This is a genomic window from Flavobacterium sp. N502540 (assembly GCF_025947365.1).
Classification (GTDB): domain Bacteria; phylum Bacteroidota; class Bacteroidia; order Flavobacteriales; family Flavobacteriaceae; genus Flavobacterium.
Window position 1 is genome coordinate 4,844,000 of the sequence record NZ_CP110012.1, and the last position, 57,671, is coordinate 4,901,670.

Below are 57,671 nucleotides of genomic sequence, written 5' to 3' on the forward strand. Positions count from 1 at the left end.
TCAAACAATTCTACTATTTCTTTACACAAATTGAGACCTAAACCTACGCCAAGATCGTTTACTTTTCCTGAAACGGTACCCTGATAATAAAGTTCGAATATGTTTTTCAGGTCATTTTTGGCGATTCCAATTCCACTGTCTTCAATTTCTATTTTTAAATTTACTTGCTTATCAGAGGTCTTCTCGAGATCCATAGCAATTTTTATCAATCCATTTTCAGTAAACTTATTTGCATTACCAATGATGTTATAAAAAAGCTGATGGATTTTTGCAGCATCAGAATTCACTTCAAGATTTGAAATCAGATTAGAATTCACTTCAATCTTATTTCCTTTACTTTCAACCAATGAAGTCATCGAATTAACAATCTGATGAATCTCTTCCTTAAGCAGAAATTTCTTACTATTCAATTTAGGCGCATAATTTCCGTCTTTTGAATATTCCAAAATCTGATTGGCCAAAAGAAGCAATGAGTTTGTAGTGAACTGAATCGATTTAAAAGTATCTTTTATTTCGGCATCTTTTATAGAAGCACTAATCATCTTACTGTAAATAGAAATAATACTTAAAGGAGATCTGATTTCATGGCTAATCATTCCCATAATTCTGTTCTTAAAATTCAGGTTTTCACGAATTTGCATCTGAGCAATAGTCAGTCTTTTTTCGTATTGGAAAGCCAGTCTCGTGAAGCCGAAAAGCACAAGCGAAACGATAAACATCATCAGGATCAAAATCGCAATGGTATAACTTCTCGCTATTTTATTGGATTCGTACTGCTTTTCCAATTGTTTCTGAGTATTGTCCTGCAGCAGTTTTAACGAATTATTGTAATTAGGCATAATCGCCGACTCTAAATTCAGTAATTCGTTATTGAATTCTTTTAGTTTAGCATCCTGATCTTTTAAATTGGCAAATGACTTCTTTAAGTTCTTAAACTGCTCTTCGTAAAATTTATTGGTGGTATTAAACAGATTAGCAAACTGTTCTTCGATACTTCCGGTAACTACTTTGTTATCGTATTTCATCGTAACCGTAATATTCAGCTTCTCTTTTTGCACATCCACTTTTCCGGCCAAAGCAGCTCCCAATCTTGAGAATAAACCTTTTTTAGATACACTGTCTACGGTCATATAAGAGTCCGTTTTAATGCTGTCTAAGATCTTTTTATACTCGAACTTGTTTAATTTAAAAGGCTTCGACAAAGTGGTTTTATCGGAATTAATCTGCGACTCAATAATAGAATCTATACTGGATTTTATAGCCTCTACAGAATGCTCTGACTGATTCTTTTCTTCCAGAATCTTCATGAACGCCTTATTATCTCTGGTAATTAAGCTTAGGCTGTCGATCAGACGACTGATCTCATTTAAAGAAGCAGTATACTTATTCAGTGATTCTTTGTCTTTATAATAGGTGTAATTACTAAAACTCTTTTGAGAATCAACAAATGAATTATTTATACCGCTGGTGAAATGCGTTATTCTATTCAATGAATCCATCGAGTTTAAAGTCTTCGACATTTCTGCTTCATTAGACGATTCATTATACCAGATAACGATAGCAATTATTTGTAAAAGAATAACACAGGCTATTAAAGTGTAGTGAATTATTTTTCTGTGTTTGAACTTTAGTTTAAAAAAACTAAACGTACTATTTAGGGAATCTTTTCTAATCAAAATTTATATTTTAAAATGATAAATAAAATAATGAGTCACAGAATCAAATCAATAACTCATGCCACTTTTTTAATTAGGTATCGAAAGAACATCCTGAATGATGTACTACATTTTGAATAAATATTGTTCTATAGCAAAAATTAGCAAACACTAATTCTGTTTTTAATACTGATAAATAGATCTTATTCCTCTAAAGTACTCTTTCTTTGTTAAAAAAACAACAAAGCCTGAATACTTCTCTATCAATAGTAACCATAACACAACAGATATTTAAAAGAGATTTGGGGGATCTTTTTAATAGAATAAATGTGTTTTATACAAAAACCCTACTTTATTCTATTTTTTAAATATATAATTGTTTCTATTTTCTTAATAAGAAGCAAAAATAGTATGCTGAAATTAAATCGACTGTAGAACATTTTATAATAGTCTGTAGAACTTGTTCTACAATTCAACTACTAATTAATTCTACAATTTTTATGATACAAAGATACGATTTTTGGAAAAATATGTCGGATTATTTACGAAATCGTTTGATCAGGAGCTTGTAGAGTACCTCAAATAACCTCACCAAAACACTGATTTTTAACCTCTCACCCCTCTCATTTCGGAAAAAAAACAGCTATTCTCATGAAAAATCTTCTCTCCATTTTAAAGATTGATCTGAGTGAAAAATACATGATTCCTACCGAAAAAAGACCCGATCCGAATCTTTCTGTTTCAGCAAAAAGTTACTATTATTTAACGTTGAAGGATAGTTTATTTGTGCTCGAGCAAATGGTCTAAGTCCGATAAGGTATAAAACTTGAGATCGTTTAACTTCATATACCTGCAGATAAATTCTAAAGTTTCGATTTTAGTCTGATAATTTTCGGTAACATTTCTAACGGGTTTATGACCACATAAAATCAGAATCTTGTTGTTTTTTTTGGCATAGTGCAATAATTCGAGAAGGTACGGAATACTGAAATGAATATGACTATTGTCGATATCAAAGGCAAATACAATTTTTGAATTATTAAAATAGCTGTCTTGTTTTTCAGGAAGTTCACCTCCAAAAGCTCTTCCTCTGATAATTTTAAACATAGGTGACAGCGCTTTATCCAATGCATCAGATCTTTCTCCGTACGGATAAGCAAAGGTGGTCATTTTAAAAGAATGTTTTTTCATGGAAGCGATCATAGGGGTAATTTCCTGATCAATGTAAGCATCCATTCCATTTTTATTGACAAATTTAACAGCATTATAGTGATGATAGCCATGTCCGGCTATTTCATGTCCGTATTTTTGCATTTCAAGAAGTTTTTCGATTTGCGGCTTCCCAATCGAATCAATACGGCAGACATTAAAAGTAGCTTTCCATGAGTATTTTCTCAAAGCCTGATCGGCTTCGGCCCATTCGTCTACATAGGCATCATCAAAAGATAAAATTACACCGGCTTCATAAGCTTTGGCGGCCGGATTTTGCTTTTTACTTTCACAGGAAAATAAAGTCAGACAGAATAAAAACAGTACCGATTTAAGGAAAAACATCTTCATAAAATATACTCTGAAAAATTTAAAAAACACATTCTTTTTTTAACCAATAGCATCTTATTATTTCAAAGATAATTCTTTTTTCCAGTTTTCTGCCATTAAAAAAGCCTCCAAAATGTTCTCACTTTGAAGGCTTTACTTTTTATGATTTATTCGTATTTTAAATATTTCAAAACATCAATTTTAGTAGCCTGATATGCTCTTGAAAGCACCACCGCTAAGGTTAGCAGCAACAAGGCGATAAATCCGATTAAAAATGGATAAACAGATATCGTAATACGGTACGAGAAATTTTCTAACCATTTGTTGAGTAAATAATAGGCCGGAAATAACGCTATTAAAAATCCTATAATACTGAAAACCACATACTGCTTACAAAGTTCTTTCAGCAGAACATTTGTCTCGGCACCCAATGTTTTTCGAATGGCAATTTCTTTCATCCTGCGTTCAATAGAATACGAAGCCAGTGCAAACAATCCAAAAAGCGCAATTACAATTACAATCACATTCAATAAAGAAAATAGATTTTTTTGCCTCACATAATTACTATAGGATCTTTTGTATCCTTTATCAACAAAATCATACGAAAATGGATATTCTGTATCTACTTTTTTCACCCAAAAATTTTCAACATCGGTCAAAGTCTGCTGCATAGTTTTGGCATCTGCGCTGACATAAATATTATTCAAAAGTTCTGAAAACCAAGGCACTGTTTTAAAATGAAAAAAGGACATAGGAGGAATAGCCTGACCCGGATCCAGCAGATTAAAATCTTTTACAACTCCCACAATAATTACTTCCTGACCATTCCAGTTTACTTTTTTACCTATCGGATCTTTTTCATTCAATAACTTGAGCGCAGTTTCGTTAATCAACATCGAACTGATCGTATCCTGCGCAAATTTAGGATCTAAATAACGCCCTTTTACCATTTTAATTTTCAGCATCTCCAGCAGCCCAAAGTCTATTGGTATATTTTCTCCGTCTACACTTTTGTCTTTATATTGATAAGTAATAGTTGATTTTGGTCCATATCCTAAGACAAAACCGCCACCGGAAACTTCTTTAACCCCTTTGATATGAAGCAATTGATTTCTGATACTGTTATATCGGTCCAATCGCTCTTTATTGCTCGTTTTTTCACCGTAGATGTTCTTATACGAAATGTTCAGAATTTGTTTTCCATTAAAACCTAACTCTTTAGAGTTCATATACTCTATTTGCTGATACACAATATAAGATCCGATAATGAAAAAAGCAGCCACACTAAATTGAAAAATCAACATTCCGTTGCGAAGCCAAATACCGTTTTTACTTCGGCCAAAGTTTCCTTTCAACACCTTTAAAGGTTCAAAATTAGAGACATAAATAGCCGGAAAAATACCTGCCAATACAACTGTTATAAAAAATATAGCCACAAGCTGCAGGTAAAACTGACCGCTTTGCAATACAAGCGATTTTTCTAAAAAGGTATTGTAATGCGGTAACGAAATTTCGACAATCACCAATGATACCAGGATGGCAAACAAGGTAATTATAGCTGTTTCAAAAACAAATTGTTGGATTATACTATATTTGGAAGCGCCTATAATTTTTCGAACTCCAACCTCCTTGGCTCTTTTTACGGCATTTGCTGTAGCAGAATTAACATAATTTACAATAGATAACAACAGGATTAAAACCGATAACCCAACCATAATGAGTAAAAACTGGAGGTTCCCTTTTGATTCTGTCATACCACCGGTTTTGGTATGCAGACGAACTGAAGCCAGAGACTCTAAAATTGGTTTTACTTCACCATATTTGCGAATTAACTCTTGAGGAGTAATTCCCCGCTCCTGTGCAAATTTAGCTGTCAGGTTATCAAAATATAACTTTTCAAGATCCTTCGTTACTTGTTTCTGATCCTCCCGATTTTTCAGTTTCAGTAATAAAACATACTGAAAGTTCCCCCAAAACTGAATGTTTGTATTAATTCGCTGGTCCATAAAATTAACAACACAAGAAGGATTATAGGATGATTTTTCATCCAGCTTATAAACACCTCTAACCATCAATACCTTTTTTTGTAAAACAACTTTTTTACCCAAAGCAGTTTCGTTTCCAAAAAGTTTAAAAGCCAAATCCTTCGACAAGCAAATACTGTTTACATCCGGCAATGCATTCTTTCGACTCCCTTCTATAAATTCATAAGGAAAATAATCAAAAAAGTTTTTTTGAGCTATCGTAATTTTATCTGATTGTACTTTTTTAGTATTAGAATACAGTACGTCATTATCATAACCTCCGCTTAAATAACAAAATGATTCAACTTCAGGACTTATAGCTTTTAACCCTGATCCTACCGGTGCTGAACTCGAAGACCAATAAGTCGTAGGGTTCATTTTGTTTGCTACCAAAAAGATCTTGTCTTTGTTGGGATTCCATTGATCGTAGGATTGCTCGTCATTCCAATACAAAGTGGCAAAGATTAATCCTGCAATTCCGATGCTCAACCCCAAAACATTCAAAGCTGTAAAAAACTTATTGTTTTTGATGTGATAAATAAATATGTTGATCCAGTTCTTTAGCATGATTAATTTATTGAATGGTTTACTAAAACATCTACATTTCTATGGTTCATTTTCTCTGAAAGAATGGCTCCGTCTTTCATGACAATCGTTTTTTGCGAAAACGAAGCATCATAATCCGAATGCGTAACCATTAAAATTGTCGCACCACTTGCATGAAGATCCGTCAATAATTCCATTACTTCGTTACCGTTTTTACTGTCCAAATTTCCTGTAGGCTCATCGGCGAGAATAATTTTCGGATCATTAATTAAAGCCCTTGCAACGGCTACACGCTGCTGTTGTCCTCCTGAAAGTTGTTGTGGATAATGTTTCAAACGATGTGCAATGCCTAATATAGTGGCAATTTCCTGTACTTTTTTCTTTCTTTCAGATGGTGGCACATTATTGTAAATCAATGGCAATTCGATATTATCAAAAACCGATAATTCATCAATTAAATTAAAATTTTGAAAAATGAATCCGATGTTTTCTTTTCTCGCTTTTGATTTTAAATTTTCCTTCAGACCAATCATTTCCTGTCCTAACAATTCATAACTTCCCCCCGAAGCACTGTCTAATAATCCGATGATATTCAATAAAGTCGATTTTCCACTTCCTGATGGCCCCATGATCGATACAAAATCGCCTTCGTTAACGGTTAATGAAATTTCACTTAAAGCTTTTGTTTCTACTTCTTCGGTTCTAAAAATTTTAGAAAGCTTTTTAATTTTGATCATACTACTGTGTTTTTGATGTTTGTTTTTCTTTCTAAGAATGGTACTGCCGAAGTAAAAAACAGATCCTAAATTAAGATAATTGATAAGATAATCTATAAATATCTATTTTTGTTACATTTACCGGCAATAATCATTCTACTATTTGATGATTTGCTAATAGTAATATGATTTTCGTGCCAAAAAATTAAATTTTCTAACTGCCTTATTTTAAATTTTTTAGTATTTAAAAGAATTCAGAAGTGTCCAATAATGGACAGCTTTCGTCCAAAACTGAACAAAAATGAAAAAGACAAATGCTGCAATATTAATCATAGACGATCAGGAAGATATCCTTTTTGCGTCGAAAGTGTTCCTGAAAAAGTACTTTGAAGACATTTATACCCTCAATAATCCAAAAAATATTGTCGAATTATTGTCACAAAAACACATTGATGTTGTTTTGCTCGACATGAATTACAGAATAGGTTTTGAAGACGGAAGAGAAGGTTTGTATTTATTGAAAGAAATAAAAACACTATCTCCGAAAACGGTTGTTATTTTAATGACCGCTTTTGGTAAAGTCGAAACGGCAGTTGAAGGCTTAAAATCCGGTGCTTTTGATTATATCTTAAAACCATGGGAGAATAAAAAACTGCTTGAATCTGTCAAACAGGCTGTAGATCAATCCCGAAAGGAACAGAAGAAAATAAAGAATATAGAACCCGAGAATGACTTTTTTATCGGTACCTCAGAAATGATCAAAAAATCTTATTCCCTTGCTGATAAAGTGGCTAAAACGGATGCCAACGTTTTGATTTTAGGCGAAAACGGAACGGGTAAATTTGTTTTAGCACATCATATCTTTAGCCAATCCGAAAGGAAAAACCATCCATTTGTAGCCGTCGATTTGGGAGCCTTAAATTCGAATATTTTCGAAAGTGAACTGTTTGGTTATGCAAAAGGTGCTTTTACAGATGCCAAAACCGATACTCCCGGACGTTTCGAAATGGCGCAAAACGGAACTATCTTTTTGGATGAAATTGGGAATGTTCCTCTCCATTTACAATCGAAACTGCTACAGGTTATTCAAACCAAAACAGTAACCAGACTGGGTGAAACAAAGCCAAGACCACTAAATGTCCGCATCATTACAGCAACCAACCTAAATCTTAAACAAGAAGTTACCGATAAAAGCTTTAGAGAAGACCTTTATTATCGTATCAATACCATGGAAATCGTTCTGCCTCCATTACGGGAACGTCACGAAGATAAAATTCCGCTGGCAGAATATCTTCTCGACAAAATGATTGCAAAATACGACCGAAATACAATACAATTTGACAAAAAAGTACTGGAACAAATTGAAAAACATGCCTGGAATGGCAACATCAGGGAAATGGAAAATAAAATTGAACGCGCTGTTATTCTGTGCGAAAACAATAAAATCACCACTTCCGATTTAGATTTAGAGATCATAACTCCCTACGAAGAAAACCCGGATGACATTCAGCTTTCTTCTGTAGAGAAGGCAGCTGTTGAGAAAGCTTTGCTCAAAAACAACAATAACATCAGTAAAACGGCTGAAGAATTAGGATTATCAAGAGGTTCTTTATACCGTCGTTTAGAAAAATACAACATCAATATCAATTAATATGTTTCAGACCTTCCAAACCTACAAACTGCTGTTTTTAAGATTGATTCTGATTGTATTGATAATCGAAATCTCTTTTTATTTTTTTAAAACAGACCTTTTCTTTACCGGAATCTTTGGCCTTTTTGTGGTATTCCTGCTTGTACGTGAAATGTACTTTTATGTTCGGAATTTTGTTTTGCTTTACAACAAAACCATCTCTTCGATCTTACAAAATGATTTTAGTTCAGATTTTTCACAACATAAATACAATAAAAATTACAACGAATTATTTCTATTGTATGATAATCTAAAAAGTAAACAAAACGAACAGATCTCCAAAGACATTGTCTATCGTTCCATTTTAAATACTATTGAAACCGGGATCATCATTCTGCAAAAAGAAGAAATGGAATGGAACATTTTCCTAATGAACGATCATTTTTCTTCTCATTTTAATGTTCCAAAGGTCTCCAAATGGAAATATCTTAAAGATCAATTACCATCGTTATGTGAAGTTATCGAAGCCGATGATTTTCAGGAAGTCAAAACCTCCTTAGAGATTCGGGTAAAAGAACAAAACATGCAAACCTTTGTATTGCAAGCTTCTAGAACAGAAGTTTTTGGAAAAGATTATTCTATTGTTTTACTGGATTCGATTCAGAATGTAGTCGAAAAAAAAGAAAAAGATGCCTGGGTGAATTTAATGAAAGTCATTTCGCATGAACTCTTAAATTCGATAACCCCTATTCGCTCTATTTGTCAGAATCTTCAGGATTTGGTAGAACAGGACTCCATGTCAACAGAAGATTTAGAGGATGTGAAAAATAGTGTTGAAACTATGTTGAGACGAAGCGATCACCTGCAAAAATTTATTGAAGGTTATCGAAAACTGGCCATGCTGCCCACACCAAAAAAAGAGAAAACAGATTTGCAGGTTTTAATGCACAATTGTCTTCAGATAATGGCTCCGTTATTCAAAGAAAAAAACATTGAAATCCTCAACAAAATTACCACCAAACATTGGATCACTATCGACTCTCAGCAAATCGAACAGGTTTTCATCAACCTATTGACCAATTGTATTTATGCTTTAAAAGACTCCACGGAAAAAATAGTAACGGTGTCAGCAGAATTTAAAGAAAATAGGGCTTTCATTAAAATCATCGACACCGGAAACGGAATCGAAAAAGAAATCGAACACAAAGTATTTCTCCCTTTTTTCACCACTCGAACAGAAGGTGCCGGCATTGGTTTAACGCTCTCCAAAAATATCATTGAGGCACATGGCGGCTATATCACCCATAGAAATGAAAATGGCAAAACCACTTTTGAAATTTGTTTGCTTGAATAACAATTCAATAGTTAAAAACAGAAAGTCTATAACTATCATCACCAATTATCGATTACTAACCTACCATTGAAAGCCAAAGGCAACATGGAATTTTAATGTTTTATTACTAAGTCAATTAATGTTCCAACAAGCAAAATGGCTAATGAAAATGTCATCATCCCAAAAATGTAGGCCAAAAAGGCTTTAACATAAGAAGATGCTTTTCCTCTGTCATAAAACTGTCCAATAGCCCAAGTTGAATACATAAATGCCACAATTCCGGCAAATTGCATTATATTTAAATTTGTCAAACCGTAAACAAGTCCAAAAATAGCATAAATTAACATCCCAATTCCCATTACGAAACAGAGAAGAATTAATATTTCAAATATGTTATAATCTCGTTTTCTGAAAAATAGTTTTGTCCACAATGCAATAAATATTCCCATCATTATATTGGAATACCCTAAATTCATCTGAACCCATTTTGAGATCGTACTTGTTGACGTTTTTTGACTGTCAAGGTAATTAATATAACCATCCTGGAAATGAAAAAAATGATTGCTTATGGAATAAATTAAAGAACTAACAATAATAAAAATGATAGGTTTAACCAATCGGCTTCTGTTTTCAGTAAGGTAATTTCTGATATTTTGTCCCGGATTTGTTATAAGTTCTTTAATCGTATACAATATTCCACGTTCAAAATGCAAAACGTGTTCAATTTCGTGAACGATATAATGTCCGTTAATCCTTTTGAGTACTTTTGGCTGCCCACAGTCTGGACAAAAATTAGAATATACTTCGGTGTTACAGTTTAGGCAGTTCATTTTTTTGGTCAAATATTTTGGTCAATTTTTTTATTTGTAGTCAGTTTGATAAAATGGTCGCTAACTTGTTTATACCCCCTCATAAAATATTATCAATACCTCTTAACAGGGCAGATTTTTAGCAACTGATGTCAGTCTTTATTTTTTAAACGGAGCTAAAATACAAAAAAAGCCAATATTCATAACATTGACATTTGTTGATTAATTTATAGGTTTTAGAATTGCGAAATAAAAGCCCATTATCATAACTCAATCTGATCTTCCTTAAGTGATCCTTATACTGATAAACATATTTATAAGCCAATTCACCAGCATTTGATTTACCTGCTAATAACGCCGCTAAGTAAACAGTCCAGTAATGACCATCAACCTCATAATTACCATTAGGGTCAACAAATGTGGTCAATGTTCATCCAACGACCAAGTGCAGGGTCATAATTACGTGCTCCATAATCAGTACCTTACAAGAACTCTTCGGAGAGCTGGGATGTGATCTTAAGAATTCCAATTCTCTCTTCTCCTCTAAAAACAGGGTAAACACCTCCAATTCTAACAATGTCTTTTATTAAATCAAACATTGTAAAAGCTAAAAAGACATTAAAAGGATCAAGATATTTCGCATCTTGAGGACATTCAATTTTATAAACAAAACTATAATGCTTTGTTCCAATTTCAGCAAAAAACCAATTTACTTTATCATCTTTTGGCCTTGACTGTTCTCCTAAAAGTTTACTTCTTTTAAGATCTAATTCACCAATAAAATTATATTTTCTATTTTCAGTAAGCATAAATATTGTTATTTAGGAATAATATATGGTAAAGTTTCAGCTGGAAAAACAAATGCTCCAATATCAATATGTGGAAACCAATATTGACTAGCATCGACTGGACTTTTGACTGTTGCTTCTATGATTGAATATCCATTTGGATACAATCCTTTACCATACCAATGAGCATCTTGTAGTGATTGTGCAAAATATTTAGATTCTAATACTCCCGCTTCAAATGAAAATTTTCCTGTACTATTAATAATGCCTCTTTCTGTTGCATCAACTGCTCTAAAAACACTAGTACCAGCTATTTTTGTTGTACCAAGCAATGCTCCTAAAAAAGGCTTCAGAACAGCACTCATAGGAAAAATAGGTGAACTAAATTCCATTGACTCCGAATTACCAGTAGCCATTTTCCAACCCTTAAAACCATAACCTCTTAATTTTCCGCCATTACTACCAAATTCTCCTTGCGAAATATTTTTTAACTTGACAGAAGTTGAAGATATGATCTTTCCACCTTTACCATATAAATAATCAGTTGTATCACCTCCTTTATTATTTACTTGATTACCTTTTTCATCATATCCATTATCATCCATATGACTTGCAATAGCTACATCTGCATCTACTGTTTTTCCAGTATCTTTATTTTTATACTGTTTTTCATCCCAATCATAATAATTTCCTGATTGCCCTGCTTCTGCTTTCATTCCATTAGGATCATTAAAATATACAGGATTATTAAGAGCGTAAGTGTATGGAGAAAAACGTCTCGATACTTCAACCAACGGGTCAATCTTCATCCAACGACCAAGTGCAGGGTCATAATTCCTTGCGCCATAATCGTAAACATTCAGGTTTAACTCGTCTTGAAGCTCTTTATTATTGTACTTATATTTTTAATCAACGACATAGACCTCTTTCGAGAATAAACAATCACTGGTTCTTAAGATCATTTTGTCTTGTGGTATATTCTTTTGTGCTTTCAAAAATTTATGATCGCGTATGACTATATTTAGCATTTGCTTACCTTTTTTTTCAAAAACGGCCTTAAACTCAAATTTACCTGTATTTAATGAATCAACATAGGATAATAAACGATTATTATTTACTTCATCATAATCGGCCAATTCTTTATTTACATTAGTTGATAATAGAAGTACTAAAAACCTGCTGCTAGTTATAACAGAATCAACATTACTCACATCATATTGAAGTTTACCGTCAATAACTTTATTTACTTTTACTGTATCAGGAAAACTACAAAATAAAATTTTACTTTTGCTTAAATTACTTTTTAAATCTTGATTTGGATTTTCTTCTTTCTTGTTATTACATGAAGTTATAAGCAATACGGTAACTGCAAAGCTAATTATCTTAAAAATCCGTTCCATATTTTTTATTGAAATTTTTGATATCATTTTGTTGTATATTTTTAGCCTCATTAGTTACTCTTGCAGAATCTTTTTTATTGACAATAGTATCTTTAAAAAACTTAGTAGCTGATCTTGAACCGTTACCACTTGCGTCAAGTGTCACCTTGGGTACTGATATTTGAACTTCACTACTTTCTGTTTTCATTGTTGGTTCGGATTTTACTTCATCTCCGCCATCTGGACTCTTCACAAAAGGATTACTGCCATCAGGAACTACACCGGGAACAGTTGTCGGCGGACCATAAACATCAGTTAGCCCAACTATTACACTCATATCTACTTGCGGAGTATCTCTTCCAGCCTGATCACTAACCATTCCTCCCTGTTTTCCTCCTTCGGTCGTAAAACTAACACCAAAACCAAATGCTTTTTGAGCCTTTTCAGCCTTTCCTATTTTAATATCAGGTGTTATTTTATCTAACATAATACTAGCTTTATGAGAAAGAATATTTCTAGTATTTGAGACAACAGTACTTACTTTATTGACAACATAATTTTTAACTGCTGTAGTAGCTCTATTAATTAAACCTGTAATTGGATTATCTGGCCACATACCATCAGGGTCAATAAAATACACTGGATTATCAAAGGCATAGGCATATGGTGACCATCTACGACCTTTTTCCGCCAACGGGTCAATCTGCCAAAATCTTGGTGCATCGGGAGTATAAATTCTTGCTCCATAATCATAAGTATTCAATCCCAACTCATCCTGAAGCTCCTTGCCGTTGTACTCATACTTATTACTCGTAGCTACATAATCATTATACTCCTTGTGTTTCAGTCCAAAAGGGCAATAATTATTCTCGTCAATAATAGTAAAAACTTGCGTTGCCGGATTTTTAGCATAACTCAATCGTATGTTACCTAAATGGTCTTTGTACTAGTACACATATTTATAAGAACCTGCGGAAGGCTCTACATAACCTTCGGCAGTTGGAGCGAAGTCACAGACCTTGGCACAGCAGCTACACTTTGCGGAACAGGGGCATCGGGAGAACACTATCTTTATTTTTCTCTTATCACAAAAACTTTATGAGTAGCCCTAAATTCATTACTTATAATTCTAATTCTTTTTTCTTGTTTTCCATTTATTATTTCTTTAGTGTCTATCCAGACTTCGTCTTTAATAATACCATCAATATAATTTATTCCTAATTTATCAAATTTTGTAAATAATGGAATACTAATATTTGACCTAGCAAACATTGTATCTTTTGTACTTTTTTTTAAATTATTTTCATCATTTGTCAGTACTTGTGTTTTAATAAAGCTATACTCAATCATTCTCCCTTTTTTATTTATAACTTTATTCAAAACAGTTGTTACTGTATCAAAATCTCCTCTAAAATTAATATTTCCTTCATAATATTTATTTACTACGACTGTATCAGGAAAATTGAAAGAAAATCTTGCATGAACAATTTTTTGAGATTTGTCATCTTCTTTTTTACAAGAAACTACACAAAAACAAATTATAAAAAAGACTAAATTGATTCTCTTCATGATATTAATGATTTTGTTTGTATATTAAAGTTTTCCTCTGTGCTTCTTGCATTTTTGCTTTATAATTTTGCTTATTTAAAGTATTAATCATTGCAGAATCTGAAGGTAAAACAGATGTATCTCTAGGTTTTCCTACATGAACTTGCGAATCATTTCCTCTTATAGGGTCAGTTGTTGAATAATTTTGAATCTGCATATTTATCATTTCCGGACTCGTTGACATTGTACTTTCAGTTGTTGATTCCTTTTTAGAATCACCATATTTAAGACTAATACCTATACTCATAGTTAAAGGATTTGCCATTAAACCATCCATTAAAAGGCTTCCAAGCATTTGACCTAAATCTAATAAAGTACCTTGATCACCTGTATCGGCTTGTATTGAACCAGATCCTCGATCGCTTCCCAAATCTCCACTTCCTGCCACGGCATCTCCACCAACTCCAAAAATTCTTAAACCATCGCTCGATGCATCATAATTATCTGATGATAATATACTCCCATCCGCATTATAATTAAGATCATAGTTACCTGCATCATTAGAAACTTTTTCAGTGTGAGTTGCTCCAATATATTTTTCTCCACTTTTTAATTGAGTTAGCAAATTCCCACTATTAAGATTAGGGTCAAAAACCATATTTCCATTTGCGTCTTTTTTCCAATCATAAGGAGCCATTCCATCAGGATCAATAAATCTTAATGGATTATCAAAACAATAATTATACGGAGACCATCTTCTCATTTTTTCAGCTAAAGGATCTATCGTAGTCCAACCAACTCTTGCAGGATCATATAATCTCGAACCATAATCGTAGAAGTTAAGCCCCAGCTCGTCTTGCAATTCCTTTCCATTGTACTTATACTTATTACTCGTAGCTACATAATCATTATATCCCTTGTGTTTCAATCCAAAAGGATAATAATTATTCTCATCAATAATGGTAAGAACTTGCGTTGCCGGATTTTTAGCATAACTCAATCGTATGTTACCCAAATGATCTTTGTATTGGTAAACATACTTTTTATCTATGTTATCATAATACCCTTCAGCCGTTGGAAAAAACTCCAAAGTTGGTCGCGACGGAACAGCCTGATTTGCTGACTGGGCTGTGAAAACACTAAAAAAGCCTAGTCTCCGCTGGTGAATCTACAACAGAATCAAGAGCAAAGTCCTAGACATTCATCAGTTTAAAGGTTTGACTTTGGTTCGGGTCTGTTAATTACTATAACTTTATGATTTACCCTAAACTCATTTGTAATAATTCGAGTCATAGGTTTCCCATATTTATCTGTCCCTCCACCTTCTATACTTACTTGATCAGTAATTATTCCATCAATATAATTAACCCCAAGTTTATTAAAAAAAATATTGTATAATGGAATTATTCTATTATTTTCAGAAGTAAATGTATCAGTTACAATTTTCTTTAAATAATCTTCATTATAACTAATATTATCTGTCCTTAAAAAAGCAAAATCTATAAATCTATATTTTTTGGGATCATTTAAACTTACAGTAATAGTATCTAAGGCATTTCTATAATTTATTTTCCCGTTGTATGAACTATTACGATAAACCGTATCCGGGAAATTTATATTTACATAAAAACTTTTCTCTTTATCTAACTTTATGTCATTGGAATCTTTTTTACAAGATGTTAGACAAATTAGAAAACTTAATAACAAAATATTTTTGGTTCTTTTCATAACTAAAATTTTCAAAATCCTTTCACTGTATTAAGAGAATCGGATTTTTGTTGTTCACGTTTAAAATTCCTTTTATTAATTTCATTAATGCTTCGTACTTGTGACGGATATACCAAAGTATCATGTGAGCCAACTTTACTTACACTCGACTTATTGTTTGGAATATCTGAAACTGAATAATGTTGTAATGACATTGTGACTTTTTCAGGTGCGGATGGAGTCGTTGTTTCAGTTGTCGATTCCTTTTTAGAATCACCATACTTAAGACTAATACCTATACTCATAGTTAAAGGATTTGCCATTAAACCATCCATTAAAAGACTTCCAAGCATTTGACCTAAATCTAATAAAGTACCTTGATCACCTGTATCGGCTTGTATTGAACCAGATCCTCGATCGCTTCCCAAATCTCCACTTCCTGCCACGGCATCTCCACCAACTCCAAAAATTCTTAAACCATCGCTCGATGCATCATAATTATCTGATGATAATATACTCCCATCCGCATTATAATTAAGATCATAGTTACCTGCATCATTAGAAACTTTTTCAGTGTGAGTTGCTCCAATATATTTTTCTCCACTTTTTAATTGAGTTAGCAAATTCCCACTATTAAGATTAGGGTCAAAAACCATATTTCCATTTGCGTCTTTTTTCCAATCATAAGGAGCCATTCCATCAGGATCAATAAATCTTAATGGATTATCAAAACAATAATTATACGGAGACCATCTTCTCATTTTTTCAGCTAAAGGATCTATCGTAGTCCAACCAACTCTTGCAGGATCATATAATCTCGAACCATAATCGTAGAAGTTAAGCCCCAGCTCGTCTTGCAATTCCTTTCCATTATACTTATACTTATTACTCGTAGCTACATAATCATTATACCCCTTGTGTTTTAATCCAAAAGGGTAATAATTATTTTCGTCAATAATTTCAAGAACTTGCGTAACCGGATTTTTAGCATAACTCAATCGTATATTACCCAAATGATCTTTGTACTGGTACACATATTTATAAGAACCTGCGGAAGGCTCTACATAACCCTCGGCAGTTGGGAAAAACTTCAGTACTCCATAATATCCTCCACCTGGTCTTTTACATTTATTGGCCATACTTTCGTATTGGAATCCTCCTAAATAGTCTGTAATGGTAGTGATACAAGTACCTTTATTGACCGTTTTACTCAGTTTTACGCCATTTGCATTGTAAATGTACTCAATATTTCCAGTGGTCGCAAAAGTAATTTTTACGGGTAAATTCAAATGGTTGTAAGTGACAGAAGTGATGTTTTTGTTTTTATCGGTAATCATATTTCCATTAGCGTCATAAGTAAAATCATCATCTGCTTTATTACCATCTTTAAAGCCTTCGCTATCATTTCCGGCAGGACCGTCGGTTACTTTGGTTAATTGATTCGAGTTTTCATTCAGATATCCATAAGTTAAATCATCGGTCTGAAAAACAATAGACGGAGCGTCACTAGCTCCATATCGCTGCAGGAATTTAATGTTTCCGTTTTTATCGTAACTTAAACTTTCGTTATAGGCCCCTGAAATCGGAATGGCATCGTTTGGCTTGCTGTAAATGGCATTAGTTAAACGATTCAGATTGTCGTACTGATAGCCATAAGAACGCTTGGTAAGATCTGTGTTGGTCTTCCAATAGGTTTCTGAAATATTTCCATTATACAAGGCCTGAACCTGTGAGTTGCCTGGTTGTTTGTCGTAATTAATCTTAAAAGCAAACAAATCCAACGGATCTGTGTCTTGCTGTAGGTTTTCAACATTGTTGATTCCGGTGAGCCAACCTCTGACGTTGTAGCTATAATATACTCTCTGTAAAGGACTTGCTGTGTTGTTTCCAACATTTTTAACGATCAATTGTCCTAAGTCATCATAAGTGTTCTCTGCTAAAAGTTCTACTGTTCCTCCATTGATTTGATGCGTGTGAGTCAGCAAACGATCTTGTGGCGAGTAGGTATATTCCTCTCTTATGGTGAGCTCGGTATCTCCTGAGGTACGTTTATGTTTGGTGATGGTATAGAGTGACTTTCCAATAAAATCAAGTTTGCTGTCGATATTGGTATAACCGCTTAGATAATTTTGAGTTCGTGTACTTATTGCTCTGGCTTTTCTATCATAAAAAGTAGTAGTAGTTTCTCCCAATGTTTCTGATGCCATTGTTAGGGCTCTTGTCCAGCTTCCGATCACCAGACCTTTGGCATTGTCTAAGACAGGCTGCTCTTCGATGGTTACGGGTTTGGTCGCAGCATTAGGAAAAGCATAGTCGTCATAATAGGTAACCGTTAAGAGTTTAAAGTTCGTTGGAGCAATGTTATTGCTGTAGTATACCGGTATATCGTCTATGGTTCCTGAACTTTGTTTCGTTTCAAATAAAACGGCAGCAGTATTTTGGGCATCCTGTAATGCCTTTCTGGTAGCTGAATTTGAGGTTTGACTGCTCCAGCCGGTATAAACAGGTCTGCTGAAGGCGTCATATTTGGTAATGAGCCAGCCTTCGGCGGTTTCATCTTTAAAAGGCGAAAAAGCCGGTCCGGTTGCTACAAGGCGATCGAGTTTGTCATAGACTATAAACTCCCATTGTTTACCGGGCAGTTTTTTCTCGACCAGACGATTGCGATAATCGTATTTGTACTGGTAACATAAACCGTTTAAAACATCATCATTAACCGCACCCGTTACTTTTGGCGGCATTACATAAGTCAGATTGCCATAAATATCGTAAACGTAGTACGTATCGTGTCGGTTGCCTGAATTGTAGGTTCTTTTAAGAATGATTTGTCCTTCCGTGTTTTTAAATTCTACTGTAGAGCCTGATGACTCACTTGGGTTTGCTGTTGTATTCTCGTCGTAGGTCACTGTTTTATACAATTTCCCTTCAGCATACGTTCCTTCATCTAAAAAACTAATGTCGTACAATCCTAAGCCTGCCTGCCAAATAGCATTGGCTTTGTACTTTTTTACGGCATCGGCAGTAGTATTGGACTGGTAATCGATTTTAATTTCATGTCCATTGTCCATTGCCCAGGGAGCTCCCGGAGCGGCTTGTTTGAGAACACGGTTTAGTGGTGATGCTTCAAATGCTTTTTGAGAAAAAGGATTTGGGGTATCGTCATACTTTTCAGTACTATAAAAGACAGTTGCGGCATTTATAGCTGCTGTCGGGTCGATCTTGGGGTAATTGTTGCTTCCGTTAGCCACTGCATACGGCAGGTATTCTATGGCTTGTCGTCCAAAACCATCATACTCCATAGGTGTTACAATGTCTTTGCCTCCTGTTCCCTGACCAATAGCAATAGTTTGTATCGGGCGGCCTAATCCGTCAAAATACGTCACATTCTGACTCATTTCATCTTTGGTCAACGCACTTAGATTTGCTGCCTTAACCGCTTTTTTTGGAGCAAGTGTGTATACAAAGTTGTCATTGCTTAAAGTCTGGGCTTTGATACCTGCACTTATAAAGAATAATAAAATTACTCCTGGTATATATATTTTCATAAGAGTCCTATTTTTAAAGGTTTATAGAGAAATCTGTTAACATTTACTTTTAGCGACATCTTCTCCAAACTCATCAATTTCCTTCTGAGCTTTTGCATCTGCATCTTGTTGGGAAATTTTAGAACTGTATTTCCCGGCAGGAACGGTACGTGTGATACTGCCTTTTTTGGGACACTTCTTCTGTACAAAACTCTTACTTTTAGCTTTATTATAAAAAGTACAAATGATTGTTGCATTAGCACTTGCCTGTCCATTGGTATTAAATAAAGCTAATGCCTGCCAATCTGCATCAGCCTGAGAAACGGTTGATGTTTTTGAACCTGCCGGAAGTGTATAACTTACGACCTGCCCAACACCTCCAACAGGACAATTATTTTTAGTAAATGTCCCAGTCATACTTATACTAGAAAAAGTACAGGTTCCTACAGCATTCGCATTTGCTTGCCCATTTATATTAAACAAGATTGCTGCTTGGGAATCTGCATCAGCCTGAGAAACAGTCGATGTTTTTGCCCCTGCCCACAGCGTATAACTAACGACTTGTGGTACACCTCCTCCAGGGCAACTATTTTTAGTAAATGTACCCGTTATACTTGCACTTGAAAAGGTACAAACTCCGACGGTATTAGCATTTACCTCTCCATTTGTATTAAACAAGGCTACTGCTTGAGAATCTGCATCGGCTTGGGAAACAGTCGATGTTTTTGAACCTGCCGGAAGCGTATAACTAACTACCTGTCCAACACCTCCTGCAACGCAATTGTTTTTGATAAAATTTCCTGTTATGCTAACGCTAGAAAAAGTACAAGTTCCATTTGTATTAGCATAGTTTTGCCCGTCAGTGTTAAACTTAATTAATCCCTTATCGTCAGCATCAGCTTGTGAAGAATTAGAAGACATTGTACCATAAGGCTGACTGTAAACAACGCTTGAGCCTACTCCTCCTGTTGCACAATTATTCTTAGTAATAGATTGGCTTATTGCGGCACTGTAAAAAGTACAACCACCATTTGCATTAGCATAAATTTGTCCTTCGGTATTAAATTTATCTAATCCTTTGCTCTCTGCGTCAGCTTGTGAAATGGTCGAAATATATGCCCCAACATCCTGACTATAACTCACACTTTGTCCTGTTCCTCCCACAGGGCAATTATTTCTGGTAAACGATCCGGTTCTGGCTGCACTTTTATAGAAATACTCGGTGGTTGAAGTATTATCGCTGCAATCTGTTTGCTGACCTTTATAATTGTAGCAATATTTTTGAAGTACATTTAAATCCTGATCTTTTATAAATTTCAATCTGCCAAAAGAATCATATTCGTAATAAGAAGGTACTCCTTTCGGATCTGTTATACTGGTTACTCCAACCAATGGATTATAAGTATAAGTGGTAATAAAAGCATTTGGAAGAGAATTTCTTAATGTATTCAAAGCATTTCTAAATAATTGTTCGGTACAACTCTCTGACATGCAATTATCTGTATCTGCATTTGAAAGCTCCTGTAAGTTTGTTATGGTTCCTGCCGGGATCGAACTATAAGATGCATTTTCAATTTTGGCAATAGGCTGTGTTTTATTATATCCCCAGATTATAGACGTCGATACTCCTGATTCAGGTGTATATTGCAGAATGTTTCCCTTATCATCATACTGATCATACGTAATTTTCTTTTCAAGATTACCTATATTAGGAATATTAAGGAGTCCATTTGTAAACTTAGCTGCATATATCGCTTTTGGAAGCAATAAATTACTCGTTGACGTACTTTTATCATAAACTGTTAATTGTTCTGATAATATATCATTCTCATTAAAAATTTGTTTTTTTAATGGAATACTGATCATATTGCTATTTATCATTTCAGACACAAAAGGCAAATTACTTGCTTCAGAATCTCGCGCGTATATATATTTAGTTCCCTTTATCTTGCCTTCACTTAATACTAATTCTGATTTTGTTAGATTAAGATGTATATAATTATCATAGTAGAATCTTTTTGTAACAGTTGTTCCATTTTGCCCCCTATTAAAAAGAGTTTCAATCTCTTCAGAGGAAACAATCCAATATGATGGAATATTATAATATCTTAAAATAGATGTATTTACATAATATGGACTAGGATTTGGTCTTCTGGCTTCAGGGTACATTGTTTCTTTTGTTAATCCCTGAATATATTTGGTATCTTTTAATGTATATTGATATTCATTCTTTTTAATGGAATCTCCTACAGCATTAAAATAAATAATCTTACTGACTTTCCCGTTTTTAGGATTATGAATAAGGGGGATATACGGCAGAATCCTTGACGGTAAAACATCTTCAATGTTATGATAATAGTACTCTGTTCTTCCATTCTCTCCATTTTCCCCATCTAACTCAATGACTCTATCGTAACCAACTACTCCCGGATTTTGCACAAGATTTGAAGCTGAAGTAGAATTTGACATACGAACCCTATAAATATAAGTGTAGTAACCTAAAGAACCATCCAATCCGGCCTGTCCTCCTGGCCACTCATCATCATGACGAGTGTAATCAGTTGCAAATATTGGAAAATCGTAAATAAGCGGTTCAATAAGTTTACCTGTTGTCGAACCATTTGTATTATTATATAAAAATTTCTTTACTCCGATTATACTATTATTACTATCAAAATTCATTATTTTCTGAATTCTTACCCCTCCTCCTTTTCTTTGTGTTACAAAAGTTTTTTTACTCCAACTAGCAGTTATAGAAGAAGTTATTCCTTCAATGTTTCTAATATCCATTGTATAATGTCCTGGATAGATTATAAAATCTAAAGTTTGGGGATTCGAATATTGACCTGATGGTTGTTCAGTAGTTTCTAAAAACTGATATATCAAATTTCCGTCTTTATACAAATGAGCATAATCTCCAATGTATATTAAATCTCCTTTTTTTTTTGAAAGTACCTTTTAACGTTACTATTGTAGTGTCTATAACAGCAAGATCAAACGCCTCAGAGTATTTTCCTATCATCGAATTAGCCATTACGGTTTGTGGCTGTAAAACATACTGGTCATCTCCTTTCAAATTATGATACTCATTTAGTTCATAATTGAATTTAGTCTTGCCTCCAGTTGGGTAAGTTATTGATGAAAGCATTCCTTTTATCGCTTCTGTGTTTACTTGATTCGCGGATCGATCCGCTCCATTCCAGAACTTTTCAACAGAAGGAATTATTTTAGTTGGTAAAAGCGTATTATTTGAAGACTTACCATTGTAATACCCCCAATGGTCTATTGCTTTTGTATACTTATAAGGAAGATCATCTGCATTATAATAATCTAAAATATAGGGAGGTTTTGATTGATCATTACTCGCTAATTCTACAACAGCATCTAATTTAAGTCTTCTTCTGTTTGTATAATCATTAGTTAATATAGTTTCAGAGGTATTTGACAAAAAATAACTGTAATTAAAACTGTATTTTTTTAATACATTACCACTTATATCCTTAATAACAATTTGAGATAACTTCTGTGGTTTATCCGTCCCGAGGTATTCAATATCATCTCTATTGGTAGTGTTAAATATGATGCTACCCTCCGAAAAATTAATTTGTTTAAGATATACATCGTAGATTAATTGTTTTGATCCTGTATAACGATGATATTTAGCTGAAAATTTCCCTGACATGGTTGCAGTTTGGGCGACAAGTTTTTCCTGATCATATTCTTCTTCTGATTTAGAAATTAAGCTCATACTCTGTCTAAGTGGCTCTGTCTGATAGGTAAAACTTATCACTTCTTCCGTAGGAGTCACTATTGAACTCAAGTACCAGGACATGGTAATTAAGGGATTCCCATTAATCACATAGTTATCGAAAGCTCCAATTTGAGAATCATTAGGTATATCTCCGCCATCTATAGTCTTGTAAAAATTTTGAACACGCTCTCTGGTATTAAAATAATACCTATACCCCAATCCATCAGTAACCAACCAATTGTCAGTCTGCTGAAGATATTGCATCTTGAGATTGTTTGCCTGGTCTTTATAAACGAGCGAGCCATTAATCTGTTTGTCTAAAACAAATTTACCTGAATAGTTAGCAAAATTATAATGAAAAATATCAGGTTCCGAATCTATCCAACCCTGATCAAAATCGTTCAGATAATTTTGATTATAGCTACTTAAATTAAAAAAATCATTTGATAAAACATCAAACTTATTTGGTAATTTATCCGCATTGTAGTAACCCACTTGAGATGAAGATGTACCAAATAAATCATCACCGCCTTTGACTGATTTCGTTATTACACCTCCCGCTGAAAGAGACCAGCCTAAACCTACCCAACTTGCATTGTCAGCAACCCTTACACCAGAAGAAAAATAATCTAATTTTACGGGTAAAACTTGATTTGACATCTTTATTTCATAAATTGGAATGGTTACTCCGACAGTTCCATTATAGTAATTGACGGGGTTATTTCCATAGACTCCTAATGAGGCTGCTGTTGGTGACGGTTGAATAACTTTCATAGGATCAAACGGTTGTTGCCCCAATGCAATACCCCAGAAAAATAAACTTATCACAGATTGTACTATTTTCTTTTTCATAGTTATTCTTAATAATTGATATTTTAATTTACTTTACCGATTTAATCACTTTCACAGATTCTGTTTTCACATCTGTTCTGACTTTTATAATATAGATTCCTTCAGGGTACTGGCTTAGATTAACAGGAACGGTCCTGCTGTTGATGTCAAATTCCTGCAAAGTACGTCCGGCGATGTCGATCAAAGCGGCCGTACCTTCTTTAAAATCATAGCCTATGATAATATTGGTGTAAGTGGATGCAGGATTCGGAATGGCTTCGATACTGGATTTTACTTTTTCCACTTTTGTTTTGTCTTTGAGCTTTACCACCCAAAAATCATTGCCTCCTATACTGCCGTTTTTATCTCTTGAGGCAGTCGAATTGGAGGTTCCTGCCATGAGATACCCTCCGTCTCGGGTTTCGATTAACTTCCTGAGAATATCCTCTCCGGCACTGCCTACGGTTTTGTTCCAGATTTCTTCTCCTTTATCGTCAATCTTCATCGCGATATAGTCGTTGATACCTTCTTTTTCTTTACTGACGGAGTTAAGTGCTTTGGCCACAATCCCTTCGCGAGGGCGCCTGCTTTCGCTTTGGGCATAACCGCCTATGAGATAACTTTGGTCCTTGTTTTCCACCAGAGAAGTGAGAATGTCTGTTTTTCCGAAATCATAGGTTTTACTCCATACCACACCTCCGTCTTTATCGAGTTTCAGGATCCAGTAATCGGTTCCGTTTCCAACTATCCCGCCCATAGTGGTCAGAGCATTTTTACTGTTGGAATTTCCTCCTGCAATATAACCGCCATCGGCAGTCTGATGGATCACATAGGGCTGATCGTCTCCTTCGGCTCCATAAGTACTTTGCCATTGAATTTCACCGGTATCCGTTATTTTGAGGATCCAGTAATCTCCGATTCCTTTGTTGTTTTCTGTTTTGTCACCTGAAACGGGGGAGTTGGAATAGCCCGCCAGAATATAGCCGTTGTCTGTCGTTTGCTCCATGCTTCTCAGTACGTCGCTATAACTTCCTCCATAAGTCTTTTGCCATTCGACATCACCCTGTTTGTCCAGTTTGACAATCCAATAGTCCATATTGCCACGGCATTTCTCTGATTTATTAAACTGATCTGCTTTTGTGGTGGGTTTGGACATACTGTTTGTAGCAGCACGTACATTACCGGAATAATCGGAACTCGAGGAGCCTCCTAACATATAACCACCATCTTTGGTTTGAAAAGCACATAAGAGTTCGTCCTTCCCTGTACCACCAATCGTTCTCTGCCATTGTTCACTGCCCGAGGCATCTAATTTGATGACCCAAAAATCAGTAAGACCTTTACAGCTATCTTTCTTTTGAAAGCCTAGTCCTGAATCAGAAGTTCCTGCAAGTATAAATCCGCCGTCTCTGGTGTTTTTAATACTCTGGAGCAAATCAAATCCGCTTCCGCCTATACTTTTCTGCCAGACCAGATCTCCTTTTTCACTCATTTTCCAGATCCAGTAATCCAAATCTCCATGATTATCGTCGTCTTTGTTTCCGGTTTTGTTAGATAAGGAACTTCCTGCCAGAATAAAGCCGTAATCGGCTGTGGGCTGTGCGTCGAACAAATAGTCGGCATGCTGTCCGCCGTATGATTTCTCCCAGAGAATGTCTTGAGAATAGGTAAAGAAGGAGAAAGTTAAAATGGGTAACAGATAGCATTTTTTCATAAGGCTTTACGGTTTAGTCTTTTGGTTAATTAAATGGCAGGACCTGATCACACACTTAATTTTTATACTCTATAAAGTATCTTTATTCTTGTTAATATTCAGTTAATTTAAGCTAATAAAATAATCAAACACAAACAAAATCAACAACTGGAAGCATTAATGAAATAAATAAGCTTAAATATGTAACACTTGGTAGTATTACAAAAAAAAACACTAAACAAACCAAAAATCTTAAAGCAATAGAAAAACAGATTTCACCACGTCGATTTTAACCAAAAAAAAAGCGCAATGATTAAAAAATCATTACGCATTATAAAACTGCAAGGTTTTACCCGATTAAAAAAAAGAACTATCCGGCCTCCCTATATTTCCAAAAAAAATTACCAGCCCTTTACTGCTCCGCCTTTAAACTCGCGAACAGCCGCCTGCTCTACTTCGGCAGATTGAAAAGCTGCTACAAACTGTTTTATTTTTTCTTCTTTTTTGTTGTCATCACGGCTCACGATTAAGTTAACGTAAGGCGAATCTTTGTCCTCTACAAACAGGGCATCACGGGCCGGAACCAGTCCTGCCTGTGAAGCAAAAGTATTATTGATAATCGCTACCGCTACATTCTGATCGTCTAAAGCACGTGGCAATTGCGGAGCTTCTAATTCTAATATTTTAAGATTCTTAGGATTTTCCGTGATATCCGTTACTTTAGGCAATAAACCTACATTTGGACGAAGTTTCAGTAAACCGTTTTTCTCTAAAAGCAATAAGGAACGTCCTCCATTTGTCGGGTCATTTGGAATAATGATTGTGCTTTCGTTTTTCAATTCCGACAAGCTTTTGATCTTTTTTGAATAAGCCGCAATTGGATAAATGAAGGTCTTGGCAATAATCGCCAGTTTGTATCCGCGCTGTTTTGATTGCTCGTCTAGATAAGGTTTGTGCTGAAAAGCATTAACATCAATATCTCCCTGACTTAACGCTTCGTTTGGAATCACATAATCGTTAAAAGAAACCAATTCTACCTCAAGACCGTATTTGGCTTTGGCTACTTTTTGAGCAGCCTGAGCCACCACATATTCCGGACCGGCCGCTACTCCAACTTTAATATGGTGCGGGTCGTTATCTTTACTTTTTCCGCAATTGGACACCACAATTGACAATGCCACAATTCCTGTTAATTTTAAAAAATTTAGTTTATTATTCATCCTTCTACTATTTATAATTTTAACTCTTTACTCTTTCTTCTTTACTCTTTCTTCTTTACTCTTTCTTCTTTACTCTTTCTTCTTTACTCTTTCTTCTTTACTCTTTCTTCTTCGCTCTCAATTAAACGTTATCTATGGTCAAATCGTTTAGACAATGCATCGCCTGCGAACTGAATCAGGAATACCAGCACAACCAGCAAAGCCAAAACCGAGTTCATCGTTACAGCATCATAACCTATATAACCGTACTGGTACCCAACCTGCCCTAGACCACCTGCTCCAACTGCTCCACCCATCGCAGAATATCCCACAAGTGTGATTAAAGTAATCGATGCGGCATTGATTAAAGAAGGCAAAGCTTCCGGAAGCAACACTTTAAATACTATTTGCAGAGGTGTTGCCCCTAGTGCTCTTGCTGCCTCGATTAGCCCTGACGGAAGTCCTAAAAGACTATTCTCAACCAATCTGGCAATAAAAGGAGCTGCCCCAATACTTAACGGAACCAATGCTGCACTTACACCAATGGAAGTCCCTACCAGCAATCGTGTAAACGGAATCATCCATACAATTAAGATGATAAACGGAATGGAACGAAAAACATTCACTAAAACCGATAAAAACCGATTCAAAACCGGCTGTTCTAAAATTTGATTTTTTCTGGTCAGAAAAAGTAAAACACCCGTTGGAAGTCCAAGCAAAAAACCAAAAAAACCAGAGACAAAAGTCATCACTATAGTTTCCCAGGTACCTTTTAATAATAATTCAATAATGGATTCAGACATAACCTATGATTTCTGTTTTAATATGTTTTGAAATAAAATACTGGATTGCAGCATCATAATTTTCACGTTTACCTGACAATTCGATCAGCATCACACCAAAATTAACTTCTCCTGCCTGATCCATTTGTGCGCTGACAATCTTAAAATTGGTATCAAACAAACGCGAAACCTCCGAAATAACAGGCTCGTTAACCGATTTACCCGTCATTTCAAGTCTAAGTAACGGATTCAATCCCGCACCATCTTCCTTTTGCAGTCTTTCCTGATACACCTGCGGAACATCAAGATGCAAAGACGAAGCGATAAATTCTTTGGTCAGTTCGTGTTTCGGATCTGCAAAAATTTCCCCGACACTTCCCTGCTCAATTAATTTTCCATGACTGATTACCGCTACTTCATCACAGATCGATTTCACGACTTCCATTTGGTGCGTAATTAAAAGAATTGTAATGTTCAAACGACGGTTGATATCTTTCAGTAAGTTTAAAATCGATCTTGTAGTTGCAGGATCCAGTGCGCTTGTAGCCTCATCACATAAAAGTACTTTCGGATTATTGGCCAGTGTACGTGCAATGGCAACCCTTTGTTTTTGGCCTCCCGAAAGACTTGCCGGATAATCACTGGCCTTTTCTTTCAATCCTACCAGTTCAAGCAATTCTAAAACACGACTTTTGATCTCGGCTTTAGAGGCTCCGACAAGTTCCAGCGGAAAAGCAACATTTTCGAAAACTGTACGTGACGAAAGTAAATTAAAGTGCTGAAAAATCATTCCAATCTGTCTTCTCTCTACCGCCAGTTGGGCATTAGACAATTGCATTAATGCTTTTCCGTCTACAATAATTTCTCCCGAAGTGGGTCTTTCCAACAAATTCACACATCGAATTAAGGTACTTTTTCCTGCTCCCGACGTTCCTATCACACCAAAAATTTTCCCGGGCGGAACCGTAAGCGAAACATCCGATAAGGCGGAAACTATTCGATCCTTCTGATGGAAATTCTTAGTGACATTTTTTAATTCAATCATTCCGTAATTCAAGTTTAAAAACAAAAAAGCCTCTCAAAAAATCATGAAAGGCTTCTTAAATAAATACTATTATTTTATAGGTAAGCCAGATCAATTAACCTCATAACAGGACCGCAGCACATCATCATGTTGCTGTTACAATAGCTTCTATTCTGGTTCTTTTTTCTCATTGATGCGGCAAATTTAATGAGTTATTTTTAATTTCAAGACAAAAACGAGTAAAACTTTTATTAACCTATCAAAATAATAGACTAAAAATGTATTGTGCGTGTTAAAACCACTACTATCAAACGGACAATCTCATCAATAATCTTAAATCTTAAATTAAAAATTAAAAGTCAAAAATTAAAAATCGCTAATCTAAAATCCAACAATCTAAAAAAACACTTTTATACCAACAAAAAAATGGTGCCTCACAGCACCACTTTTTATTCCTACTATCAAAACTCAAACGTTACTTTTTATCAATCTTATACAACCTGCCACCATCCGTAACCGCATATAAAGCCCCGTCATTTCCTTGAGTAATATCCCTGAATCGTTGATTTTCTGAAGCCAAAAGCCTTTCCTCACCTACAACTTTATTATTATCTATTGCAAGACGTACGATATGCATTCCGCTTAAAGCCCCAATAAAAAGATTGTTCTGCCATTCCGGAACGCGATTACCGCTGTAAAACGTCATACCACTTGGCGAGACTACCGGATCCCAGTAATAAACCGGCTGTTCCATACCATCCTGCTGCTGAATTCCCGCGCCTATTTTTTCTCCGCTATATTCAATTCCGTACGTAATGGTTGGCCATCCGTAATTTGCACCAGCCTTTAAGCGATTGATTTCATCTCCTCCTCGTGGTCCGTGTTCCGAAAGCCAGATTTCACCACTAATTGGATGAAGCGCCAATCCCTGAGGGTTTCTGTGTCCGTAGGTATACAATTCAGGCAATGCTCCTGTCTGACTAAAAGCTGGATTTCCCGATGCCGGCTGACCTTCTTTTGTAATTCTTACCACCTTTCCAAGACCTGATGTAAGCGATTGTGCCAAAGGCCTTGTTTCTAAAACCGACCGTTCTCCGGTGCTAATAACCAGATTACCCGTTTTATCAAACAAAATACGCCCTCCATAATGAAGTGTGCTTGCATTGGCAGGCTTTGCTCTGTAAATAATCGTCGCTCCTTCGATTGTTTTCTCATTAGCCGATAATTTTCCTTTGGCCACTGCCGTGTTATTTCCTCCACCAGCAGCTTCTGAAAATACCCAATAAATCATTCTGTTCGATACAAACTCAGGATCCAGACATAAACCCAACAAACCACCCTGTCCTCCTGCATTTACAGCAGGAATACCGGTAATAGGATCACTTACCTCTCCCGCAGTTGTAACAATGCGCATAGTACCAGATTTTTGAGTGACTAACAAACGGCCATCCGGAAGACTTTTAACTCCCCAAGGGCTTGTGAGCGCACTCGTAATAACCTTAGCTTCAAATGCCGTATTGGTCTGCACACCATTAGTTCGGGTTTGTCCTGCAAAAGCAGGTTTGTAAGCTGTATTCGCAGGATTGCCTTCTACAGGGTTTGTAATCGTACCGGGATTAGATGGTGTTTCTTTGTCATTTGAACAGCTCAGAAAAGTAAAGAATACGCCCGAAATAAGCACAATGTGTTTTAGATTTTTCATGTACAGTAGATTTAGTTAAAAATTGATATTTGGGTATCAACTTCAAATTTCTGTATTTCAAATTGAAAAATTTTATACAATTCACCCGAAAAGTTATACAATTTTATTGTTAAGAGATTCAAATTAAAACAAACCACATCAGGACATAACCAACTGAAAAGCAATCAATAACCCGTGAAACCTCCCTAATTCCCTACCATCAGCCTATCCATTAAATCATAAAAAAGACTTAATAATGGTTGATTCTACAATTATTCTTTTATTTTTGCAATCATCAGATGATGTGATACCTACATGAAAACACTAATCCAAAAAAAATCGCTTGCAGAAGAAGTTGCTTCAAAAATACAGGAGCAAATTACCTTGGGTCATTATAAAATTAATGAAAAATTACCCATTGAGGCTGAGTTGATGAAAAGTTTTGGTGTAGGCCGTTCGTCTATACGTGAGGCGATGAAATTGCTTGCTAACTCAGGTTTTTTACGTATTCAGCAAGGTGTAGGTACTTTTGTAGAGCGATTAACCAGTACACGCGAACCAATGGATCAGCGTATCATGCGCGCCAATGTTCAGGATCTGGACGAAGTTCGACAAATACTCGAAATGAAAATTGCTGAAAAAGCAGCAATCAACAGAACTGATGACGATATCGCTGCCATGAAAGAGCATTTACTCAACAGAATGATCGCTGCCAAAGAAGGAAATCTGGAAGAATGTGTAGAAGCGGATATACAATTTCATATTGCAATTGCAAAAGCTTCAAAAAATGAAATTCTGGCGGATCTTTACAAATCTGCTTCCGTACATCTTAAAAAAGGATTCCTGCATCTTTATGGTGATACCAAAATATTCCAGGAAACATCAGCCGTACACCAACAACTTTTAGAAAATATTATTGCACAGGATCCTAAAAAGGCCTGGAATACTGTCGCAAAAATTATAGGACATATCAATTACTAATTTTTACCCATATTCATCAGATGATCTGATCTGTTATTACTTATGAAAACAGAAACTACTTTTACCAATACCCTTACAGAGTCTAAGCAATTAGCTCAGCAAACCGTTTTCTCCATTTTGTTCACGATCAGTTTTACACATTTCATTAACGATATGTTACAAGCTGTAATTCCTGCCGTTTACCCCATTTTAAAAACCAAATTTAACTTGAGTTTTACTGAAGTCGGACTTATTACCCTGACCTATCAGCTAACAGCTTCAATTTTACAGCCTTTCATTGGTTTTTATACCGATAAAAAGCCGCGTCCGTATTCGCTGGCAATAGGTATGGGTTTTACCCTCGTGGGTCTAGCGGCAGTTGCGATAGCTTCCAGCTTTATCAATATTTTACTTGCGGTAAGCTTAATTGGTGTTGGTTCGTCTATATTTCATCCCGAATCGTCAAGGGTTGCCCATCTGGCTTCAGGAGGAAAAAGAGGTCTGGCCCAATCTATTTTTCAACTGGGCGGAAATGCCGGAAGCGCTATCGGACCATTATTGGCGGCGATAATTGTTGTTCCTTACGGACAGTTTAATATTATCTGGTTCTGCTTAGCTGCTATTGTTGGCATTATAATACTTTCAGGCATTGCCAAATGGTATCAGGAACATTTGAATCTGAAGGCAAAAAACAAATCGGCTCTTTCTGAAGAAAGACACCACTCCCTTTCTAAGCGAAAAGTAATAATTTCTTTGGGAATTTTATTGGTTCTGATCTTTTCAAAATACTTCTACATGGCCAGTATGACCAGTTATTATACTTTTTACCTGATTGATAAGTTTCATTTATCAGTTCAGGAATCACAAATTTATCTTTTCGCTTTTCTTGGTGCAGTAGCTGCCGGAACATTGTTTGGTGGTGCATTAGGCGATCGTTTCGGAAGAAAATATATCATCTGGATTTCTATTTTGGGCGTTGCTCCGTTTACATTATTATTGCCCTACGTTTCGCTTTTCTGGACTGGAATTTTATCGGTAATTATTGGATTAATCATATCCTCAGCCTTTTCAGCAATTCTGGTTTACGCTACTGAATTAGTTCCCGGAAAAGTAGGTTTAATTGCCGGTCTTTTCTTTGGTTTGGCTTTTGGTATGGGAGGATTAGGTTCTGCTGTACTGGGAAAACTAGCCGATACTACCAGCATTGAGTATGTCTTTAAAATTTGTGCTTTCTTACCTTTAATTGGTGTTTTGACCAGTTTCTTACCAAACATCGAAGGAAAAAAAGGAAAACAATAGTCACCTAACAAAACCGGTAAAATGTAAACTACAAACTGAGACTGCGAACTGAAACTGTAAACTGTCACTGCAAACTGAGATTGTAAGCTGAGATTGTAAACTGTGGTTTTTACTTTTCTGAATATTTCAATCTTTAATCCTTAAAAAAAGATTAAAATTGGAGTTTCTTCAGCAAATACATTGATTTACTAATATTAATTTTTACATTTGCGTTATTTTTAACTATTCTAAATAGATTGAACTTCTCAAGCTATTTCAGTAGTGTACCAAAACTAACTCATTTTTAAAAAATAGTAAATCTTACAATATGAAAAAGAATTTCTTTCTCTCTTTTGCATTAGTCGCTTCTTTATTTGTTAGTGCTCAGCAAAAAAACATATTATTAGAACAATCATTTTGGAAAACAGCACCGGATGTAAATGCGGTTAAAGCTGAAATTGCAAAAGGAAATAGTCCGACAGTACCCAATGCTAACGCTTTTGATGCGACTGTTGTTGCGATCAACAATGATGCTCCTATCGCTTCTATAAAATTCTTATTGGACCAGCCCGGTAATACCATCGCTAAATTAACTCACGACAACCGTATTTACCTGCATTGGGCTGCTTACAGAGGAAATCTTGAACTGGTAAATTACCTTATTGCAAAAGGTTCTGATATTAATCTTGAAGACAGCCATGCTACTACTCCGATCGCTTTTGCTGCCTCAAACGGTCAAACCAATACCGCTTTGTACGATGCTTTTTTCAAAGCCGGAATTGATCCAAAGAAAAAATATGCCGATGGTGCAAATTTATTACTAATGGCTGTAGCATCAGATAAAGATCTTGTTTTAACGGATTATTTAGTATCAAAAGGATTGTCTTTAAAAGATGTTGATGCTAACGGAAGTACTGCTTTCGATTATGCAGCAAGAACAGGAAATATTGCTCTTCTAAAAAAACTTTTAGACCGAAAAGTAAAACCAACTGACAATGCGCTTCTAATCGCAGCACAAGGTTCACGTAGAGAAACCAATACTCTTGAAACTTATAAATATTTGGTAGAAGAAGTAAAATTAAAAGCTACTGCGACTAGTAAGTCCGGAGAAAATGTACTTCATTTATTGGCAAACAAACCAAATCAGGGAGAGATAATTGCTTACTTTTTAGCTAAAGGTGTTGATGCAAACAAAATCGACAAAGATGGAAATACACCACTAATGATCGCTGCCGGAGCAAGAGAAACTGCTGCATTAGAAAAACTATTACCGGTTACCAAAAACATCAATCTGCAAAACACCAAAGGCGAATCGGCATTGACTTTCTCCGTAAGATCAGGTGCAGCTGAAGCTGTTGCAACTTTATTAAGCAAAGGTGCTGATGTAAATGTAAAAGACAAAGACGGAAACAATCTGGGAGTATATTTAGTACAATCTTACCGTCCGATGGGCCGTGAAGCTAATGCTGCTCAGGATCCATTCGAAGCAAAAATAAAATTACTACAGGAAAAAGGACTAAACTTAGCAGCTGTACAAAAAGACGGAAGTTCACTCTACCATTCTGCGATTGCTAAAAACGACCTGACTCTGGTAAAAAAATTAGCGCCTTTAAACATTGACGTTAATGCTAAAAATAAGGATGGTTTAACAGCTTTACACAAAGCGGCTATGGTTGCCAAAGACGACTCTATCTTAAAATATCTTTTATCCATTGGTGCTAAAAAAGACATTAACACCGAATTTGACGAAAGTGCTTATGCATTAGCAAAAGAAAACGAATCATTAGCCAAAAATAATGTTTCTATTGACTTTTTAAAGTAATAGCTAAAAACTGCATGTTTCAAGTTTCATGTTTTAAGTTTCATGTTTCAAAAACCTGACAATCTAACAATCTAAAAATCTAAAGTTCTAACAATCTAAAGTTCTAACAATCTAAAGATCTAACAATCTAAAAAAATGAAATCAATATTTAAAATAGCCCTTACAGCGGCACTAATCTGCTTAATCTCTTTTCAGTCTGCAGCACAAAGCAAATACAAATGTATGCTTCAAATGGCTAATTATATGGGAGAAGGCGCTTACATCGTTGTTTCACTTATCAATCCAAAAGGAGAATATGAGAAAACACTTTATGTAATGGGTGACGATAAAAAATGGTACAAATCATTGAAAGAATGGAATAAATTTCAAACTGCAAAACCTGCTGACATCAGTGCAAAAACAGGAGCTTCTGTTACGGGTGGAGACCGCAGCATTACCACCATTGAAATTGAAGATTCTAAAATCAACAAAGGATATAAACTAAGATTTGAATCGGCTGTAGAAGATCAGAAATATTATGTAAGTGATTTGGAAATTCCACTTACTACCGAAGGATTGGCAAACAAGACAGAAGGAAAAGGTTATATCAGATATGTAAGATTAAACAAAATTTAATTATAGTAATCGCACAGTTTACTAAATTAATTTCTTAAAAAAAATAGCCACAGATTCTACTCGTTTCAACAAAATCAGATCCTTTTAATCTGTGGCAAAAAACGCTTACATTTGATTACATTATAGATTACATTCAATGACTCTTTCTTTTTGGCGTTACGCGCACCTGGCTCTTGCTTTATTCTCTTCTTTATTTTTAATCCTCGCTTCGGCAACAGGTACCATATTGGCTGTTGATGCGATGCAGGAAAAAACACTTCCCTATCGGGCTGAGAATTTTGATAAGATCACATTGGAAGAAGCCCTTATCGTACTCAAAAAGAACTATTCTGAAATCACTACCATAAATGTCGATCACAATCAATTTGTAACCCTACAGGCTATCGATGAAGATGGTAATGACATTAACGCTTATATTGATCCTAAAACCGGTAAAAAATTAGGAACGCCCCTGAAAAAAAGCGAATTTATTCAATGGGTTACCGGATTCCATCGTTCTTTATTTCTTCATGAAACAGGACGATTTTTTGTTGGTGTTATTTCCTTTTTACTTGTTTTAATTGCAATTTCAGGCTTTGCATTGGTTTTAAACAGACAAAGAGGCATTCGTAATTTTTTCTCTAAAGTAGTTAAAGAGTATTTCGCACAATACTATCATGTTGTTCTGGGAAGACTGGCACTAATTCCGATTCTGATTATTGCACTTACGGGAACTTATTTATCTCTGGAAAAATTCAATTTCTTCATGGATAAAAAAGATCAGGAAAAAGTCAAAATGGTCAAAGCTGTTATTTCTAAAGAAGAAAAAGAAACTTCTGTTTTCAAACATACTCTGTTGGCGGACGTCAGACAAATTGAATTTCCTTTTACAGATGATCCGGAAGAATATTACATCATCGAATTAAAAGACCGTGAAATCGAAGTCAATCAGGTAACCGGTGCTATTGTTGGAAAAAAACTTTCTCCGATAACGGCTCAGTTTTCAGACTTAAGCCTTGATCTTCATACCGGAAGAGCTAATGGAATCTGGGCTTTTATACTTGCCATTGCCAGTATTAATATCCTCTTTTTTATCTATTCGGGTTTTGCAATTACTTTAAAAAGAAGATCCAGCCGAATCAAAAATAAATTCAAAGCCAATGAAAGTGAATTTATACTACTGGTAGGATCTGAAAATGGAAGCTCTTTACGATTTGCCAATGCCATTCTCAAACAATTAATCGATCAGGGCAAAAAAGCATTTATCACTGAATTGAACAGCTACACTGCTTTTCCAAAAGCAGAACATCTGATTGTCTTCTCCTCTACACACGGATTAGGAGATGCGCCTTCGAATGGAAATAAATTTATATCCCTTTTAAAGAAATACCCGCAACAGCAAAAAATCACTTATTCTGTAGTAGGATTCGGCTCCAAAGCCTATCCTGATTTTTGCGGTTTTGCTTTCGAAATTGACAAACTGTTAGAAAATCAAAATTGGGCAGAACGTTTATTGGAAGTTCAGACGGTAAATGATAAATCAGCAGTCGAATTTGTCAGCTGGATCAGATTGTGGAGTGCTAAGATGCAAATTCCATTGTCGACAACCCCTTCGCTTTACAATCATGTTCCGAAAGGATTACAAAAATTAATGGTTCTGGACAAAACGCTTATTTCCGAAACCGAGCAGACTTTCCTGATCACCTTGCGCGCCAACATGAGGGCTAAATTTACTTCTGGTGACTTATTGGCTATTTATCCGGCTAACGACAGCAGGGAACGTCTCTACTCGATCGGAAGTCATTCCGGAAACATACAATTGGTCGTAAAACTACATCCACACGGATTAGGTTCAGGTTTTCTAAACGCTCTGGCACCCGGAAATGTGATAAAAGCCAGAATCATCAACAATAAAGCGTTCCATTTTCCTAAAAAAATACCTCAGGCAGCCTTTATTTCAAACGGAACAGGTATTGCTCCTTTTCTTGGAATGATTGAGCAAAATAAAGCCAAGACAGAAGCTCACTTGTATTCAGGATTCCGTATGGAAACGGAAACAGTTTCAGGCTATAAAAAGTTTGCCGCTGAAATGATTCAGAAACAAAAACTGCACAGTTTTCATCTGGCTTTGTCCCGCGAAAACGAACATTTTTATGTGATGGATCTCATCAAACGCGATGCCGATTTCTTTATCAATTTATTGCAAAAAGGCGGTGTTATTATGATTTGCGGTTCACTTGCCATGCAGCAGGATGTAGAAGCAGTTCTGGACCAATTATGCCTGGAAAGAAATGTCAAGAATCTTTCGGAATACAAGAAAAATGGCCAATTGCTAAGCGATTGTTACTAGTGAATTATTGCTTTTAATGCATCGCAACATCAATTTTAGGCCTCTTTAAAACATAAAACAAATTTCAATGTCAATCAAAAAAGCGATCCATACTCACTCTTTAATGCTACTGGTAATGTTTTGGAGCCTAACCAGTACTGCACAGGTTCTGCGAAAAAGAACCACTTTGCTTATGGGGGGACGCTTTGACATTTCGATTGTAGCAAAAGACTCCCTTACCGCAGAACAGAATATCGATATTGTAATTGCTGAAATCACACGAATTGAAAATCTGATCTCCGACTGGAAATCTGATTCACAAGTCTCTGAGGTCAATCAAAATGCAGGAATCCGCCCTGTAAAGGTAGATCGTGAAGTTTTTGAACTCACCCAAAGAGCATTACAATTTTCAGAGGCTACCAAAGGTGGTTTCGATATCAGTTTTGCCGCAATGGATCGAATCTGGAAATTTGACGGATCGATGACAGAAATGCCTTCGGCCGAGGCCATCAAAAAATCTGTAGAAAAAGTAGGTTACAAAAATATTATCCTCGACAGCGTTCAATCGACCGTATTCCTAAAATTAAAAGGAATGAAAATTGGATTTGGCGCTTTAGGAGAAGGTTATGCGACCGATAAATGCCGAAATATAATGCTTGCAAAAGGCATCAAAGCCGGAATTGTAAACGGTTCAGGCGATATGACTGCCTGGGGGAGACAACCCAATGGAAAAGACTGGAATATTGGCATGACGAATCCTTTTCATCCTGATACTTTGTTTGCCGTTGTCCCGTTAAACAATGGTGCTGTGACCACCTCCGGAAGTTATGAAAAGTTTGTTGTTTTCAACGGCAAGCGTTACTCTCATATCATCAATCCCGCAACCGGATATCCTGCTACTGGTTTGTGTAGTGTTTCTGTTTTTGGTCCAAATGCGGAAACTGCAAATGGGTTAAGTACTTCTCTTATGGTTTTAGGACAAAAAGCAGGACTTCTTCTTTTAAAAAAATATCCCGACTATAGCTGTGTCATGATCACCGATAATGGAAAATTAGTCAAATCCTCGAACTTCAAAATAAAAAAATTCAAGACTAAATTTTAAACTATTGAAGATACTTGTTGCGAGTGTTTTTTCACGCAGATTTAGCAGATAATGCAAATTTTTATCCCTTCAAAACGTTAATAATGAAGCTCTTTTTTTTTATAATTCCGGATTTCTTTCTTTACTCTATAACTTAAAAAAAATTAGCCACGAATTCACGAATTCTTTCTAATTTGTATGTTTAAAAAATTTGTGAATTCGTGGCTATTTATTACACGACACTTAATAAAATAAAATCAGAAAAATTACCTGTAAAATTTCAAAATCAAAAAATTCAAGGCTAAACTTTAAACTGTCGAAGATACTTTGTTATGAGTGTTTTTTTTCACGCAGATTTAGCAGATAATGCAGACTTTTATCCCTTCAAAGCGTTAATAATGAATCATTTTTAACTATTTCGAATTCCTTTCTTTGCTCTATAACTTTAAAAAAATCAGCCACGAATTCACGAATTCTTTCTAATTTGTATGCTTAAAAAATTTGTGAATTCGTGGCTATTTATTACACGACACTTTATAAAAATAAAATCAAAAAATTACCTGTAAAATTCCAAAAAAGAAAAATCAGGACTCTGCATTGCTATTTCGTTAGTTGCCGTCTCAAGCTGTGCTTCTGTTGCATAAACAAACATCTTTTGTTCATAATCAGTTATTGCTTCCTCTATCGTTTCAAATTCTCCATTGGTCAGATTATTCGATAAAATTAGGGCGTCTAATAATCCTATATTTGCCCCCTGACCCGCAAAAGGAGGCATAATATGTGCCGCATCTCCAATGAGTGTGATAAGCAACGGACGCTCTTTTTTCCAATGACAATCTAAAATGATCTTTCGCGTTGGCCATAAAACAAAAGAAGAAGTAGCTTCCAGTAATTCCTTATAGCGTTCGTCCCATTCAGAAAACCGATTTAAAAGGTACTTTCGAATACCATCCGTACTTTCAAAAGCTCCATCTTTCCTGATAAACTCCTCCGGACTTTTGAAAATGATATTATAACTTAATACTTTGCCATTCTTTGGATTTGCAACCAATAAACCTTCTTTTCCGGAAGTCATAAGTATAGTGCCGTTACACAATCTATTGAACTTCTCGCAGGATGTTTCCGGACAAAGCACCTCGCCTTGTATCATCAATGTTCCGGTATACTCGATTGTAGCAGGTGTGATCAATTTTCTGGCTTTAGACATTCCTCCATTAGCTCCAATAACAAAATCGGCAATCGCATTTGTCCCGTTTTCAAACTCCAGAAGCCATTTTACGCTGTCAGCTTTAAGATTGGTAAACTTGCTGTCCCAGATTACAGTATCACTTTTCAAACTATTAAGCAATAATAATCTTAAATCGTTCCTGTTAATTTCGGGATTATCATAACGTTCTTCTTCGGTTGTTGTTTTAGAAAATAAAACATTTCCTTGAGGATCAGCTACTGTTCTTCCCATTGGTACTGCCTTATCAAAATAATTATCCAATAAACCAGCTTGCGCTAAAGCTTCTTGTCCTGAACCTTTGTGAAGATCAAGTGTTCCACCGGAAATTCTGGTTTCAGCATTTAAATCTCTTTCATAAACGGTAACATCTACTCCGTTTTGCTGTAATAATTTTGCCATAGTAAGACCAACTGGTCCTGCACCAATAATGGCTACTTTTTTATCTTTTAATAACATCATTTTATCTTCTAAATTAAGAATGACAAAATTCTGCTATCCGATTATTTTAGGATTGTATAAATGCGACAAAATCACGGTTTATCAGCTGTTGTTTTGCTTTTCGTGCAAATGCACCCGGTGTGGTACCGCTGTAACGTTTAAATTCTCTGATCAAGTGAGACTGATCCGTATAACCTAATTCCTGCGCTAAACTTGCAATACTTAAATTGGGCTCGAGCCATAATCGGTTACGAACCTGTTCGAAGCGCATGACAGTCGAAACATCTTTAATAGTATAACCTGATGATTGCTTAAAATTTCTTTCTAAAGTACGTATTGTGGCATGAGAAGCTGCGGCTACCTCCCTAACCGATATACTTCCTCCGGCCACTTTCATGGCGGCACCAGCTTTAGACAACAAAGTGTTAGTGCCCGGTTTTGCTACTATTGTCAAAAAATAGTCTTCGACTTTAGCAATTGCCTCTTCAATTTTGTGTGAAGCTATCAAATCGTTCAAACCAGACTGAAGTTTAGCAATAGGATGCTCAAAAACCTGTACTCCCTCCTTACCCTTTTGAGAAGACAATCCAAGCAGGTCAAAAACCATCCACGGATAACACCTGATCCCAATAATTTCAAGCGAATTAACAGAATTAAAAACAGCAGGCTGATGGAGTAACCCTATCATAAATGGTGATGTCAGCGGTTTCAAAACTCCACTAGAAGAAATACGAAGCTCATTTCCAAAATAAAAAATAATTTCAGCATAGCCATCCGGTATTACTTCAAAGTTCGATTGTATTTTCCCATAATCGATCTTATCATACCAAAAGCACTTTATGCTTTTTTGTAATGCTTCGGCCGGAACAAATTCCTGATGGTTGGTTTGAAAAGAAAGCATAATTGGAAGAAATTAGAGACAAACGATTATAAAACAAACTAAAGCCATTTCAAAAAACTGTCCTTATTTTGACAATAATCCATTTCAAAATTAAGAAATTATTATGTACTATTACATCAAAACACAAACAACTGTTTATCAACCATAAGCATAGAATAACAAACTTTACATTGAACTATTCTCAATTTTGACCTTTGTAATTTAAAAAGTATTATAGTACAAAACACATCCGATTCTTAGACTCCAAAATCTAAATTTATTCCAACATTAGAATTTCTAATGCAATTCTAATGATCTTCTAATTCCTTTATTTAGATTAAATATAAACAATGATTTAGCTTTGCATTTCTATTTAAGAAGTACATAAATCATGAGGTTTTTATTGTTGTTGTTGACATTCGTTCATTTTTCAGTTTGGTCCCAAAATGGGAATATTAAAGGAAAAGTTACTTTTGAAAATTCTGAATCTGCATTCGGCGCCTCAGTTACAATTGCCGGAACTCAAAAGTTTGCCTTAGTTGGTAACAACGGTCAATTTGAAATTAAAAATGTTGCTTACGGTACATACACTCTCGAAATTACATCACTTGAAGCGAAAACTAAAACAGTAAAGGTAACTTTAAACAGTCCTACTGCTCAGGTAAATATCTCATTGGAAAAATCAAATGATCCAAAAGCCTTAAAAGAGGTTGTTGTAAAAAAGACATCGGTAAAAAGAGAAATTATGAACAAAGGTTTCTCTGTCAATGTGATAGAAACTAAAGACGCGGCCACCAGAAATATACAAACGAATGAATTACTTGACCGCTCTGCGGGTGTACGAATCAGACAAAACGGAGGATTAGGTTCAAGCGTAAATTACAATCTGAATGGAATGTCCGGAAACGCTATCCGAATTTTTATTGACGGAATCCCACTAGATACATATGGTTCTTCCTTTAGCCTTAACAGTATACCACCTGCCCTAATTGAACGCATCGAAGTGTACAAAGGAGTGACTCCGGCAGAGCTAGCCGATGACGCCTTGGGTGGAGCTATCAATGTGATTCTGAAAAAAGGCGCTAAAAATACACTGAATGCCTCTGCTTCCTACGGTTCTTTTAATACCATTCAATCGAACTTTAACACAACCTATCGTGACAAATCCGGTTTTACCCTAAAAGGATCCGGGTTCTATAATTACTCTGATAACGATTATGAAGTATGGGGAAGATTTATTTACAATATAGCACCGGACGGAACTCGTGAAGCTGTAAGAGTTAAACGTTTCGAGAACCGATACAGATCATACGGAGGAAGATTTGAAGCCGGTTTTACCAATGTCAAATGGGCTGACAATTTTCTAATTGGGTTAAATGTTTCTGAAGATCACAATCAAATTCAGCACGGTCAATACATGACAAAACCTTATAAAGGCCGTTTCTCCGAAGCTGATGCTACTGTTTTAAGTCTGAATTACTCTAAAAAAGATTTCCTCTTTAAAAAACTGGATTTCTCGACCAACACGGTCTATAGCGGTAAACATCAGGTCGTAAATGATACCGTCAGAACGGTTTACAACTGGTTTGGTGAAAAAGTAATAGATTTAAGAACAGGTAAACCTCTTTTATCTTATGCGGGGGCACAACAAGGTGCACCAACAATCAATACTATCTCAGAAAATGTGCTAAGCTCCAGAACCGTATTGACTTATAATCTAAATGAAAAAAACAGATTTATATTCAGTAATTTATTCTATACACTGGATAGAAATGAAGACGATTTAATCAAACCGGAATTTCAAAGAGATTTTGAAGCAACATCTGATTTACAAAAAACGGTTACTTCCCTGGCCTACGAAATGCAGGCTTTTGACTCACGCCTGAGAACCAATATTTTCGGTAAGTTTTACGAGCAAAAAGTAAACCACAGAAAACCGGAATTGCTCACACAAAATGGGCAAACCACAGTAGTGGAAAAGATGACCAAAAGTACAACTCCTCTATTTGGATACGGACTGGCCGCTTCCTACTTTTTTACTCCTGCCCTTATGATTACGGCATCAGCAGAAAAAGCCATCCGATTACCAAATGCAACTGAAATATTTGGAAGACCCAGTGACAATGTACTGGCTAACCCCAATCTAAAACCGGAACAAAGCAACAATTTCAATTTAGGATTACAATTTGGACCTTACGCCATAAATACGCACAAAATTTCGGTTGCTGCAACAGGTTTTTCGAGAAATACCCGAGATCGAATTGTTCGTGTCTCGAATGACAGAGTTAATGATGCCATACAAGTTTTACCGTTTGATAATCTGGGACGTGCGCAATCGATTGGCTATGAAGCATCCTTTAATTATAGCTATAACGACCGTTTGTTTGTATCGATGAACCTGTCAAGATTCAACTCCTTATACAAAAAGAAATACGATGATAATGGGAAGGAGCTGGATTTTTACAACAGACAAATCCCAAATGAACCTTTCTTTACCGTAAACGGAAACGTTCAGTACAACTTTAAAGAACTGATACAAAAGAAATCACAACTGAATTTGTACTACAACTTTGGTTACGTAGATCCATTTCCAACAATTTGGATTGATGTACCGGATTCTAAAACACCAGCGCAATTTGCACAGGATTTAGGCTTGAGTTATGTTTTTCCGAACAAACAATTTGTGGTAAGTATTGATGCCAAAAACATTTTTGATAAACAGGTTTTCGATAATTACGCTGTTCAAAAACCCGGACGTGCTTTTTATCTAAAACTGAATTATACCCTTAATAACTTTTAATATCTAATTTTTAATACAATGAATATGAGAAAAAATATGTTTAAACTATTTACATGTGGTCTAGTTTTAGGTGCATTTTCATTGACTACAAGCTGTAGCAGCAATGATGAGAAAAGTGCCGATCCTATAAATCCGGAAACAACTGATCGTTGGATTACGGTTTCGGGCGCATTAATGCAGGAAAATCCCGGAGACGGAAACGGAGGAACTATGGTTTATGCCGTTACAAAGAAAAACGCCAAAGATCCAAACTATTCGATTAATGTTTATGCAGATGGTATGCCGGTACAATCCAACAGAACCGCTCGTTTGCAATCGTCTGTAGACGGAAAAACTCTTTTCAATATTACTTATACCGGAGCTAATGGCGGAGAATTTATGACCTATACCGTAAATGGAGCTAAAAACTTTACACAATCAGGTACGACCGTAAACATTTCTCAATATGCCGGAACATCTCCAAGATGGAATAAACTTTTTGACGGAGACAAAACCGGTGTAGCTGTAAATGTAACTGCTCCCGTAATTAAAACAAATCCAGACAAAAGTTACCTGTATACAAGAGGTACTGCTACCGTTCTTGCTTTAGACCTTAAAGGTATTCGTATCTCAAAATACGATCAGTATGAACTTCCATTAAGCCCTCAGGAAGAAGCTCTGGGACACCATATTTTCCGTTTAGATGCTCCTACGATCAACAAAGCAGGAAACAAAGTGATTATCGGGACATGGTTGCGCAAAACGAATCCAACTACAGGACAAATCGAAACTACCTATGACCGTTTAGGTGCCAAATCTGTTGTAGTAGATTACCCATCATTAGCCAATCCACAAATTATTTCTTCAAAAGTTGGTTTTGGAGATACAAGCGGTTTCCGTAGCTTCAACAGCTTCTTAGGAACTGACGGTAACATTTATCAGGCTACCCAAAGAGATACCAACAGAGGTTCTTATATCGTAAGAATCAACCAAAACAATCAATATGATGACTCATTTGTGATCAGCCTTGATGCTGCATTAGGCATAAAAGGATCTTATATTGATGCCTGGAGATATGCAGGAAACGGAATTGCTTATGTACTTTACACGCAAACCGCAACAGGAAAACAAGGATTTGTTGCAAGAGTAGATTTAAATGCTAAAACGGCTAAAAAAGTAGAAGGTATTGCTTATGACGCAGCTATAGATTTTGGTCAGTACCAAGGTTTTGTAGTGGATGGAAATGAGCTTTACTTAGCGGTTACACCAGTTGGAAAAGACGGAAACATTTACGTTATCGATATCCCAACAGGAGCTGTTACTAAAGGAGCTAAACTGGTAAACAAAGCAGGAAACCATTATATTGGAGTATTCTAAAAAATAATCTGCACAAGCAGTAAAAGCACTCATAACAATTGTTATTACTTGAGTTTTTTTTTTAATTAAAACATTCCGTTTCAGATTTCTGGGACGGAATGTTTGTTTTTATTTAAAATGATTTCTTTTAGTCACCACCGCACCCTCCACATGAAGAACCGCAAGAACTTCCACAAGAAGAGGTTCCACAAGAAGAAGTCCCGCATGAAGAAGTCCCACATGATCCTGAACTAGTTAAATTATTTGGAGAAACCGAATTTGTATTGTAATTAATCAATGGCAAGAATGAACTTGCTAATACTATATTTCCATAAAGAAAATAATCCCATTCCCAATTCTTTTCATATGCAGCTACTATCCTTGCCTTATCTTCGAAAACAGAAGGTATAATAGTTGTAAACATTAAATTCAAGACTTGATTGATATAGTACAATGAAATTAAAGCCAAAGGAATAATGGCAAAAAGTAAAAATGTAATAGGTTTACCTCTCCAAACTCCAGTTATGAATCTGCTAAAACCAATGCTTAACAAGAATCCTAAAATACTCATCACAACGATCACTACATTTGCAAATTCTTTCGAATCAAAAATTCTGTTTCTTATTCTATAAGTTGCTTTCTGAAGTTGCTCAAAAATAGGTTTTTGCAAGGCAGTCTTACATAATTCCTTATAAGACATTGGCTCAAAATCTTTCATAATCTCGACAATACAGTTCTCATATCTATTTTCAACAAAACTTTCATCAATTAATTCTAATCTATCATTTGTTAAAATCTTAATTTTATGATTTATAATCAAATTATTCACCACTCCATGAACGACAGCATCCCGTTTGTTTTCTTTAAAAAATACCATTTCAAGTGCCGTAAGATTCTGCAAAATGAAGTTGTTCTTAATTTTATCATATAGTAAAAGAAAACTTTTTCGGACATAAAATTTCAAGAATAAAATTACAACAACAAAAAGCAAAAGATATACTATAAGGAAATTAGGATTATTAATTTTTATTAAAAATGAAAAGATTGCCAAACACACCGGAAATGACAGAGCGATGGTATAGATTAAAAAGTTTTTCCTAAGTTTTAAAATTTCATATTTACTTCTCTCTAAATGCAAAGAATCTAATTCATTATGATAATGCCAAATTTCAGCTAACTGTGGACCAAAATTAACTTCATAAAGCTCCTTTGTTCTTTCTTTTGCTATTTTAAACTTATCAAATTCTGATCTATTATGAGTTGAGGGAATATGTTCGATCCTCTTTCCTAATAAATCACAGAAATCAGAATAAGAATTAGTAAAAATTAAGTGTTGATGCCAAACAATATCAACAATCGCTGAAGGTGAAACCATTTCGTTATTGGTCGCAGCCAGAAAAAGAAACTTTTTATATTCAATTATGGCACTTTGAGTAAAATGAATCGTCCAATGATTCTCTAGTGCTAATCTTGTTGAAAACCCATATTGATCATTTGGCTGATCAAAACTAAATGCTAAAACCTTCTCCCAAAGTGTTTTATTCATAAAATCACTTATATTTTAGTTATATTTTGTAAAATTAAATGCACTATTTAACATTACAAATCTTCAGCTAAAATAACATTATTTCTTTCACAAAAAACAAGCTTAAAAATTAAATCTTAAATGTTATATAAGTTCAGTTAAGAAAATAACTTATCTTGACTTACATCACTTTCTATGGTAAAAAAATTAGATAGTGTTTGTGAAATTGGTGCGATTCGTAGCAAAAAACGATCATACCCAACAATGAATTATATGCAATGATTGTTTTATTTTTGAAGTGAATCATCATTTGTATTTTTTTTTCATAGATTTGTGTAATCGATTACATTTAGATTTTATTTTTTATTGGAGCTATTTCTTCCAGATTTCTAAAATAGGTCATACCGAATAAGAAGATTCAGTAACAACAAATGCCAATTTATAATTAAATTTCAAACCAAATTAATACCGCATGAAAGCTAAGCCAATCAACCTTTTACGTATTATTCTAACCCTAATGCCCCTCTGTCTCTTGCCCGATGGTTTTGCTCAGGGTTCTAAGTCATATGATACCTATAAAAACATCGAATTTAAAATGCCAAAAGTCAATGAACCGGTAATACCAAATAATACCGTAAATCTAAAAGATTTTGGCGCTGTAAATGGCGGATATGTTTTAAACACTAAAGCTTTCGCTGATGCCATAGAAGCCGTGTCAAAAAAAGGTGGTGGAAAAATAATTATTCCACCCGGAATCTGGCTAACAGGTCCGATTATACTAAAAAGCAATATTGAGCTTCATGCCGAAACAGGAGCCTTAATTAAATTCTCTACCGACAAAAATTTATATCCCATTATTGAAACCAGTTTTGAAGGGCTTAACACCTGGCGCTGCATCTCTCCTATTTATGGTAAGAATCTGGTAAATGTTGCCTTTACGGGAAATGGTGTGTGGGACGGTTCCGGAGAAGCCTGGAGACAGGTTAAAAAAAACAAACTCACAGAGGAACAATGGAAAAATTTTGTTGCTTCCGGTGGTGTTTTAAATGACAAGAAGGACAGCTGGTATCCTTCTGAGCAATATCTAAAAGGAGCAAAAGGTGCGGATCAAAATGTTCGTCATGATCTAAAAACGAAAGAAGAATTTGAAGCCATTCACGACTTCCTTCGCCCAGTTTTAGTGAGCATACAAAATAGTAAAAGAGTATTGTTTGATGGTCCGGTATTTCAAAACTCACCTGCCTGGAACCTTCATCCGTTTATGGTAGAGGATTTAATTGTTAGAAACATAACCGTTCGTAATCCGTGGTTCTCACAAAACGGTGACGGTCTTGACGTAGAATCCTGCAAAAATGTAATTATCGAAAATTCAAGTTTTGATGTGGGTGATGATGCCATCTGTATCAAATCGGGAAAAGATAAAGACGGTCGTGATCGAGGTGTTGCCTGCGAAAATATTATCGTAAAAAACAACATCGTTTATCACGGACATGGCGGTGTAACAGTGGGAAGCGAAATGTCGGGCGGGGTGAAAAATCTGCATGTCTCCAATTGCACTTTCATGGGAACGGATGTTGGTTTGCGTTTTAAAAGCACCCGTGGACGTGGAGGAATTGTGGAAAACATTTATATCTCGGATATTTTTATGACCGATATTCCATCACAAGCCATTTCATTTGATTTGTATTATGGGGGAAAATCCATAGCCGAAACTTTGGCCGAAGGCGGAAACACCGTAACTACAAAAGCTGTTCCTGTAAACGAAGAAACGCCACAGTTTAAAAACATTTCAATTAAAAATATTACGATTAAGGGCGCACAGCAAGCGGTATTTCTGCAAGGTTTGCCCGAAATGAATCTGGAAAACATCGAAATCTCCAATTTAATTGCGAAAGCGAAAAAAGGCTTTTCTATTATTGATGCTAACGGAATTAAAATCAGCAATGCCAAATTAGACATCGAAAATCCTACCGTATTTGAAATCTATAATGCTAAAAATATGTCTTTAAAAAATATAGCGTTTAATTCGACTTCTGCGAAAGCAATCACTATAAATGGAGAAGTTTGTCAAAATATTGAATTGATTCAATCTCCAAAAATAGATTTTTCTAAAACAACTACCCTTGGAGAAACTGTTCCCAAAAATGCTGTAAAGTTTTGAGATTAAAATTTAAGTGTAACTAACAGAATTATTTTGTTCGTTAAAGAAAGTTCACGAAACTCTAAATAAAAAAAGCGCCTCAATACTCTGAGGCGCTTTTCGTTTCAAAATTTAAAATAATAGAAGCCGCGAAGACTATTTCCATCCGCCACCTAAGGCACGATACAAATCGACCACGGCTTGTAATTTTTGCAAATTATCAGTAATCCCGCTTAATTGCGCCGCCAATAAATTTTGCTCTGAAGTTAATACATCGGTATAATTGGTTGCCGAGCTGTACTCTAAAAGCTGTTGTGTAAAATCGACCGCTTTTTCAAGGGCTTCAATTTGTTTTTGTCTTGAGTCTTCTTTTTCAACGGCCATTTCATAAGCATACAAAGCATTTGATACCTCCTGCCCTGCTACTAAAAGACTTTGCTGAAAGTCATTCAGTGCCTGAACTTGTTTGGATTGTGCTGTCGTTAATCTTGCTTTATTCAGTCCCTGATTGAAAATAGGCTGTGTTAAGCCTCCTATTAAAGAATAAAAAACAGAATTGGTAAAGAAATCCGTTAGTTGCAGGTTAGAGAATCCGCCACTTGCGGTAAGCGTTAAACTTGGGTAAAAATACGTTTTAGCCATATTGGTACTTTCAAATGCAGTGCGGAAATTAAACTCGGCCTGACGAACATCAGGACGGTTTTCCAGCAATTGCGCCGGCATACCTACAGCAAGATTTTCCGGAACGGTCTGGTTCCCCAATGTCCCTCTTTCAATAGTGCCCGGAGCTTGTCCCAACAAAATATTAAGAGCATTCTCCGTTTCACGAATACTTCGTTTTAAATCCGGAATCAATACCTCGGCTGCATGCTGATTGGCTTCACTCTGCACCACTGCTGCTCCGGTCACTATTGCTCCTTCTTTTAAAGCTTTAATGGTTTCCACATTTTTAATACGGCTTTCTAAAGTCGCTTTGGTAATTTCTAATTGTTTGTCGTACGCCAACAACAAAAAATAGTTATTTGCAATATCAGCGATCAATTGTGTCTGAATGGCTTGTTTTGCAGCATCTGTAGCAAGATAGGCAGCTAGAGCCGCTCTTTTCGAACTGCTCAATTTTCCCCAAATATCAAGTTCCCAGGAAGTACTTAAACCTAATTTGTAGGTTGTTGTCAGTGTATTGATATTAATTCCCGGGGGGAAATTCAGTCCCGCCTTTGATTGTTTGTTATGTGCCGCACTCGCATCAAAATTCAGCGTTGGATAATAAGCCAATTTTGCCTGACGCAAAGTGGCTCTCGACTGCACTATATTTTCGATCGCATTCCTTAAATTGAGGTTCTGATCTAATCCTTTTTGAATTAAAGCATTCAGTTTTTCATCTTTAAAAACAGTTTGCCACGGCATACTTGCCATAGTAGTCGAATCGGCAGTATTTTGATCGCGATACAACTTATCGGTCGAAATAGCCGACGGACGTTCGTATTTCTTGGTAATCGAGCATGCACTCAACAGTGTGGCTGTCACTAACACGAGAATATATTTATTAGAACTATGAGTCATTTTTTTAAAATTAAATTACTACTCTTTGTGAGTTTCTATCAATTGTACTTCCTCTTCATCGTCACCTTCATCATCATAATTTTCTTTTGGCGGACCACTCACACGCTCTTGCAATGTCTGGAAAATAATGAACAATACCGGAATTACAAATACTCCTAAAATGGTACCGATCAACATTCCGCCAACAGCACCCGTTCCAATCGATTTATTTCCAACGGCACCTGCACCCGAAGCAAACATTAAAGGAACAAGTCCCAAAATAAAAGCAAAAGAGGTCATCAAAATCGGACGGAAACGTGCCACAGCTCCTTCAATAGCCGCCTGTACAATTGGCAATCCCTTTCGACGTCTTTCGAGCGCAAATTCGACAATCAAAATCCCGTTCTTGGCCAATAACCCAATTAACATGATTAAGGAAATCTGCAGGTAAATGTTACTGTTTAACTTGAAAATAATCGAGAACAAATAGGCTCCCGCCAATCCAAACGGAATTGAAAACAGTACAGCAAAAGGCAGGATATAACTCTCATATTGCGCACTTAGCAGGAAATAAACAAATACCAGACACAATACAAAAATAAAGATCGTCTCACTCCCTGATGCTAATTCTTCACGCGTTAATCCCGAAAATTCATAACCATAACCTGCAGGAAGACTCTCTGCTGCTACTTCCTGAATCGCTTTAATAGCATCTCCGGAACTATAGCCTGGTTTTGGCGCTCCCGTGATCGAAATAGAAGTAAACAGGTTAAATCTTGAGATAGATTCCGGTCCGAATACCCTGGTCATTTTTACGAACTCGGTAATAGGCGCCATCGTTCCGGCACTGTTACGAACAAAGATCTTGTTCAAACCTTCGGTATTGGTTCTAAACTCCGGAGAAGCCTGAATCATCACACGATATTGCTTACCGAATTTATTAAAATTAGAAGCATACAATCCGCCATAATAACCTTGCATGGTTGATAAAATAGTATTGACTGAAACACCTGCATCTTTTGCTTTTGCCAGATTAATATCCATCATGTACTGAGGGAAACCCGGGTTAAAAGGTGTCGTAGCATATTGTATCTCCGGACGTGCCGAAAGCTTGGCGAGAAATTCATTGTTTACTTTATAAAATTCTGCGGTACTGTGGCCTCCTTTGTCCTGTAACTGAAATTCAAATCCCCCACTTTGTCCAAATCCCTGAATCGTTGGCGGGGAAATAAAGAAAATATTAGCTTCCCGAATACCACTGGTTTTAGCAAACAGCTGACCAATTACATCATCGACACTGAGCTCACGATCTTCCCAGCTTTTCAATCTCACAATTACCATACTATAGGCACTACCCGCACCTGCCGTAAAGTTCTGACCCACGATACGAAGGGTATTTTCGACCCCCGGAATGGTGTGCGCTATACTATCGACCTTTTTCGCTACAACGTCAGAACGTTCCATAGAAGCTGAAGGCGGCAAACTGATATTGGCAAAAACTACACCCTGATCTTCCGCAGGAACGAAAGCTGACGGTGTCGTTTTCATCATATAGAACAAAGCTCCCGCAGCAAAAAGTATGGATCCCAGTGCAATCCATTTTTTAATGGAAAGGAACTGAACAGAACGTTTGTATTTTTCGGTTACATTGTCAAACGCAACGTTAAATGAGGTATAAAATCTCTGAATAAAACTTTGATGTTTGTGATCGTCAGCATGTGGTTTTAAAAGTAAAGCACACAACGCCGGACTCAAAGTAAGTGCGTTCACAGCCGACAGAATAATCGCAACCGCCAATGTAATTCCGAATTGCTTATAGAAAACCCCGGTCGAACCTGTGATAAAGGTAACCGGAATAAATACCGCCGCCATCACCAGTGTGATCGAAATGATCGCTCCCGAAATCTCATTCATGGCATGAATAGTAGCTTTCTTAGCCGATTTGTACCCATTGTCGAGTTTGGCGTGTACCGCCTCGACGACTACAATCGCATCATCGACCACAATACCAATGGCCAAAACCATCGCAAATAGCGTCAGCAGGTTAATGGTAAAACCGAATAAATTCAGGAAGAAGAACGTACCAACAATCGCAACAGGAACTGCAATCGCCGGAATTAAAGTCGAGCGGAAATCCTGAAGAAAAATAAATACTACAATAAAAACCAGAATAAAAGCTTCTACCAAAGTGTGAATTACCTTCTCAATTGAAGCATCCAGGTTTTCATTGACATTGATTAATACGGTATACTTTATGCCTTTCGGAAACGTTTTTACGGCTTCGTCAATCAATTTTTTAGAATTATTAATTACATCACGTGCATTCGAACCGGGAGTCTGACTAATCGCAATACCTACAGACGGGCGTCCGTTTGTGGTACTGGTCGAAGAATAACTTAAAGAACCCAATTCTACTTTTGCCACATCTTTTAAACGCAATAATTGTCCGTTTCCGGCTGATTTAATGACGATCTCTTCAAATTCTTTTGCGCTTGTTAAACGCCCTTTGTATTTGATTACATATTGAAAAGCCTGATCTCCGTTTTCACCAAATTTTCCCGGTGCCGCTTCAATATTTTGTTCTGCCAAAGCAGCCGAAACATCACTCGGAATCAATTTATACTGCTGCATTACATCGGGTTTCAGCCAGATACGCATCGAATAATCTCTTGAACCGAAAACGGTAACATCTCCTACTCCCACTACACGCTGAATTTGCGGTACTAAGTTGATCTTAGCATAATTTTGAAGAAATGTCTGATCGTAGGCTTTATCATCACTGTACAAAGAGAAAATCAATAAGTTACTACTCTGACTTTTAGTCACGGTTACCCCCGCCTGAGTTACCTCAACCGGCAATAAACTGGTAGCTCTGGAAACCCTGTTTTGTACGTTTACTGCAGCTAAATCGGGATCGGTTCCTACTTTAAAGAAAATTTTTATAGAGGCATTACCATCATTAGTAGCCGTAGAAGTCATATAGGTCATGTTTTCTACACCGTTGATCTGCTCTTCAAGTGGAATTACGATACTTTTTAGGACCACATCTGCATTCGCTCCGGTGTAACTTGCTGCTACATTCACAGTTGGCGGTGCGATGTCCGGATATTGCGCAATAGGAAGCGCGGCCAGTCCCAGGATTCCCAGGATTACGATAATAACCGATATTACCGTAGATAGTACCGGTCGTTGTATGAATATTTTAAACATTTCTTTTTATTTTAAATCCGCGTAAACCGTTTCTGCACTTTGATTCTGAGCTTTAATTTCAGTTCCGTCTTTAAGTGCTGCCACACCTTCCAGAACAATTTGGTCGCCGCTCTGCAAACCGCTTTTTACGACATAATAATTTCCTGCAGTATTTTCTAAAACCGTAATATTGGCGTTTTTAGTTTTCCCGTCTTTTCCAACTACCACAGTAAATAATTTATCCTGAAGTTCAAAAGTGGCGCTTTGAGGAACAATAATCGCTTGATTCACTTCGTTTGGAATTCGCACTGTAGTACTGTTTCCGCTTCTGATGATGCTCTTTGTATTGGGGAAACGTGCTCTGAAAGTAACGGAACCAGTCTCGGTATTGATTAATCCGTTTACAGTTTCAATACGCCCTTTTTCACCGTAAGCTGTACCATCTGAAAGAAGCAGAGAGACAGCAGGCATCTTTTTAATTTTTTCTGCCAGTGCAATTCCGGAATCTGTATTCTGAGTAAAACTTAGAAGTTTTTTTTCATTCACTGCAAAATAAGCATATACATTTCCGATGCTTGAAACCGTCGTTAAAGGATCTGCGGTATTAGAACTCACTAAACTTCCCAAACGAAACGGAATAGAGCCCACCACTCCGTCAACAGGACTGGTTACTGTTGTATATCCCAAGTTTGTCTTGGCATTTACCAAACTTGCATTGGCCTGCGCCAGTGTTGCCAAAGCTGATTCATAAGTATATTGTGCCGATTCTAAATCGTATTTACTGATGATTCCTTTTTCAACCAACGGCTTTACTTTATTGACTGCCAGTTTAGCCGCACTTAAATTAGCCTGAGCACTTTTGATACTTGCAGTGGCAGTGCGAACTTCCTGCTCATATTCCGGAGCACTAATTTTAAATAATGGCTGTCCGGCCCTAACCACGGCACCTTCATCAACAAAAATCTTATCAATATACCCTTCTACCCGCGGACGAATTTCTATATTTTGCTGTCCCTGAATACTGGCGGGATAATCTGTATATAAAGTTGCCGATTTAGGTTCTAAAGTCAGCGTTTTATATTCTTTAACTTGTGGTGCACCTCCGGCCTGAGCCGCTTTATCATTTTTGTTTCCACACGAAGTGATGATAATAGATGCTGCTAGAATACTAAAAAAAGATTGCTTCTTCATTTTTATGGATTGTGTGATTATCTATTTATTAAGGAACAAAAGAACTGAAATAGAACACACAAAATTTTTACAATAGACGAAAAGCCCCCTGCAATCGATAAAGATTAGATGAGAACCGATGGAAGATGTTCCCTGATAAATAAGTATTTTTGTAACAGCCTCGTCGACTCTAAAATGGTTTTTACGGGTTGTAAATCTATTTTGAGCGATTGGTTTTATATCCTGTTCAAATAAAAAGTAATATTGTCCTTAAAATCACAACTTACAATGACACCCAATTTTTTTAAACCGTTTATGTCTACCGGATTACACATCCTGGCCTGGGTATTATTAGGATATATGCAGCTGTTTTATATTCCGCTTACCTGGAATATAGCACTTCCCCATATATTCTGGATTTGGCAAACCATTGTTTTGCTTTTCATGCTTGCGATTTTTTACTATAATGCCAAGGTAATTGTTCCAAAAACCATCATTAAAGACAAAATTGGTCCTTTCCTGTTATGGATACTATTGATTATTTTCATCATGCAGCTGGCATCCTATTTTTACAACCTCAACACCGATTTACATAACAAACTGGCTGCGCTTATCCGATTCAAACGATACCGAAACACCTATTTCGATAACTATATTTTTAGTCTCACCTTACTGGTTCTGGCCATCAGTACCAGTTATGCCATGCTGCTGCATTGGCAAAGAGCTGCTCAACATAAACAAAAACTGGAGCAGGACAAAACGATGACCGAACTGGCCATGCTGAAAGCACAAATCAATCCGCATTTCTTCTTTAATTCGCTTAACAGCATTTACTCCCTTACGTATACTAATATTGAAGATTCCCGTAATGCGCTTCACACTTTAAGCCGAATGATGCGATACCTGCTTTACAGTACTGAAGGCGAAAGAACAACTTTATTGAAAGAGGTAGATTTTATGAAGGACTTTATTGCTCTAATGAAACTTCGGGCTAACAGTAAACTGACTATTACAGGTGATATTCCGGAAAAAATTCAGGATTATCCAATTGTACCGATGCTCTTACTGCCTTTAGTCGAAAATGCCTTTAAACATGGTGTGCATGCTACGGACAAAAGCGAGATTCATTTTGCGCTGAAACAAAACGGAACCCTTCTTGAATTTGAGGTAGAAAACACTTTTTTCGAGAAAACAACTCCAACAGAACAGGGCGGAATTGGTTTAACCAATACCAAACGCCGATTACACCTCATCTATCCTGACAAACACAGTTTAACGGCCGGTATTGATCCAAACGGAAAATATAAAGTAAACCTGCAAATAACTTTAGAACAATGATTGTATTAAAATGTATCGCAGTAGACGACGAACCGCTAGCCTTAAAATTGGTCGAAACTTTTATAGAACAAACTCCTTTTTTGCAGTTGGTTCAAAGCTGTGATAATGCTATTGAAGCTATGAGTCTGATACGGGAACAACAACCCGACATTATTTTTCTGGATATCAATATGCCGAATTTAAGCGGTATGGAACTTGCCCGGCTTTTACAGGAACAACAGGGAACATTACCTAAAATAATTTTCACCACAGCCTATAATCATTATGCTATTGAAGGCTATCGGGTCAACGCTGTTGATTATCTTTTAAAACCCTTTAGTTATGAAGAGTTTTTAAGAGCTTCCAGCAAAGTTTTACAATTAACAGAAGAGGCCTCCGGTCAATTTCAGTCCATTACGGCAGATGATGATGATTTTATTTTTCTGAAAGTAGAATACCAGTGGGTTCGAATTTCATTAAAAGACATCTTGTATATCGAAAGTCTCAAAGATTATGTGAAAGTACATCTTGAAAATTCCCCAAAAGGATTAATGTCTTTGATTTCTTTAAAAGCGCTCGAAGAAAAACTACCCTCCCTAAAATTTATGCGAATCAATCGCTCCTTTATTGTTGCACTGGACAAAATAAACTCCATCAGTAAAAATTCAATATTCATTAATAAAACCGAGATCACGGTTGGTGAACAATACAAAGAAACCTTTAAAACCATTGTAGACAAATGGTTGAAATAGAATTTAAAAAATAATATAATGCAAAAAAGATCAAACAAATATTACCTGACTTTAAGCTTAAAAGAATACGCAAACGGCGAAACAGAACCCGCAAAAGAACTTGGAATAGAATTCGACAATCATGATGAAATATTTGATATCATCGAAAAAATAAAGGCTAAAAACCTGTTTGAAAATCCACACGAAGCTACCCAATTTGCACTTGGTCTCAAATTGTTCAGTGAAATAAAACTGAAACACCGCAACAATCCTCTTTTTGAGGAATTAAATGAAGTCTTTCCGGTTTTCATGAAAAAACTAAAAAGTTTATAATTATAAGCTGCTCTCTATGTAATTTATTTTAACACCTAGAAACATAGGCTCTGTATCTATAAAAAAGGCTGAAACGTTATTGTTTCAGCCTTTTTTATACAAAACTAAAGAATCAGTTAATTACAGTTCTCCATTTCGATAATCGAAAATCCCTGTTTAAGAATCTGACTTTGCACAGTCTCAGGAGCCTTGTCAATATGACAAAATTTGCATTCCTTTGAGGTCAGCGGTTGCCCATCCTGTGCTACTGTTTTAAGATACTTTTTGCCATATTCAAAAATCTGGTTTTCATCGACAGTACGTTCGTCAACCAGAATATCAAAATGCATTACTGTTCCGTCTTTTCGGGTTACATAGGTATCCCATACTGCTATCTTCATGCGATTTACATTTTACATTTCACGTCTCACAGTGAATCTATCCAATTACATCTGCTATAGAAGCGCCAAAATTAATATGAAGCACATTTCCGTTTGGCGTTACCAAAGCCGGAACCGATTGCAATCCTGCTTTTTGAGCCTCTGCAATTCTGAATTTATCGACACCCAGATGGACAACTTCAACCTCAGCAGGGTTAATTAAACTTAAAATATCCTGTTCTGCACTAATACAAACCGGACAGCCGGCATGATAAAAAATTGATTTACTCATTTTAATTTGTTTTTAATTTGACTTTATTGTCCGTACAAAATTACTTCGATTCAGGATCTGCCAAATAATCCAGTTTTTTCATTTATTGCTCTAATCTGGTCCAGTTTACCTCCAAACTGGACTATTACTTATACTAAAAACTGGATCTTTTAAGTACGTCAGCTTACCG

General features: G+C 36.0%; 44 protein-coding genes and 1 pseudogene (1 of these 45 cut by a window edge). 15 read left to right on the forward strand and 30 right to left on the reverse strand.

The features are described from left to right. Positions 1-1,676, reverse strand: the 5' portion of a protein-coding gene (locus tag OLM58_RS20185) for a sensor histidine kinase (protein ID WP_264530364.1). 76 nt of this gene lie to the left of the window's left edge; the window shows 1,676 of its 1,752 coding nt (coding positions 1-1,676); it begins with the start codon at positions 1,674-1,676; its stop codon lies beyond the left edge, outside the window. A 630-nt stretch (positions 1,677-2,306) separates the two neighbouring features. On the opposite strand from OLM58_RS20185, the gene OLM58_RS20190 reads away from it, so the two are divergent. After that, positions 2,307-2,462: a hypothetical protein gene (locus tag OLM58_RS20190; protein WP_264530365.1), complete on the forward strand. Its 156-nt coding sequence runs from the start codon at positions 2,307-2,309 to the stop codon at positions 2,460-2,462. Here OLM58_RS20190 and OLM58_RS20195 read toward each other — a convergent pair. From OLM58_RS20195 to OLM58_RS20205, 3 genes are all read right to left on the reverse strand, one after another. Then, positions 2,436-3,215 (reverse strand): polysaccharide deacetylase family protein, encoded by a 780-nt coding sequence (locus OLM58_RS20195; RefSeq protein WP_264530366.1) that lies wholly within the window; start codon positions 3,213-3,215, stop codon positions 2,436-2,438. The genes OLM58_RS20190 and OLM58_RS20195 overlap by 27 nt on opposite strands. A 146-nt stretch (positions 3,216-3,361) precedes the next feature. After that, positions 3,362-5,785, reverse strand: a complete 2,424-nt coding sequence (locus tag OLM58_RS20200) for an ABC transporter permease (protein ID WP_264530367.1) — start codon at positions 5,783-5,785, stop codon at positions 3,362-3,364. A 2-nt stretch (positions 5,786-5,787) separates the two neighbouring features. Further along, entirely contained in the window at positions 5,788-6,501 is a 714-nt protein-coding gene (locus OLM58_RS20205; protein WP_264530368.1) for an ABC transporter ATP-binding protein, read from the reverse strand. Between the two features lie 280 nt (positions 6,502-6,781). Between OLM58_RS20205 and OLM58_RS20210 the strand changes: the two genes are divergently transcribed. Both OLM58_RS20210 and OLM58_RS20215 read left to right on the forward strand, forming a co-directional pair. Further along, on the forward strand, positions 6,782-8,131 hold the full coding sequence (locus OLM58_RS20210) for a sigma-54-dependent transcriptional regulator (protein WP_264530369.1): 1,350 nt from the start codon (positions 6,782-6,784) through the stop codon (positions 8,129-8,131). Between the two features lies 1 nt (position 8,132). Further along, positions 8,133-9,464: a sensor histidine kinase gene (locus OLM58_RS20215; protein WP_264530370.1), complete on the forward strand. Its 1,332-nt coding sequence runs from the start codon at positions 8,133-8,135 to the stop codon at positions 9,462-9,464. Between the two features lie 92 nt (positions 9,465-9,556). Here the strand turns inward: OLM58_RS20215 and OLM58_RS20220 are convergent, their stop codons facing one another. The 18 genes and pseudogenes from OLM58_RS20220 to OLM58_RS20305 all read right to left on the reverse strand — a co-directional run bounded on the left by OLM58_RS20220 (position 9,557) and on the right by OLM58_RS20305 (position 30,180). Continuing rightward, the gene (locus OLM58_RS20220) at positions 9,557-10,273 is read right to left on the reverse strand and encodes a DUF3667 domain-containing protein (protein ID WP_264530371.1); all 717 of its coding nucleotides are present in this window, start codon (positions 10,271-10,273) and stop codon (positions 9,557-9,559) included. 145 nt (positions 10,274-10,418) lie between these two features. Beyond that, positions 10,419-10,679 carry a hypothetical protein gene (locus tag OLM58_RS20225; protein ID WP_264530372.1) on the reverse strand — a complete coding sequence of 87 codons (261 nt, stop codon included), beginning with the start codon at positions 10,677-10,679 and terminating at the stop codon, positions 10,419-10,421. Between the two features lie 55 nt (positions 10,680-10,734). Continuing rightward, positions 10,735-11,061: a hypothetical protein gene (locus tag OLM58_RS20230; RefSeq protein ID WP_264530373.1), complete on the reverse strand. Its 327-nt coding sequence runs from the start codon at positions 11,059-11,061 to the stop codon at positions 10,735-10,737. A gap of 8 nt (positions 11,062-11,069) precedes the next feature. Continuing rightward, positions 11,070-11,756 carry a hypothetical protein gene (locus tag OLM58_RS20235; RefSeq protein ID WP_264530374.1) on the reverse strand — a complete coding sequence of 229 codons (687 nt, stop codon included), beginning with the start codon at positions 11,754-11,756 and terminating at the stop codon, positions 11,070-11,072. 57 nt (positions 11,757-11,813) lie between these two features. Then, positions 11,814-11,903, reverse strand: a pseudogene (locus OLM58_RS20240) (hypothetical protein); the annotation flags it as partial. 42 nt (positions 11,904-11,945) lie between these two features. Beyond that, positions 11,946-12,467, reverse strand: a complete 522-nt coding sequence (locus tag OLM58_RS20245; RefSeq protein ID WP_264530375.1) for a hypothetical protein — start codon at positions 12,465-12,467, stop codon at positions 11,946-11,948. Continuing rightward, entirely contained in the window at positions 12,424-13,338 is a 915-nt protein-coding gene (locus OLM58_RS20250) for an RHS repeat-associated core domain-containing protein (protein WP_264530376.1), read from the reverse strand. Before OLM58_RS20250 ends, OLM58_RS20245 begins: the two co-directional genes overlap by 44 nt. A 152-nt stretch (positions 13,339-13,490) precedes the next feature. Beyond that, positions 13,491-13,988: a hypothetical protein gene (locus OLM58_RS20255; RefSeq protein ID WP_264530377.1), complete on the reverse strand. Its 498-nt coding sequence runs from the start codon at positions 13,986-13,988 to the stop codon at positions 13,491-13,493. 4 nt (positions 13,989-13,992) lie between these two features. Next, positions 13,993-15,057, reverse strand: a complete 1,065-nt coding sequence (locus tag OLM58_RS22105) for an RHS repeat-associated core domain-containing protein (protein WP_319802356.1) — start codon at positions 15,055-15,057, stop codon at positions 13,993-13,995. 119 nt (positions 15,058-15,176) lie between these two features. Next, entirely contained in the window at positions 15,177-15,695 is a 519-nt protein-coding gene (locus OLM58_RS20265; protein WP_264530378.1) for a hypothetical protein, read from the reverse strand. 11 nt (positions 15,696-15,706) lie between these two features. Beyond that, positions 15,707-19,219 carry an RHS repeat-associated core domain-containing protein gene (locus OLM58_RS20270; protein ID WP_264530379.1) on the reverse strand — a complete coding sequence of 1,171 codons (3,513 nt, stop codon included), beginning with the start codon at positions 19,217-19,219 and terminating at the stop codon, positions 15,707-15,709. Between the two features lie 36 nt (positions 19,220-19,255). After that, positions 19,256-22,084, reverse strand: a complete 2,829-nt coding sequence (locus tag OLM58_RS20275; RefSeq protein ID WP_264530380.1) for a DUF5977 domain-containing protein — start codon at positions 22,082-22,084, stop codon at positions 19,256-19,258. A 10-nt stretch (positions 22,085-22,094) separates the two neighbouring features. Further along, positions 22,095-23,723, reverse strand: coding sequence for a hypothetical protein (locus OLM58_RS20280; protein ID WP_264530381.1), 1,629 nt, complete (start codon positions 23,721-23,723; stop codon positions 22,095-22,097). A 106-nt stretch (positions 23,724-23,829) separates the two neighbouring features. Continuing rightward, positions 23,830-25,494 (reverse strand): T9SS type A sorting domain-containing protein, encoded by a 1,665-nt coding sequence (locus OLM58_RS20285; protein WP_264530382.1) that lies wholly within the window; start codon positions 25,492-25,494, stop codon positions 23,830-23,832. A 380-nt stretch (positions 25,495-25,874) separates the two neighbouring features. After that, entirely contained in the window at positions 25,875-26,693 is an 819-nt protein-coding gene (gene metQ / locus OLM58_RS20290; protein ID WP_264530383.1) for a methionine ABC transporter substrate-binding lipoprotein MetQ, read from the reverse strand. 128 nt (positions 26,694-26,821) lie between these two features. After that, on the reverse strand, positions 26,822-27,475 hold the full coding sequence (metI, locus tag OLM58_RS20295) for a methionine ABC transporter permease MetI (protein WP_264530384.1): 654 nt from the start codon (positions 27,473-27,475) through the stop codon (positions 26,822-26,824). Next, positions 27,468-28,499 carry a methionine ABC transporter ATP-binding protein MetN gene (gene metN / locus OLM58_RS20300; protein WP_264530385.1) on the reverse strand — a complete coding sequence of 344 codons (1,032 nt, stop codon included), beginning with the start codon at positions 28,497-28,499 and terminating at the stop codon, positions 27,468-27,470. The genes metI and metN overlap by 8 nt, the downstream gene beginning before the upstream one ends. A 454-nt stretch (positions 28,500-28,953) precedes the next feature. Next, positions 28,954-30,180: a PQQ-dependent sugar dehydrogenase gene (locus OLM58_RS20305; protein ID WP_264530386.1), complete on the reverse strand. Its 1,227-nt coding sequence runs from the start codon at positions 30,178-30,180 to the stop codon at positions 28,954-28,956. A gap of 294 nt (positions 30,181-30,474) precedes the next feature. On the opposite strand from OLM58_RS20305, the gene OLM58_RS20310 reads away from it, so the two are divergent. From OLM58_RS20310 to OLM58_RS20335, 6 genes are all read left to right on the forward strand, one after another. After that, positions 30,475-31,140 (forward strand): FadR/GntR family transcriptional regulator, encoded by a 666-nt coding sequence (locus OLM58_RS20310; protein WP_017495667.1) that lies wholly within the window; start codon positions 30,475-30,477, stop codon positions 31,138-31,140. 42 nt (positions 31,141-31,182) lie between these two features. Further along, the gene (locus tag OLM58_RS20315; RefSeq protein ID WP_264530387.1) at positions 31,183-32,418 is read left to right on the forward strand and encodes an MFS transporter; all 1,236 of its coding nucleotides are present in this window, start codon (positions 31,183-31,185) and stop codon (positions 32,416-32,418) included. Positions 32,419-32,725: 307 nt separating this feature from the next. Beyond that, complete coding sequence (locus OLM58_RS20320; RefSeq protein WP_264530388.1) at positions 32,726-34,219, forward strand: ankyrin repeat domain-containing protein; 1,494 nt, start codon at positions 32,726-32,728, stop codon at positions 34,217-34,219. Positions 34,220-34,354: 135 nt separating this feature from the next. Then, the gene (locus OLM58_RS20325; protein WP_264530389.1) at positions 34,355-34,834 is read left to right on the forward strand and encodes a DUF2271 domain-containing protein; all 480 of its coding nucleotides are present in this window, start codon (positions 34,355-34,357) and stop codon (positions 34,832-34,834) included. Positions 34,835-34,970: 136 nt separating this feature from the next. Continuing rightward, the gene (locus tag OLM58_RS20330) at positions 34,971-37,163 is read left to right on the forward strand and encodes a PepSY domain-containing protein (protein WP_264530390.1); all 2,193 of its coding nucleotides are present in this window, start codon (positions 34,971-34,973) and stop codon (positions 37,161-37,163) included. Positions 37,164-37,230: 67 nt separating this feature from the next. Continuing rightward, complete coding sequence (locus OLM58_RS20335; RefSeq protein WP_264530391.1) at positions 37,231-38,244, forward strand: FAD:protein FMN transferase; 1,014 nt, start codon at positions 37,231-37,233, stop codon at positions 38,242-38,244. 535 nt (positions 38,245-38,779) lie between these two features. Here the strand turns inward: OLM58_RS20335 and OLM58_RS20340 are convergent. Both OLM58_RS20340 and OLM58_RS20345 read right to left on the reverse strand, forming a co-directional pair. Continuing rightward, positions 38,780-39,910, reverse strand: coding sequence for an FAD-dependent oxidoreductase (locus OLM58_RS20340; protein WP_264530392.1), 1,131 nt, complete (start codon positions 39,908-39,910; stop codon positions 38,780-38,782). Positions 39,911-39,956: 46 nt separating this feature from the next. Continuing rightward, a complete protein-coding gene (locus OLM58_RS20345) occupies positions 39,957-40,790 on the reverse strand; it encodes a helix-turn-helix domain-containing protein (protein ID WP_264530393.1) in 834 nt (277 codons plus the stop codon). Positions 40,791-41,160: 370 nt separating this feature from the next. Between OLM58_RS20345 and OLM58_RS20350 the strand changes: the two genes are divergently transcribed. Together OLM58_RS20350 and OLM58_RS20355 are read left to right on the forward strand one after the other, a co-directional pair. Next, positions 41,161-43,569: a TonB-dependent receptor gene (locus OLM58_RS20350; protein WP_264530394.1), complete on the forward strand. Its 2,409-nt coding sequence runs from the start codon at positions 41,161-41,163 to the stop codon at positions 43,567-43,569. 24 nt (positions 43,570-43,593) lie between these two features. Further along, positions 43,594-44,925 (forward strand): hypothetical protein, encoded by a 1,332-nt coding sequence (locus tag OLM58_RS20355; RefSeq protein ID WP_264530395.1) that lies wholly within the window; start codon positions 43,594-43,596, stop codon positions 44,923-44,925. 127 nt (positions 44,926-45,052) lie between these two features. On the opposite strand, the gene OLM58_RS20360 is transcribed toward OLM58_RS20355, so the two are convergent. Next, positions 45,053-46,450: a glycine-rich domain-containing protein gene (locus OLM58_RS20360; protein ID WP_264530396.1), complete on the reverse strand. Its 1,398-nt coding sequence runs from the start codon at positions 46,448-46,450 to the stop codon at positions 45,053-45,055. Positions 46,451-46,901: 451 nt separating this feature from the next. Here OLM58_RS20360 and OLM58_RS20365 point away from each other — a divergent pair, with 451 nt between their 5' ends. Then, positions 46,902-48,590, forward strand: coding sequence for a glycoside hydrolase family 28 protein (locus OLM58_RS20365; RefSeq protein WP_264530397.1), 1,689 nt, complete (start codon positions 46,902-46,904; stop codon positions 48,588-48,590). A gap of 135 nt (positions 48,591-48,725) precedes the next feature. Here OLM58_RS20365 and OLM58_RS20370 read toward each other — a convergent pair whose 3' ends face one another. The 3 genes from OLM58_RS20370 to OLM58_RS20380 are packed head-to-tail and all read right to left on the reverse strand — an operon-like array spanning position 48,726 to position 54,491. After that, complete coding sequence (locus OLM58_RS20370) at positions 48,726-50,132, reverse strand: efflux transporter outer membrane subunit (RefSeq protein WP_264530398.1); 1,407 nt, start codon at positions 50,130-50,132, stop codon at positions 48,726-48,728. 18 nt (positions 50,133-50,150) lie between these two features. Continuing rightward, complete coding sequence (locus OLM58_RS20375) at positions 50,151-53,321, reverse strand: efflux RND transporter permease subunit (protein ID WP_249965544.1); 3,171 nt, start codon at positions 53,319-53,321, stop codon at positions 50,151-50,153. A 6-nt stretch (positions 53,322-53,327) separates the two neighbouring features. Further along, a complete protein-coding gene (locus tag OLM58_RS20380; RefSeq protein WP_264530399.1) occupies positions 53,328-54,491 on the reverse strand; it encodes an efflux RND transporter periplasmic adaptor subunit in 1,164 nt (387 codons plus the stop codon). Between the two features lie 267 nt (positions 54,492-54,758). On the opposite strand from OLM58_RS20380, the gene OLM58_RS20385 reads away from it, so the two are divergent. From OLM58_RS20385 to OLM58_RS20395, 3 genes are read left to right on the forward strand one after another with little or no spacing between them, the layout of a single operon-like run. After that, positions 54,759-55,808: a sensor histidine kinase gene (locus OLM58_RS20385; protein WP_264530400.1), complete on the forward strand. Its 1,050-nt coding sequence runs from the start codon at positions 54,759-54,761 to the stop codon at positions 55,806-55,808. Then, positions 55,805-56,539, forward strand: coding sequence for a LytR/AlgR family response regulator transcription factor (locus OLM58_RS20390; protein ID WP_264530401.1), 735 nt, complete (start codon positions 55,805-55,807; stop codon positions 56,537-56,539). Before OLM58_RS20385 ends, OLM58_RS20390 begins: the two co-directional genes overlap by 4 nt. Before the next feature lie 18 nt (positions 56,540-56,557). Then, positions 56,558-56,851 carry a DUF3861 domain-containing protein gene (locus OLM58_RS20395; protein WP_017495650.1) on the forward strand — a complete coding sequence of 98 codons (294 nt, stop codon included), beginning with the start codon at positions 56,558-56,560 and terminating at the stop codon, positions 56,849-56,851. A gap of 116 nt (positions 56,852-56,967) precedes the next feature. Here the strand turns inward: OLM58_RS20395 and OLM58_RS20400 are convergent, their stop codons facing one another. Together OLM58_RS20400 and OLM58_RS20405 are read right to left on the reverse strand one after the other, a co-directional pair. Then, a complete protein-coding gene (locus OLM58_RS20400; protein WP_264530402.1) occupies positions 56,968-57,231 on the reverse strand; it encodes a DUF2024 family protein in 264 nt (87 codons plus the stop codon). Positions 57,232-57,268: 37 nt separating this feature from the next. After that, the gene (locus tag OLM58_RS20405) at positions 57,269-57,502 is read right to left on the reverse strand and encodes a thioredoxin family protein (RefSeq protein ID WP_264530403.1); all 234 of its coding nucleotides are present in this window, start codon (positions 57,500-57,502) and stop codon (positions 57,269-57,271) included. Between the last annotated feature and the right edge of the window lie 169 nt (positions 57,503-57,671).

Coding starts and splice junctions, on each gene's coding strand:
- OLM58_RS20190 (WP_264530365.1), top strand. CDS start 2,307: ATGAAAAATCTTCTCTCCATTTTAAAGATTGATCTGAGTGAAAAATAC.
- OLM58_RS20195 (WP_264530366.1), bottom strand. CDS start 3,215: ATGAAGATGTTTTTCCTTAAATCGGTACTGTTTTTATTCTGTCTGACT.
- OLM58_RS20200 (WP_264530367.1), bottom strand. CDS start 5,785: ATGCTAAAGAACTGGATCAACATATTTATTTATCACATCAAAAACAAT.
- OLM58_RS20205 (WP_264530368.1), bottom strand. CDS start 6,501: ATGATCAAAATTAAAAAGCTTTCTAAAATTTTTAGAACCGAAGAAGTA.
- OLM58_RS20210 (WP_264530369.1), top strand. CDS start 6,782: ATGAAAAAGACAAATGCTGCAATATTAATCATAGACGATCAGGAAGAT.
- OLM58_RS20215 (WP_264530370.1), top strand. CDS start 8,133: ATGTTTCAGACCTTCCAAACCTACAAACTGCTGTTTTTAAGATTGATT.
- OLM58_RS20220 (WP_264530371.1), bottom strand. CDS start 10,273: ATGAACTGCCTAAACTGTAACACCGAAGTATATTCTAATTTTTGTCCA.
- OLM58_RS20230 (WP_264530373.1), bottom strand. CDS start 11,061: ATGCTTACTGAAAATAGAAAATATAATTTTATTGGTGAATTAGATCTT.
- OLM58_RS20235 (WP_264530374.1), bottom strand. CDS start 11,756: ATGAAAGCAGAAGCAGGGCAATCAGGAAATTATTATGATTGGGATGAA.
- OLM58_RS20245 (WP_264530375.1), bottom strand. CDS start 12,467: ATGATATCAAAAATTTCAATAAAAAATATGGAACGGATTTTTAAGATA.
- OLM58_RS20255 (WP_264530377.1), bottom strand. CDS start 13,988: ATGAAGAGAATCAATTTAGTCTTTTTTATAATTTGTTTTTGTGTAGTT.
- OLM58_RS20265 (WP_264530378.1), bottom strand. CDS start 15,695: ATGAAAAGAACCAAAAATATTTTGTTATTAAGTTTTCTAATTTGTCTA.
- OLM58_RS20270 (WP_264530379.1), bottom strand. CDS start 19,219: ATGAAAATATATATACCAGGAGTAATTTTATTATTCTTTATAAGTGCA.
- OLM58_RS20280 (WP_264530381.1), bottom strand. CDS start 23,723: ATGAAAGTTATTCAACCGTCACCAACAGCAGCCTCATTAGGAGTCTAT.
- OLM58_RS20285 (WP_264530382.1), bottom strand. CDS start 25,494: ATGAAAAAATGCTATCTGTTACCCATTTTAACTTTCTCCTTCTTTACC.
- metQ (WP_264530383.1), bottom strand. CDS start 26,693: ATGAATAATAAACTAAATTTTTTAAAATTAACAGGAATTGTGGCATTG.
- metI (WP_264530384.1), bottom strand. CDS start 27,475: ATGTCTGAATCCATTATTGAATTATTATTAAAAGGTACCTGGGAAACT.
- metN (WP_264530385.1), bottom strand. CDS start 28,499: ATGATTGAATTAAAAAATGTCACTAAGAATTTCCATCAGAAGGATCGA.
- OLM58_RS20305 (WP_264530386.1), bottom strand. CDS start 30,180: ATGAAAAATCTAAAACACATTGTGCTTATTTCGGGCGTATTCTTTACT.
- OLM58_RS20310 (WP_017495667.1), top strand. CDS start 30,475: ATGAAAACACTAATCCAAAAAAAATCGCTTGCAGAAGAAGTTGCTTCA.
- OLM58_RS20315 (WP_264530387.1), top strand. CDS start 31,183: ATGAAAACAGAAACTACTTTTACCAATACCCTTACAGAGTCTAAGCAA.
- OLM58_RS20320 (WP_264530388.1), top strand. CDS start 32,726: ATGAAAAAGAATTTCTTTCTCTCTTTTGCATTAGTCGCTTCTTTATTT.
- OLM58_RS20325 (WP_264530389.1), top strand. CDS start 34,355: ATGAAATCAATATTTAAAATAGCCCTTACAGCGGCACTAATCTGCTTA.
- OLM58_RS20330 (WP_264530390.1), top strand. CDS start 34,971: ATGACTCTTTCTTTTTGGCGTTACGCGCACCTGGCTCTTGCTTTATTC.
- OLM58_RS20335 (WP_264530391.1), top strand. CDS start 37,231: ATGTCAATCAAAAAAGCGATCCATACTCACTCTTTAATGCTACTGGTA.
- OLM58_RS20340 (WP_264530392.1), bottom strand. CDS start 39,910: ATGATGTTATTAAAAGATAAAAAAGTAGCCATTATTGGTGCAGGACCA.
- OLM58_RS20345 (WP_264530393.1), bottom strand. CDS start 40,790: ATGCTTTCTTTTCAAACCAACCATCAGGAATTTGTTCCGGCCGAAGCA.
- OLM58_RS20350 (WP_264530394.1), top strand. CDS start 41,161: ATGAGGTTTTTATTGTTGTTGTTGACATTCGTTCATTTTTCAGTTTGG.
- OLM58_RS20355 (WP_264530395.1), top strand. CDS start 43,594: ATGAGAAAAAATATGTTTAAACTATTTACATGTGGTCTAGTTTTAGGT.
- OLM58_RS20360 (WP_264530396.1), bottom strand. CDS start 46,450: ATGAATAAAACACTTTGGGAGAAGGTTTTAGCATTTAGTTTTGATCAG.
- OLM58_RS20365 (WP_264530397.1), top strand. CDS start 46,902: ATGAAAGCTAAGCCAATCAACCTTTTACGTATTATTCTAACCCTAATG.
- OLM58_RS20370 (WP_264530398.1), bottom strand. CDS start 50,132: ATGACTCATAGTTCTAATAAATATATTCTCGTGTTAGTGACAGCCACA.
- OLM58_RS20375 (WP_249965544.1), bottom strand. CDS start 53,321: ATGTTTAAAATATTCATACAACGACCGGTACTATCTACGGTAATATCG.
- OLM58_RS20380 (WP_264530399.1), bottom strand. CDS start 54,491: ATGAAGAAGCAATCTTTTTTTAGTATTCTAGCAGCATCTATTATCATC.
- OLM58_RS20385 (WP_264530400.1), top strand. CDS start 54,759: ATGACACCCAATTTTTTTAAACCGTTTATGTCTACCGGATTACACATC.
- OLM58_RS20390 (WP_264530401.1), top strand. CDS start 55,805: ATGATTGTATTAAAATGTATCGCAGTAGACGACGAACCGCTAGCCTTA.
- OLM58_RS20395 (WP_017495650.1), top strand. CDS start 56,558: ATGCAAAAAAGATCAAACAAATATTACCTGACTTTAAGCTTAAAAGAA.
- OLM58_RS20400 (WP_264530402.1), bottom strand. CDS start 57,231: ATGAAGATAGCAGTATGGGATACCTATGTAACCCGAAAAGACGGAACA.
- OLM58_RS20405 (WP_264530403.1), bottom strand. CDS start 57,502: ATGAGTAAATCAATTTTTTATCATGCCGGCTGTCCGGTTTGTATTAGT.